Annotated in this window: 52 protein-coding genes (1 of these 52 only partly in view); 29 read left to right on the top strand and 23 right to left on the bottom strand. The window is 65.9% G+C overall.

Going from position 1 to position 55686, the window contains the following annotated elements:
• The 6 genes from CJ014_RS20490 to CJ014_RS20465 all read left to right on the top strand — a co-directional run.
• Positions 1–742, top strand: partial view of a DUF1963 domain-containing protein gene (locus CJ014_RS20490; protein ID WP_133121895.1) — the 3' portion only. The gene continues 752 nt to the left of window position 1, outside the view; 742 of the gene's 1494 nt are visible here — the last part of the coding sequence; its start codon lies off the left edge, out of view; it ends in the stop codon at positions 740–742.
• 61 nt (positions 743–803) lie between these two features.
• The gene (locus tag CJ014_RS27595) at positions 804–1691 is read left to right on the top strand and encodes an AbiTii domain-containing protein (protein ID WP_133121894.1); all 888 of its coding nucleotides are present in this window, start codon (positions 804–806) and stop codon (positions 1689–1691) included.
• A gap of 317 nt (positions 1692–2008) precedes the next feature.
• Positions 2009–3730, top strand: coding sequence for a ubiquinone-dependent pyruvate dehydrogenase (gene poxB, locus CJ014_RS20480; protein ID WP_100082357.1), 1722 nt, complete (start codon positions 2009–2011; stop codon positions 3728–3730).
• 202 nt (positions 3731–3932) lie between these two features.
• Complete coding sequence (locus CJ014_RS20475; protein WP_100082356.1) at positions 3933–5534, top strand: xylulokinase; 1602 nt, start codon at positions 3933–3935, stop codon at positions 5532–5534.
• A 318-nt stretch (positions 5535–5852) separates the two neighbouring features.
• Entirely contained in the window at positions 5853–6521 is a 669-nt protein-coding gene (locus CJ014_RS20470) for a spermidine synthase (RefSeq protein WP_100082355.1), read from the top strand.
• A 294-nt stretch (positions 6522–6815) separates the two neighbouring features.
• Entirely contained in the window at positions 6816–8231 is a 1416-nt protein-coding gene (locus CJ014_RS20465) for an EF-hand domain-containing protein (protein WP_133121893.1), read from the top strand.
• Between the two features lie 99 nt (positions 8232–8330).
• Here the strand turns inward: CJ014_RS20465 and CJ014_RS20460 are convergent, their stop codons facing one another.
• Positions 8331–9227 (bottom strand): LysR family transcriptional regulator, encoded by an 897-nt coding sequence (locus CJ014_RS20460; RefSeq protein ID WP_100082353.1) that lies wholly within the window; start codon positions 9225–9227, stop codon positions 8331–8333.
• A gap of 198 nt (positions 9228–9425) precedes the next feature.
• Between CJ014_RS20460 and CJ014_RS20455 the strand changes: the two genes are divergently transcribed.
• Together CJ014_RS20455 and CJ014_RS20450 are read left to right on the top strand one after the other, a co-directional pair.
• On the top strand, positions 9426–10055 hold the full coding sequence (locus CJ014_RS20455) for an NADPH-dependent F420 reductase (protein WP_100082352.1): 630 nt from the start codon (positions 9426–9428) through the stop codon (positions 10053–10055).
• Positions 10056–10086: 31 nt separating this feature from the next.
• Positions 10087–10653, top strand: coding sequence for an ester cyclase (locus CJ014_RS20450; protein ID WP_100082351.1), 567 nt, complete (start codon positions 10087–10089; stop codon positions 10651–10653).
• A 281-nt stretch (positions 10654–10934) separates the two neighbouring features.
• Here the strand turns inward: CJ014_RS20450 and CJ014_RS20445 are convergent, their stop codons facing one another.
• Together CJ014_RS20445 and CJ014_RS20440 are read right to left on the bottom strand one after the other, a co-directional pair.
• A complete protein-coding gene (locus CJ014_RS20445; RefSeq protein WP_425351938.1) occupies positions 10935–11111 on the bottom strand; it encodes a GNAT family N-acetyltransferase in 177 nt (58 codons plus the stop codon).
• 395 nt (positions 11112–11506) lie between these two features.
• Positions 11507–12391 carry a LysR family transcriptional regulator gene (locus tag CJ014_RS20440; RefSeq protein WP_100082350.1) on the bottom strand — a complete coding sequence of 295 codons (885 nt, stop codon included), beginning with the start codon at positions 12389–12391 and terminating at the stop codon, positions 11507–11509.
• 90 nt (positions 12392–12481) lie between these two features.
• On the opposite strand from CJ014_RS20440, the gene CJ014_RS20435 reads away from it, so the two are divergent.
• The gene (locus CJ014_RS20435; protein ID WP_100082349.1) at positions 12482–13450 is read left to right on the top strand and encodes a nitrilase family protein; all 969 of its coding nucleotides are present in this window, start codon (positions 12482–12484) and stop codon (positions 13448–13450) included.
• 23 nt (positions 13451–13473) lie between these two features.
• Here CJ014_RS20435 and CJ014_RS20430 read toward each other — a convergent pair whose 3' ends face one another.
• From CJ014_RS20430 to CJ014_RS20420, 3 genes are all read right to left on the bottom strand, one after another.
• Complete coding sequence (locus CJ014_RS20430) at positions 13474–14190, bottom strand: DNA helicase (protein ID WP_100082348.1); 717 nt, start codon at positions 14188–14190, stop codon at positions 13474–13476.
• A 203-nt stretch (positions 14191–14393) separates the two neighbouring features.
• On the bottom strand, positions 14394–15629 hold the full coding sequence (locus CJ014_RS20425) for a type II toxin-antitoxin system HipA family toxin (RefSeq protein WP_100082347.1): 1236 nt from the start codon (positions 15627–15629) through the stop codon (positions 14394–14396).
• Positions 15622–15936 carry a helix-turn-helix domain-containing protein gene (locus CJ014_RS20420; protein WP_100082346.1) on the bottom strand — a complete coding sequence of 105 codons (315 nt, stop codon included), beginning with the start codon at positions 15934–15936 and terminating at the stop codon, positions 15622–15624. The genes CJ014_RS20425 and CJ014_RS20420 overlap by 8 nt, the downstream gene beginning before the upstream one ends.
• A gap of 435 nt (positions 15937–16371) precedes the next feature.
• Here CJ014_RS20420 and CJ014_RS20415 point away from each other — a divergent pair, with 435 nt between their 5' ends.
• The 4 genes from CJ014_RS20415 to CJ014_RS20400 all read left to right on the top strand — a co-directional run bounded on the left by CJ014_RS20415 (position 16372) and on the right by CJ014_RS20400 (position 20321).
• Positions 16372–16806 (top strand): MarR family winged helix-turn-helix transcriptional regulator, encoded by a 435-nt coding sequence (locus CJ014_RS20415; RefSeq protein WP_207765821.1) that lies wholly within the window; start codon positions 16372–16374, stop codon positions 16804–16806.
• Positions 16807–16835: 29 nt separating this feature from the next.
• Entirely contained in the window at positions 16836–17165 is a 330-nt protein-coding gene (locus CJ014_RS20410; RefSeq protein ID WP_100082345.1) for a hypothetical protein, read from the top strand.
• Positions 17158–18564 (top strand): DHA2 family efflux MFS transporter permease subunit, encoded by a 1407-nt coding sequence (locus CJ014_RS20405; RefSeq protein ID WP_100082344.1) that lies wholly within the window; start codon positions 17158–17160, stop codon positions 18562–18564. The genes CJ014_RS20410 and CJ014_RS20405 overlap by 8 nt, the downstream gene beginning before the upstream one ends.
• Before the next feature lie 677 nt (positions 18565–19241).
• Positions 19242–20321 (top strand): DUF2336 domain-containing protein, encoded by a 1080-nt coding sequence (locus CJ014_RS20400; RefSeq protein WP_100082343.1) that lies wholly within the window; start codon positions 19242–19244, stop codon positions 20319–20321.
• Between the two features lie 298 nt (positions 20322–20619).
• Here the strand turns inward: CJ014_RS20400 and CJ014_RS20395 are convergent, their stop codons facing one another.
• Complete coding sequence (locus tag CJ014_RS20395; RefSeq protein WP_100082342.1) at positions 20620–21114, bottom strand: cupin domain-containing protein; 495 nt, start codon at positions 21112–21114, stop codon at positions 20620–20622.
• 280 nt (positions 21115–21394) lie between these two features.
• On the opposite strand from CJ014_RS20395, the gene CJ014_RS20390 reads away from it, so the two are divergent.
• From CJ014_RS20390 to CJ014_RS20380, 3 genes are all read left to right on the top strand, one after another.
• Entirely contained in the window at positions 21395–21829 is a 435-nt protein-coding gene (locus CJ014_RS20390) for a hypothetical protein (RefSeq protein WP_100082341.1), read from the top strand.
• Complete coding sequence (locus tag CJ014_RS20385; RefSeq protein ID WP_165790923.1) at positions 21814–23142, top strand: ImmA/IrrE family metallo-endopeptidase; 1329 nt, start codon at positions 21814–21816, stop codon at positions 23140–23142. The genes CJ014_RS20390 and CJ014_RS20385 overlap by 16 nt, the downstream gene beginning before the upstream one ends.
• A 241-nt stretch (positions 23143–23383) precedes the next feature.
• On the top strand, positions 23384–23779 hold the full coding sequence (locus CJ014_RS20380) for a DUF2147 domain-containing protein (protein ID WP_100082339.1): 396 nt from the start codon (positions 23384–23386) through the stop codon (positions 23777–23779).
• A 4-nt stretch (positions 23780–23783) separates the two neighbouring features.
• Here CJ014_RS20380 and CJ014_RS20375 read toward each other — a convergent pair whose 3' ends face one another.
• Positions 23784–24449 (bottom strand): NAD-dependent epimerase/dehydratase family protein, encoded by a 666-nt coding sequence (locus tag CJ014_RS20375; RefSeq protein WP_100082338.1) that lies wholly within the window; start codon positions 24447–24449, stop codon positions 23784–23786.
• 67 nt (positions 24450–24516) lie between these two features.
• Positions 24517–24945, bottom strand: a complete 429-nt coding sequence (locus tag CJ014_RS20370) for a PACE efflux transporter (protein ID WP_100082337.1) — start codon at positions 24943–24945, stop codon at positions 24517–24519.
• An 834-nt stretch (positions 24946–25779) separates the two neighbouring features.
• Between CJ014_RS20370 and CJ014_RS20365 the strand changes: the two genes are divergently transcribed.
• A complete protein-coding gene (locus tag CJ014_RS20365; RefSeq protein ID WP_100082336.1) occupies positions 25780–26427 on the top strand; it encodes a LysE family translocator in 648 nt (215 codons plus the stop codon).
• 19 nt (positions 26428–26446) lie between these two features.
• On the opposite strand, the gene CJ014_RS20360 is transcribed toward CJ014_RS20365, so the two are convergent.
• Positions 26447–27061 (bottom strand): 5'-methylthioadenosine/S-adenosylhomocysteine nucleosidase, encoded by a 615-nt coding sequence (locus CJ014_RS20360; protein WP_100082335.1) that lies wholly within the window; start codon positions 27059–27061, stop codon positions 26447–26449.
• A 412-nt stretch (positions 27062–27473) separates the two neighbouring features.
• On the opposite strand from CJ014_RS20360, the gene CJ014_RS20355 reads away from it, so the two are divergent.
• Positions 27474–28274 (top strand): TIGR02391 family protein, encoded by an 801-nt coding sequence (locus tag CJ014_RS20355; protein WP_100082334.1) that lies wholly within the window; start codon positions 27474–27476, stop codon positions 28272–28274.
• Positions 28275–29328: 1054 nt separating this feature from the next.
• Here CJ014_RS20355 and CJ014_RS20350 read toward each other — a convergent pair.
• A complete protein-coding gene (locus CJ014_RS20350; protein ID WP_100082333.1) occupies positions 29329–30225 on the bottom strand; it encodes a helix-turn-helix transcriptional regulator in 897 nt (298 codons plus the stop codon).
• Between the two features lie 97 nt (positions 30226–30322).
• Between CJ014_RS20350 and CJ014_RS20345 the strand changes: the two genes are divergently transcribed.
• Entirely contained in the window at positions 30323–31090 is a 768-nt protein-coding gene (locus CJ014_RS20345; protein WP_100082332.1) for an SDR family oxidoreductase, read from the top strand.
• A gap of 742 nt (positions 31091–31832) precedes the next feature.
• Here the strand turns inward: CJ014_RS20345 and CJ014_RS20340 are convergent.
• The 4 genes from CJ014_RS20340 to CJ014_RS20325 all read right to left on the bottom strand — a co-directional run bounded on the left by CJ014_RS20340 (position 31833) and on the right by CJ014_RS20325 (position 37027).
• The gene (locus tag CJ014_RS20340) at positions 31833–32267 is read right to left on the bottom strand and encodes a CBS domain-containing protein (protein ID WP_100082331.1); all 435 of its coding nucleotides are present in this window, start codon (positions 32265–32267) and stop codon (positions 31833–31835) included.
• A 344-nt stretch (positions 32268–32611) separates the two neighbouring features.
• Positions 32612–33190 carry a YsaB family lipoprotein gene (locus CJ014_RS20335; RefSeq protein ID WP_100082330.1) on the bottom strand — a complete coding sequence of 193 codons (579 nt, stop codon included), beginning with the start codon at positions 33188–33190 and terminating at the stop codon, positions 32612–32614.
• Between the two features lie 597 nt (positions 33191–33787).
• A complete protein-coding gene (locus CJ014_RS20330) occupies positions 33788–35458 on the bottom strand; it encodes a Na/Pi cotransporter family protein (protein WP_100082329.1) in 1671 nt (556 codons plus the stop codon).
• A 339-nt stretch (positions 35459–35797) separates the two neighbouring features.
• On the bottom strand, positions 35798–37027 hold the full coding sequence (locus tag CJ014_RS20325) for an NAD(P)/FAD-dependent oxidoreductase (protein ID WP_100082328.1): 1230 nt from the start codon (positions 37025–37027) through the stop codon (positions 35798–35800).
• Between the two features lie 573 nt (positions 37028–37600).
• Between CJ014_RS20325 and CJ014_RS20320 the strand changes: the two genes are divergently transcribed.
• Together CJ014_RS20320 and CJ014_RS20315 are read left to right on the top strand one after the other, a co-directional pair.
• Entirely contained in the window at positions 37601–38176 is a 576-nt protein-coding gene (locus CJ014_RS20320; RefSeq protein ID WP_100082327.1) for a putative glycolipid-binding domain-containing protein, read from the top strand.
• Entirely contained in the window at positions 38173–39078 is a 906-nt protein-coding gene (locus CJ014_RS20315) for an arginase family protein (RefSeq protein WP_100082326.1), read from the top strand. The genes CJ014_RS20320 and CJ014_RS20315 overlap by 4 nt, the downstream gene beginning before the upstream one ends.
• A gap of 20 nt (positions 39079–39098) precedes the next feature.
• Here the strand turns inward: CJ014_RS20315 and CJ014_RS20310 are convergent, their stop codons facing one another.
• The 3 genes from CJ014_RS20310 to CJ014_RS20300 all read right to left on the bottom strand — a co-directional run bounded on the left by CJ014_RS20310 (position 39099) and on the right by CJ014_RS20300 (position 43060).
• Positions 39099–40166, bottom strand: a complete 1068-nt coding sequence (locus CJ014_RS20310; protein ID WP_100082325.1) for a DUF2278 family protein — start codon at positions 40164–40166, stop codon at positions 39099–39101.
• Between the two features lie 13 nt (positions 40167–40179).
• Positions 40180–41910 (bottom strand): phospholipase D-like domain-containing protein, encoded by a 1731-nt coding sequence (locus tag CJ014_RS20305; protein WP_100082324.1) that lies wholly within the window; start codon positions 41908–41910, stop codon positions 40180–40182.
• Positions 41911–42148: 238 nt separating this feature from the next.
• The gene (locus tag CJ014_RS20300; RefSeq protein WP_100082323.1) at positions 42149–43060 is read right to left on the bottom strand and encodes an SDR family oxidoreductase; all 912 of its coding nucleotides are present in this window, start codon (positions 43058–43060) and stop codon (positions 42149–42151) included.
• Positions 43061–43134: 74 nt separating this feature from the next.
• Between CJ014_RS20300 and CJ014_RS20295 the strand changes: the two genes are divergently transcribed.
• Entirely contained in the window at positions 43135–43737 is a 603-nt protein-coding gene (locus tag CJ014_RS20295; RefSeq protein ID WP_100082322.1) for a TetR/AcrR family transcriptional regulator, read from the top strand.
• Between the two features lie 68 nt (positions 43738–43805).
• Here CJ014_RS20295 and CJ014_RS20290 read toward each other — a convergent pair whose 3' ends face one another.
• Entirely contained in the window at positions 43806–44708 is a 903-nt protein-coding gene (locus CJ014_RS20290) for an isocitrate lyase/PEP mutase family protein (protein ID WP_165790922.1), read from the bottom strand.
• A gap of 181 nt (positions 44709–44889) precedes the next feature.
• Here CJ014_RS20290 and CJ014_RS20285 point away from each other — a divergent pair, with 181 nt between their 5' ends.
• From CJ014_RS20285 to def, 3 genes are all read left to right on the top strand, one after another.
• Entirely contained in the window at positions 44890–45165 is a 276-nt protein-coding gene (locus tag CJ014_RS20285; RefSeq protein ID WP_100082320.1) for a BrnT family toxin, read from the top strand.
• Positions 45134–45412, top strand: a complete 279-nt coding sequence (locus CJ014_RS20280) for a helix-turn-helix domain-containing protein (RefSeq protein WP_100082319.1) — start codon at positions 45134–45136, stop codon at positions 45410–45412. The genes CJ014_RS20285 and CJ014_RS20280 overlap by 32 nt, the downstream gene beginning before the upstream one ends.
• A 370-nt stretch (positions 45413–45782) precedes the next feature.
• Entirely contained in the window at positions 45783–46388 is a 606-nt protein-coding gene (def, locus tag CJ014_RS20275) for a peptide deformylase (protein WP_100082318.1), read from the top strand.
• 209 nt (positions 46389–46597) lie between these two features.
• On the opposite strand, the gene CJ014_RS20270 is transcribed toward def, so the two are convergent.
• Entirely contained in the window at positions 46598–47023 is a 426-nt protein-coding gene (locus tag CJ014_RS20270) for a type II toxin-antitoxin system HicB family antitoxin (protein ID WP_100082317.1), read from the bottom strand.
• 23 nt (positions 47024–47046) lie between these two features.
• A complete protein-coding gene (locus CJ014_RS20265) occupies positions 47047–47235 on the bottom strand; it encodes a type II toxin-antitoxin system HicA family toxin (RefSeq protein ID WP_100082316.1) in 189 nt (62 codons plus the stop codon).
• Positions 47236–47449: 214 nt separating this feature from the next.
• Here CJ014_RS20265 and CJ014_RS20260 point away from each other — a divergent pair, with 214 nt between their 5' ends.
• Positions 47450–47716 (top strand): hypothetical protein, encoded by a 267-nt coding sequence (locus tag CJ014_RS20260; protein WP_100082315.1) that lies wholly within the window; start codon positions 47450–47452, stop codon positions 47714–47716.
• A 702-nt stretch (positions 47717–48418) separates the two neighbouring features.
• On the opposite strand, the gene CJ014_RS20250 is transcribed toward CJ014_RS20260, so the two are convergent.
• Both CJ014_RS20250 and CJ014_RS20245 read right to left on the bottom strand, forming a co-directional pair.
• Positions 48419–50188 (bottom strand): chloride channel protein, encoded by a 1770-nt coding sequence (locus CJ014_RS20250; protein WP_245427487.1) that lies wholly within the window; start codon positions 50186–50188, stop codon positions 48419–48421.
• A 197-nt stretch (positions 50189–50385) separates the two neighbouring features.
• Positions 50386–51141, bottom strand: coding sequence for an SDR family oxidoreductase (locus tag CJ014_RS20245; RefSeq protein ID WP_100082314.1), 756 nt, complete (start codon positions 51139–51141; stop codon positions 50386–50388).
• A gap of 606 nt (positions 51142–51747) precedes the next feature.
• Between CJ014_RS20245 and CJ014_RS20235 the strand changes: the two genes are divergently transcribed.
• The 3 genes from CJ014_RS20235 to CJ014_RS20225 all read left to right on the top strand — a co-directional run bounded on the left by CJ014_RS20235 (position 51748) and on the right by CJ014_RS20225 (position 54916).
• Entirely contained in the window at positions 51748–52293 is a 546-nt protein-coding gene (locus CJ014_RS20235; RefSeq protein WP_100082312.1) for an AAA family ATPase, read from the top strand.
• A gap of 458 nt (positions 52294–52751) precedes the next feature.
• Positions 52752–53963 carry a TCR/Tet family MFS transporter gene (locus CJ014_RS20230; RefSeq protein ID WP_342588570.1) on the top strand — a complete coding sequence of 404 codons (1212 nt, stop codon included), beginning with the start codon at positions 52752–52754 and terminating at the stop codon, positions 53961–53963.
• A 296-nt stretch (positions 53964–54259) separates the two neighbouring features.
• A complete protein-coding gene (locus CJ014_RS20225; RefSeq protein ID WP_100082310.1) occupies positions 54260–54916 on the top strand; it encodes a hypothetical protein in 657 nt (218 codons plus the stop codon).
• The last annotated feature ends 770 nt before the right edge of the window (positions 54917–55686 follow it).

Raw genomic sequence — 55686 nt, 5'->3', positions numbered from 1 at the left:
TTTCGTCGAAGGCATTATTCGGGACTACAAGCGCGAAAACTTCGTGCAACGGCACAATGCCGAAGAATGGAGGACATACACCATCCCGAAGCACGATCTTGATGCGCCGCTGGGGGATAGCGACCAGAACTGGTTCGAGCATACCTTTCACGTAGACTCGCCAGAGGAAAAACGGCCCCACACCGACCAGCATTTGACGTGGCGCGAAGTCCGGCATTTTATCGAGAGCATGCTACGCGACCTCGATCGGCAGGGCTCCCCGAAGTGGAATTTTGCGGAGGAGACTATGAAGCGCATTCTCGCGCAGGATCTCGACGCACCGCTGATAGATGCCGATTGGCAGGCGATTGAGGCAACCTGTCGAGCCAAAATCACCGAGGCAGGAGCGCCTCGCATTTTTATTAAGCCGCATTTGAAAATGGCGGTTCGGGAGGATCTGATCGACGCCTACGTGCGAGCCAGCGGCACCGGTCCTGCTGTTCCAAAGGCGTTGCTTCCCGACGTGGAAGCGCGGCTAAGGTCGATCTACGAAAATCGCCCGCACCGCATGGGCGGCCAGCCCGGTCGGATTCAGCCTGATAGTGGCCCGGTGCCGCATGGAGCGCTGTTGTTCCAGATGGGTTCCGACGACGCTATGGGCTGGTCATGGGGCGATGCAGGCGCGCTTTATGTGTCTGTTTCGCCTGATGATTTGCGGCAGGACCGTTTCGACCGAGTGCGCGGGTGGCTCGAAGGGTATTGAGGAGGCTTCGATGATCTCGTTTCGAATTGTGGCGCCAATTGTCGGTCAAGGAGTATGAGCGATGGTCGGGCTAGTTGAAGAAATACAGCGCGAAGCTCTTGATGCTCAAACGCCGGTTTCAACCCTGTTGCGAAAAGTGAAGCTGGCCGCTGTCAAGCTTCAATTGCCTGTGGTCGAGGAATGGGTGGATAACGAACTAAATGGCTATTCCACTAACCCCGTTCCCCCATATCGACAAATCAAAGGTGTGCCTAAAGCATTCAATCCCTTCAATGGCTGGATCCCAATTATGGGGACGCCAAAGTTAATAGAATCAATATCAAAAGCTAGTAATGGGCAGCCCATCGCTGCGATTGAGGATCTTCTTAAAGAAGATAGTGGTGGATTTTTTCAGCAGCGCTTGTCGGCACAATTGATTGACGCCCTGAACAAAAATAGCGGAGTTGAATTTGCGGAAATGGTCAATTTTATCGACCGTGGGGTTCTTGTTGGTATTGTCAATAAGGTGCGGAATATGGTCCTTGATTGGGCAATCGAGCTTGAGAGATCCGGAGTGAAAGGCGAGGGGATGTCTTTTAAAGCGGAAGAGAAGATTGCAGCACAAAACAATCCTGCCATTACGATTGGTTCTGTCGGAAGTTTTGTGGGTGTCCTGGGAAGCCACAATCATGTCCGCGATATTGTTGGTGGTAGTATAAGCATTATACGGGTCAAAGACTTGGCTCAGCAGCTTCGCTCGGGTCATGACACTTTGGTTGCCGCTGGCGCTGACGGGAAGGTGCTTTCTTCCGCCGTTGAAAGTTTGCTTATTGAGGCTGAGAAACCTGAGCCGGATAACGGAAGGCTTCGAGGGCTCCTCGTTGACGTCCGTTCAGCCTTAGCTGGGGCCGCCGGGAATCTTATGGCAAGTGGCGCTTTGGCCTTAATCGGAAATATTTTGGGTAGCTGATCGAGATCTCTGGAAACCCTTCTTCCAGATTGCATCATCTGAGATGTCCAAAACCTCCCGCACGTTCTGTACAATCTTCCGCCCCTAACCCCTGCTACCTTCCCAGCTCCCACGACAGCGGGTAAAATGCGTCAGCATGGCTGTCCTTCCGTCAGTGCATTGGTTTGTCGATTGAATTCGGTTCTTAGCCCTACCACGTTTCTCTCTTGCCGCATTTCGCGTGTTTTGTGGCTTTAGGCCGGGGTGAATGTGCGGCGGATCGGTGGTTTCATCGGGTCTCCGCCGCCGCTGGCAGGTTTCGCAGGAAAGATTCTCTCATGACCGAATCCATCGCCCATTACATCGCCCGGTTCCTCGGCGAGGCCGGGGTGAAACGCATCTGGGGCGTGACGGGCGACAGCCTCAACGGGCTCAGCGACAGCCTGCACCGGCTGGGCGAGATCCGCTGGATGGGAACGCGGCATGAGGAGGCGGCGGCGTTCGCGGCCGGCGCCGAGGCGCATATCACCGGCGAGCTGGCGGTGTGCGCCGGGTCGTGCGGGCCGGGCAACCTGCACCTGATCAACGGGTTGTTCGACTGCCAGCGCAGCCATGTGCCGGTGCTGGCGATCGCCGCCCATATTCCGTCGTCGGAGATCGGCTCCGGCTATTTCCAGGAGACGCATCCGCAGGAGCTGTTCCGGGAGTGCTCGGTCTATTGCGAGCTGGTGACCAACCCCGACCAGATGCCGCGCGTCCTTGAAATCGCCGTGCGCACGGCCATCGCCAAGCGCGGCGTCGCCGTCATCGTGCTGCCGGGCGACGTGGCGCTGAAGCCGATGCCCGATGATGTCGACATCCGTTGGCGCGAGCCGGAGCTCGGCCGGCTTGTTCCGTCCGATGGGCAGGTGGATGCCCTCGCCGACATGCTGAGCGGCAGCTCGAAGGTGACGCTGCTCTGCGGCGCCGGCTGCGCCGAGGCGCATGACGAGGTGGTGGCGCTGGCCGAGCGACTGAAGGCGCCGATCGTCCATGCCCTGCGCGGCAAGGAATTCGTGGAATACGACAACCCCTACGACGTCGGCATGACCGGCCTGATCGGCTTTTCCTCCGGCTATCACGCCATGGGCGCCGCCGACACGCTGCTGATCCTCGGCTCATCCTTCCCTTATCGCGCCTTCTACCCCACCGGCGCCAGGATCGCCCAGGTGGACAGCCGGCCGGAAAGCCTCGGCGCCCACACGCAGATCGATCTGGGGATCGTCGGCGACGTCAAGGCGACGGTGAGCGCGCTGCTGAAAAAGCTGCCGGAGAAGAGCGACGACGGCTTCCTCAAGACGGCGCTGGAGCATTATGCCAAGGCGCGCAAGGGGCTCGATGACCTTGCCACGCCGGACGGCGAGAAGGGGCAGATCCATCCGCAGTATCTCGCCCGCCTCGTCAGCGAGAAGGCGGCCGACGATGCGATCTTCACCTGCGACGTCGGCACGCCCACCGTCTGGGCGGCGCGCTATGTGACGATGAACGGCAAGCGGCGGCTGGTCGGCTCGTTCAACCACGGCTCGATGGCCAACGCCCTGTCGCAGGGTATCGGGGCGCAGGGCATCGACCGGAACCGCCAGGTGGTGGCGCTGTGCGGCGACGGCGGCTTTGCCATGCTGATGGGCGACATCCTCTCGGTCCGCCAGCTCGACCTGCCGCTCAAGATCATCATCTTCCACAATCGCTCGCTCGGCTTCGTCGCCATGGAAATGAAGGCCGGCGGCTACATCTCCGACGACACCGACCTCAACAGCCCCGATTTCGTCAAGGTGGCCGAGGCGATCGGCATCAAGGGCATCCGCGTCGACGACGCCAAGGCGCTGCCGGCGGCGCTGGACGAGGCCTTCGCCACGCCCGGGCCGGTGCTGGTCGACGTGATGACCGCCAAGCAGGAACTGGCCATGCCGCCGCAGATCACCCTCGAACAGGCCAAGGGCTTCTCGCTCTACATGATGCGGGCGATCCTGAGCGGCCGCGGCGACGAGCTGATCGAGCTGGCCAAGACGAACTGGCGGTAGGTGGCCGGAAATTGGCCGATGATCTCGCGGGAGGTGGCGTTGTCCGCCCCCGCGAACTCCCGTGCTGCCAAACCGGCAGCATCCTCCATATCCTCCCCTCTACCTGTCACTACTCATCGACAGGCGTCCTGCGCTATGGTGAGGTCAACAATCATACCCGGCGGCCCGCTGCGCGGACGCCGGACAAGGGAGTTGAAAGCCGATGAGTGAGCAGGGCAGCAGCATTGCCGGGGAGATCGCCGGGGGGCGCACGTCGCTGGGGATCGAACTCGGGTCCACCAACATCAAGGCCTGCCTGATCGGGGCGGACCATCAGGTGCTGGCCACCGGCACGCACGGCTGGGAGAACCAGTTCGTCGATCGCCTGTGGACCTATTCGGAAGAGGCGATCTGGGCCGGGTTGCAGGCGGCCTTCGCGGCGCTCCGGGCCGATGTCGAGAAGCGGCACGGCGTGGCGCTGACCAAGGTCGGCGCGCTGGGCTTCTCGGCGATGATGCACGGCTATCTGGCGTTCGACGCGGCCGGCAAGCTCCTGGTGCCGTTCCGCACCTGGCGCAACACCAACACCGAGCGCGCCGCCGCCGAGCTGACCGGGACGCTGGGCTTCAACTTCCCGCTCCGCTGGTCGGCCAGCCATCTCTACCAGGCGGTGATCGACGGCGAGCCGCACGTCGCCGACGTCGCCTTCATCACCACGCTCTCGGGCTTCGTGCACTGGCGCCTGACCGGCAAGAAGGTGATCGGCGTCGGCGATGCCTCGGGCATGTTCCCGATCGACGCCGCCACCCACGACTACGACGCGCCGATGCTGAAGCGCTTCGGCGAGATGGTGGCCGCCCACAAGCCGGGGCTCGACGCGCCCTCGCTGTTCCCTAGGGTGTTGGTGGCCGGCGAGGACGCCGGATCGCTGACCGCCGAGGGCGCCAAGCTGCTCGACCCCACCGGCAAGCTTCAGGCCGGCGCGCCGGTTTGCCCGCCGGAGGGCGACGCCGGCACCGGCATGGTGGCGACCAACGCCGTGGCGCCGCGCACCGGCAACATCAGCGCCGGCACGTCGATCTTCGCCATGGTGGTGCTGGAAAAGCCGCTGACCACGGTGCATGAGGAGCTCGACATCGTCACCACGCCGGGCGGCGACCTCGTGGCCATGGTGCACTGCAACAACGGCGCCAGCGAGCTCGGCACCTGGGCCGGCGTGTTCACCGAATTCGCCAAGGCGATCGGCGGCAAGTCGGACGCCAACGCGGTGTTCGGCGCGCTGTTCTCGGCGGCGCTGGAGGGCGAGGCGGACGGCGGCGGGCTTCTCGCCTACAACTATCTGGCCGGCGAGCCGATCACCGGCCTCACCGAGGGCCGGCCGCTGGTGGTGCGCACCCCCGGCAGCCGCCTGACGCTCGCCAACTTCATGCGCACCCAGCTCTACGCCGCCTTCGGCACGCTCAGCCTCGGCATGAACGTGCTGCACGGTGAGGGCGTGAAGCTCGATTCGATGTTCGCCCACGGCGGCATGTTCAAGACGGCCGGCGTCGCCCAGCGCCTCCTGGCGGCGGCCATCGGCGCGCCGGTGACGGTGGGCGACACGGCCAGCGAGGGCGGCGCCTGGGGCATCGCCGTGCTGGCCGAATACCTGAGGAGCGGCAAGGGCCAGGGGCTGGGCGATTATCTCAACGAGCGGGTGTTCGCGGCGGCCAAGCTCGACGTGGCCAAGCCCGATCCGGCCGATGTCGCCGGCTATGGCGCCTGGCTGAAGCAGTATGAGGCGGGATTGGCGATCCAGAAAGCGGCGGTGGACGCCATCAGCTGATCCGGTCGCTTCGATAGAAATCGAGCATCCCCGGTGACCGCGTGTCGCCGGGGATGTTTTCTTTTGGGGGAGCCCGATATCGGCGTTGCACTTCATTCTGCCCGAGGTCCCCGCCTTCGCGGGGATGACAGAATTATATAAACAAAACAATCGCATAGATTGTCATCCCCGCGAAGGCGGGGACCTCGAGAAGGTAGAGCAAGGGGTTGGTATCGCGCATTGCTTCCTGTCCAGCGGCCATCTCAGACCTTCTCTCCCTGTGCTGCGGGGGCGCGCTCGTGTAGGGTGGCCGCCGATTTCCACTGTCGGGTATTCTGAATGCTTCCCTGGGTCCGGCTGGGCGCCGTTGAAACCGAAGATGGCGTCGAGCTCAGGCTGATGCGGCGCGGAACCGAGTTTTCCATCATGCTCGGCGCCAACGAGCTGATGAACAGCCGCCTTTCCGGCTCGGAGGAGGCGCTGGCGACGCTCGCCACAGCGGCGCTTGCGGGGCGGCCGCAGGTGAAGATGCTGATCGGCGGCCTCGGCATGGGCTTCACGCTGAGGGCGGCGCTGAAGGCGCTCGACGACGGCGCGCGCGTCACCGTCGCCGAGCTGATGCCGGCGGTGGTGGAATGGGCGCGCGGGCCGATGGCCGAGGTGTTCGGCGGCTGCCTCGATGATCCGCGCGTCACGGTGCGCCAGGAGGATGTCGGCATGGTGATCCGCGCCGCCGCCAGAAGCTGGGACGCCATCCTGCTCGACGTCGACAACGGCCCGGAAGGGCTGACGCGCCAGGGCAACGACGCCCTCTACTCCGCCGCCGGCCTCGGCGCGACGTGGCAGGCGCTCCGCCCCGGCGGCGTCTTCACGGTCTGGTCGTCAACGCCCGACCCGGCCTTCACGCGGCGACTGAAAAAGGCCGGCTTCACGGTGACGGAGGTGCCGACGCGGGCGAACGGGAAGAAGCGGGGCGCGCGGCATATGATCTGGGTGGCGCGGAAGTAGGGGGAGGGAGCGGCGCCTCGTACGAGCGGGGCAGCTCCCAGGGATATTGGGCTGTTGAGATCTGAAGTCCGACATGGGCCGATTGCCGCCGGTCCCGTTCAAGCGCAGCGAATGAGAAAGCCGCCGTTTGCGCGCCTATGGACGAGGCCCGCAGGCGGCCGCCGACATTCATGAGCGCCAGCGGCGGCTCCAAGGCGGAGGTGGTGACGGCGGAGGGGGATCGCGTTATCCTGCAACCTCTGGGCGGGCGACTGCTCGGCTTCTATAAATCCTAGAGGAGTTGGCCTGATCGCCATGCGTCTCCTACTCGCCTTGATCCTTGCGGTCTCAGCGTCCGCGCCTCTCGCCGCAGCGGACAACAGCGTCTTCGCCTATGCCATGCGTCCGCCGGCAAGGTTCGAAGCCTATGTCGGACGTGTATTGTCACCAATGCGCTATTTCATCCGCAATCTGCCCACGGAGAGCAAAGCCTTCGTTATATCGGAAATTGCCCAATATCATCGCTCGTCGGAGCGCCGGTGGGTCAGGGCCGTCAACGCGGCCATGCGCGCGGATACCGATGGCAATGACCGATTGGACAGATCCGAACTCAGCCGGGCCGGCGTGCAAGCCCAAAAGATCGACGAACTGTTCCGCCTGTTCGGCAAGAGTGACGACGCGGCCGTGAGCCGGCACGAGCTCAACACCGTCTCCGAACCGCTCGTTGTGGCCGCGCGCACTCTCCTTGAGGTCGACGATGGCGACGAGGTGCGCCTCCCGGACCTTCTGGATCGCGCCATCCGCGTCTTCAGGGAGGTCGACACCGACGACGACCTTGAGATTTCCGCTTCGGAATATCAATCGGCCTTCGGCGACGTCGAAACGAACGCCAACGAGCCGTCGCTGACGCGCGACACCGTGACCAGACTGCTTGTCAACCTTTTGCGGGACACCTCCGACATGACGCTGCCGCCCGGCAGTCTGGATTGTTCGCTGCCTCGTCCCTCGTCAGAGGCGGACATCGTTCTCCTCGGCGTGTATGAAGGCGCCGCCATCTCGGACGTCTACATTGGCTCGCCCGAGAAGCAGACAACCACGGCCGAGATCAACATCAAGGCCGGCCGCGAGCCGCTCTACATCATCCTCACCGCCATCGAGCCGATGATCTGGCGCCTCACCGGCGCGACCGGTCGAGTTGAAAGGGTCGTCCTGAGCGGTCCCAAACGGGCGCGCAGCGGAGCTGTCGGCATATCGGTGGACAAGCTGTCACTGGCGGATGGCGATGATCGGGACGTCTGCGTGCCGCTGTTCCACGACATTGCCCCGCAGCAGGCAAAGTCGATCGGGGACAGGATCGCCGCGACGATAGGCCGGGCGCCGGACCGGATGGCGGCGACTTACTCGGTCGCCAGACTATTGGTAACCTCGATGGACTTCGAAGATGCGCCCGTGAGCCAGCCATTGGCGCCGCCGGGCTTCGATCCGGAAGAATGGCGCGCCGCCATGCAGCTCGCGCCCGCTGGTCTCGTAAGCATTGATCCCAGCAAGGTGGCGGCTTTCGCGCCGGCAGCCAGATACAAGGTGCTGCCGCACAGGTTCGGCTTCGCCAAACCGATCCCCTCTCTCCCGAAGGGCGTGCGGTCCGGCAAGTTCGGTCTGGACCTCGGCGTCGCGATACCGGAAGGGTCGCCAGCGCGCTCCAGCGTGGTGCCCGAAGAAGCAGGCCGGTAATTTCCCCCACCGCCAGCGCCGACTGCCGGCTTCCGAGAGTCGATAATGAATGAGCAAACGACCGAAATGAAGGCGCAAAGCTGCCGTTCCAGTTCCCACTCACCCGCAGTCCCTCCCCAACACCTCCACCAGATAATCGATGAACACCCTTACCTTCGCCGATAGCTGCCGCCTGCTGAGGTAGACCGCGTAGAGGCCGAAGGTGCCGAGCGTCCAGTCGGGGAGGATTTGGACGAGGCGGCCGGTGGCGAGGTCGTCCGAGACGATGAAGTCGGGCTGGACGATGATGCCGGCGTCTTCCACGGCCATGCGGCGGAGGAGGTCGCCGTTGGTGGCGTGGACGTTGGGGCGGATGCGGACGGCGGCGGTGTCGCCGGCGGCGTTGCGGAAGGTCCAGGTGTCGCCGCTCGAAAGGTAGGAATAGCTCAGCGTTTCGTGGGCCGAGAGATCGCTCGGGTGGGCGGGGTGGCCGCGCGCCTTGAGGTAGCCGGGCGAGGCGCAGGTGAGGATGGGGATCGGCGCGATGCGCCGGGCGATCAGGTTGGGGCTCGGCGCCCGGGCGATGCGGATCGCCACGTCGACGCCGTCGTGGGCGAGGTCGGCGACGCGGTCGCTGAGGTCGATGTCGAGCCGGAGGCCGGGAAAGCGGCGGCGGAATTCCGGCAGCAGCGCGCCGAGCACGGTGATGCCGAAGGACAGCGGCGCGCTGACGCGCAACAGGCCGACCGGATTGGCCGCCTGGCGGCCGACCACCGCCTCGGCCTCGCGGAGGTCGGCGAGGATCTGCTCGGCGCGCTCCAGGAACTGACCGCCGGCCTCGGTGAGCGACAGGCGGCGCGTGGTGCGGTGCAGCAGGCGGACGCCGAGGTGGGCTTCCAGCGCGGCGATCTGCCGCGACACCGCCGCCGTGGAGGTGCCCTGCTTGTCGGCCACCGCCACGAAGCTGCCGGCGGCGGCGAGGGCCACGAAGGCCTCCATGCTCCTGACGATGTCCATGGCCGCTCCAGAGCTTTTCGAGGGCGCAATTCCGGACGCAAAATCGCGAGGCACTTTTGCCGGAATTGCCCCATTATTGCGAAATCCGCAACAATATCTTTCAGGATGGCTGGTTTTTCAAGATGAACCCGTGGGGTACGTATCAATCCAAGCCGTTCGCGGCGATGAGTTCAGACACACACCCCAAAGGAGATCATCATGAAAGTATCCGTCATCGGCACCGGCAGCATGGGCCGGGGTTTCGCCGCCCGTCTGGTCAAGGCCGGCCACAGCGTCGGCCTCATGGGGCGCGACGCCGCCAAGGCGGCCGAGGTGGCGAAGGCGGTCGGCGCGGCGGCCGTCGGCGCCAGGGACGCGGGCAAGGCCGACGCGATCGTCCTGGCCGTGCCCTACGACAACGCCGTTGCCGCGCTGAAGGCGCTGGGCGATCTCGACGGCGTGCCGGTGATCGACATCACCAACCCGCTGACGGCCGACTACATGGGCCTGACCATCGGCCACACCACCTCGGCCGCCGAGGAGATCGCCGGGGCGGTGCCGGGCGCCTTGCTGGTGAAGGGCTTCAACACGGTGTTCGCCGAGGTGCTGGCCAGCGGCCGGAAGGCCGAGGGCGGCCGAGACGTGCCGGCCTTCCTCGCCTCCGACAGCGCCGACGCCAAGGCGGTGGCGGCCGATCTGGCGCGCTCGATGGGCTTCGCGGTGGTCGATGCCGGCGGGCTCGGGAACGCCCGCTATCTGGAGGCGCTGGCCGGCCTCAACATCTACCTCGGCTATGGCGCCGGCTTGGGTACGGCGATCACGCCGGTCTGGCTGCCGCTCGCCGCTTGATTTTTCTCTTTCCCGTTCAGGACGTTTCATCATGACCAAGCTGTTTGCCGCCGCCGTTTCCGCCCTGTCGATCGTTGCCGGCGCCTCGGCCGCCGCCGCCGCCGATGCGGGCAAGCCGGTGCCGGCGCTCCTCGAGGAGCTGTCCAGGTATCAGCAGGACGAGGCCACCGTCGCCAGGAACCTCGACACCTTCGACACGCTGGATTTCGACGTCTACACCCACCAGAAGTGGGATCGCCTCGGCGAGAGCCACGCCAGGGACATCCTGGTGCACTACCCGGACGGCACGACGACGAAGGGGCTGCACGACCACATCGAGGCGCTGAAGCCGATGTTCGTGTTCGCGCCGGATACGCGCATCGAGCAGCATCCGGTGAAGTTCGGCAAGGGCGAGTGGACCGGGGTGATCGGCCTCCTGGAGGGCACGTTCACCAAGCCGATGCCGATCGGCGGCGGCAAGACCATTCCGCCGACGGGCAAGCCCTTCAAGCTCTCCATGGCGACGATCGGCCATTGGACCGGGGACGGCGTGATGGACGAGGAATACCTGTTCTGGGACAACCAGGACTTCATGAAGCAGATCGGCCTCGGGCAGTAATTTAGTAATTTGCGTCTTTGGAAAAGCAGGGCGGGGCGAGGGATCGCCCCGCTTTTGCGTTTGGGGGGAGCGCGATATGAACGTCGCGCCCCTTTCGGCCCGAGGTCCCCGCCTTCGCGGGGATGACAGTTTGATGGAAAGGGGTTCCAACATATCATATTGTTTTATATATATAATTTACCTGTCATCCCCGCGCAGGCGGGGACCTCGGGCAGGATGGGCGAGCGGCCGATATAGATGGGGAAGCGCGCCGCCGGCTGCGATCGGCGGGGCGATGGCCGTCATGCGGGCGGCGCGTCGGGCGTGGCGCGGTCGTCCAGCTTCAGTTGCAGGAAGGCGAGGTCGAGCCATTTGCCGAACTTCATGCCGACCTCGGGCAGCAGGCCGACCTCGGCAAAGCCGAGCTTGCCGTGCAGCCGGATGGAGGCGGCCCTGACCGTGGCGGGGCTGATGGTCATGCGCCGGCGATCCGGCAAGCGGGGTGCTGCCTGATATGGTGTGGGCAGAGGTGGGGGCGCCCTATATCGGCCCCTTGCCCCTTCCTGCCCGAGGTCCTACGCCTTCGCGTAGGATGACAGAATTATATATAGGAATCAGCCGGATAGATTGTTGATCTCCGCGAGGGCGGAAGTCTTCGGGCCGGAAAGGGCATGCTGCCGATATAGGGATGGATCACGGTTCACCACAGCGGCGGTCTGCCGCAGGATGCGCGTTTCCACCTTGGGCTACAACCTATGTATTTGTTTTTTATACATAAATCTGTCATCCTGCGCGTGAGGCGCAGGGCCTCGGGCCGGAAAGGGCGGCGCGCGCATATAGGGCTTTGCGTCCGAAAGCGAGGGGGACGAATGATCTAAAGCGCCTGCATTCCTCCTGTCCCCCTCACATGATCGATGAACCGCAGCAGCAGCGGGTTGGTGTCGGTTGTGCGCCAGCAAAGCCCGATCGGCCAGCTGGCGCCCTTGCCGGAAAGCCGCGTGTGCTGCGTGCGGCCGCCCAGCGCCTCGACGCCGTGCCAGGGCAGCAGCGCCGCGCCGAGCCCCGCCGCGACCACGGCGTGCACGGTGAGGATGTCGTCGGCCTGCTGGACGACGCGCGGCCGGAAGCCGGCTGCCTCGCACCATGTCCCGATCTGGGCGTCGAGCCCGGGACCGCGGCGGGGCGACAGCGCCACGAAGCCGAGATCGTTGAGATCGCCGAGGCGGTCGGGCGCCGGCAGCGCGACGCCGTGCGGCGTGATCAGCGCCAGGTGCTCGGTGAGGATGGGCGCGAAGGACAATTCGCCGTCGGCTTCCGGCGCCCGGCAGAAGCCGACGTCGAGCCGGCCGGCCGACAGGCGCTCGTGCTGCCGGCGCGAGGCCATGTCGTCGAGCGTGATGCGGCAATCGGGCACCCGCTGGCGGAAGCCGGCGATCAGCGCCGGCGCGGCGATCAGCGTCGAGATGCCGAAGCCGATGTCGAGCCGGCCGGTCAGGCCGGCGCTGGCGCGCCTCAGCCGGGCGTCGGCCTCCTCGCTCGATTTGATGAGCGGCCGCGCCTCGGCCAGCAGCAGTTCGCCGAGCGCCGTCGGCCGGGCGCCATGCCGGCCGCGCTCGACGAGCACACCGCCGACGGCGGCTTCCAGCGCCTGGATCTGCTTGGTCAGCGTCGACTGGGTGACGCAGAGCCTTGCCGCCGCCTTGCCGTAGTGGCCGGCTTCGACGAGCTCGACGAAAGAGCGGAGAAGCTTCAGGTCCATTCCATGACCGAATAATTGCAGGATAATTTGTCATTTTACAGATGGAAGGCAAGGGGAGCAAGCTCGTGTCCAGCAACAGGAGGGACGGCCATGACGCTCAAGGTTTCCACCGTGCAGTTCCAGCATCGCGCTGGCGACAAGGCCTATAATCTCCAGCGCATCGCCGAGTTCACGCGGCAGGCGCTGCGGGAAGGCAGCCAGCTCGTCGTCTTTCCGGAAATGTGCATCACCGGCTACTGGCACGTGCCGAAGCTCGACGCGGCGGGCCTTCAGGCGCTGGCCGAGCCGCTTTCGGGGCCATCCATCACCGCCGTCGCGGCGCTCGCCCGGCAGCTCGGCATCGCCATCGGCGCCGGTTTCCTGGAGCGCGGCGCCGACGGCGCGCTCTACAACGCCTATGCGGTGTGCCTGCCGGATGGGGCGGTGCACCGCCATCGCAAGCTGCACGCCTTCGAGCACGGGCTGATCGCCAGCGGCGACCGCTACACGGTGTTCGACACGCCCTGGGGCATCCGGGCCGGCATCCTGATCTGCTGGGACAACAACCTCGTCGAAAACGCCCGGGCGACGGCGCTCTTGGGCGCCGAGCTGCTGATCGCGCCGCACCAGACGGGCGGCTGCAACTCGGTCAGCCCGCACGGCATGAAGCCCATTCCGGTCGAAAAATGGACGCGCCGGCACGACGACCCCACCGCCATTGAAGCGGAAATCCTCGGCTCCAACGGCCGGGAATGGCTGATGCGCTGGCTGCCGGCCCGCGCCCACGACAACGGAATGTTCCTCGTCTTCAGCAACGGCATCGGCCAGGACGAGGACGAAGTGCGCACCGGCAACGCCATGATCCTCGACCCCTACGGCCGGATCGTCGCCGAAACCTCGGCGGCCGCCGACGCCCTGGTCAGCGCCGACCTCGACCTTTCGCTGCTCGACAGATGCACCGGCCAGCGCTGGCTGCGCGGCCGCCGGCCCGAGCTCTACGGCCTCCTGACCGAGCGGCGGGAGGGGAATCTCGGGCCGCTGGAGGCGCGGTTTTCGGACGCGTCGACGCGGGGAGGGTGAGGGGCGGCGGTGGCCGTTGGCGGTTACGTCCTCCTGTCCTGGAACCGCGCTTCGCCGTCATGCAGGAACAGGGCCTTGGTGAACAGGCCGAGGTCGACGGGGTTGGGCAGACGGATGTCGCCGATGTCGGGCAGGCGCTTGGTGGACGGATCGAAGGATCGGTCGATCTGCGAGATGAAGCCGAGGATGAGGCCGGTCTGTTTCGCGCAGGCGCCGAGGGCCCGGATCTGCTCGGACAGCGCCGGCTTGCTGCGCTGCTGGTCGAGGATCTGCAGGTAGTCGATCACCGCCAGCGATCCCGGCGCGGCACCCGTGAGATATCGCATGATGTAGTCGGCGCCGAGGGCCTCGGAGGTGACGATTTCCACCTTGCCGGCCAGACCGAGCGGCGGCATTTCCAGAGCCGTCAGGTGGGCTTTCGTCTGCTCCTCGGTGAACTCCAGCGTGAAGAACACGGCCCGGCGGCCGGCGCGCGCCGCCTCGAGCAGCAGTTGGAGCCCGAACGCCGTCTTGCCATGGCCGGGACGGCCGGCCATCAACAGCAGGTCGCCCTCCTCGAGCCGGGACAGCACCGTTTCGGACGGCGACCCGGCGGCGACGCGGGAGGACAGGAGGCTCCAGCGGGCTAAGCCCTCCTGGCGGGCGATCCGGTCGAGCGCTTCGTGGAGCGGCAGATCGCCGGCGCGGGCCATCAGTCTGGCGCGGCGTTTCAGTTGAAATATGGGGGCAGACAGCTTCATCGCGACCTCCGTAGCGGGCCGAAACGCAACCCCTCCTCATGCGATGCCCGAACAGACGGCTCGACGATGCTGGATCACCCTGCATGTCCGATGCTTCCCCAAAAGGAGGGAGGAGGCGCGGGCCACGCCTGTGGGCGGAGGCTAGCGGGCGGCGCGATTCGCGGCAAGCGGCGGGCCGGCGGGATAGCGGCGCCGGGCAGGGCTCATTTGCCGGCCGCCCTGGCAAAGGGCAGGGTCGGCAGCAGGGCGTCGATCGCCTCGCGCACGTTGTCGAACAGGGGGAGGTGGTTTTTCTCCCTGTTCCAGATCGCCCCGAAGTCGGCGGCCGTTTCGCGGGCGGTGTCGATCAGCCTTTTCTGCGGCAGCGCGGCCCTGGCGGCGAGATGGGCGAGCTCGTCCTCGTCGTAGCCCGAGAAGTCCTTCGTCCGGCTGTAGTTGAGCGCGAACCGGTCGCCCGGGACATAGGCGATGGTGGACACGAAATCATAGGCCGGCGCCAGGGACGCGGTGCGGCCGTCGCGATAGATCAGCGACCAGTTCTTGAGGTGCATGTCGCCGTTGCCGATCAGGGTGTTGAACGTCAGGCGGCGGATGAACTCCCTTGTATCCTCGTCCGTTCCTTCCGCCGCGACGACCCTGGCGACGGAGCGCATGCTGGCTTTCTTGTATTTATCATCACCGTGGACGCCGAACACTTGCGCGAAATCCTCGATGTGAACCCGCCCGCCACCCGGCGAACGATCGAAGCGCTCGATGACGAAGGCCTTGCCGCCCAGGCGCCGCGTGCCGTCCGGCAAGCCGGAAATGCCGTCGATGTCGACGAGATCGATCTTCGGCACGTCCATGCCGAGCAGGCCGGCGAGGCGCATCATCGAGTATTCGTTCTCGGGAATGCCCGCGTGTTCGGGCGAGGGCAGCTTGACGATCCAGTCGCCGCCGACGCCGGAGGCCGGGACGGTCAGGCCGCCGCGGGCGCCTTGAACGGCGGAGAATTTGAGCTGCACGCCGGCCAGCGAGAAGCGCAGCATGTCGTCCCCGGCGGCGGCCTTGTCGTCGCCGCGCCGGCCGATGGCGTCGGGCGGCCATGCCTCGCCGTCGGCGGGGCCGACGGTGACGGCGCCGGGCAGGTCTCGCCCGAGGGCCCACAGCAGGAAGAATTCGCGCTCCGGATGGACGCCCGCCTGTTCGGCGAGATAGCGGCGCAAATGCCCTTCCGGCAGCAGGTTGGAAAAGAACGGCAGGATTTTCGTCTGGACGGGTGGGAAGTCGGTGCGCAGGGCGCCGAAGGCATCCTTGAAGAACAATCCCAGGGTCGGACGTCCGGGATCGCCGATATAGTCCTCGTTGAAGGCAAAGAGGCTGCGGTCGCCGGCAAACCGGGTCAGCGTGCCGATGGTTTTGCCATGCAGGTCGACGTTCAGGACGGAGACGTCAGCCATCGCCGTCCTCCTCGTCATCGAGGTTGTAGGCCGGCCCGCTGCCTTTTCCGGCCGCCTGCGCGGTCAGGCCGCGCACGATCGAATGCACGGCCGGCGCCGCCTTGCGCGGGATGAGGAGAAGCTCCAGGTCGAGGGCGTGAGCAAGGGCGGCGAGACTGGACAGCCGCAAATCGACGGCATTGGCCTCGATCTTCGAGATGTGCGACTGGGGCACGCCGGATCGCGCCGCCAGCTCCCTTTGGCTCAGGCCCTTGTCTTGCCGTGCCTCTTTCAGCCGGCTGGCGATATGCTCGGTTTCGTAGGGCAAGGCGTGATCTGCTTTTCTATATCCGTTGTTGGTGGTGATATAGATAAATATATCGCGTTGAACGCATTAGCTCAAGATCGATCTATAAAAACATATCATAGGGGCAACGCGATATGTTTTTATATATCATAGGCTTGTCGATAGCCGACCGAACCGCCGACGCTCCATCAAGCTCGGTGCCCTATATGAACCCCTCGCCCCTTTCGGCCCGAGGTCCTGCGCCTTCGCGCGGGATGACAGTTTTATATTGCAGTTTTATGTATATAAAACAGACGGATAGCCTATCCATCGGTTGTCATCCTACGTGTGAGGCGCAGGACCTCGGGCAGGATGGGACGGGAGGCGCATATAGGGCTTCAGGCGGGGAGCGCTGCACATAAATCAACAGCCGGACTTGCAAGTTTTCCTGTCGAGATGTATGTCTCGGCCATGAGCATGTCTTCAGATATGCCGCTCGAGGCGGCCGTTACCGAGCTGACGCTGGCGGTCGGCCAGTTGTTGCGGCGTCTGCGCAGCGAGACCAATGCCGATGGTCTTTCCTGGTCGCAGACCGCGGCGCTGGCGCGGCTGACGCGCGGCGGACCGATGACCACGGCCGATCTGGCGCGGGCCGAGGCGGTGAAGCCGCAATCGATGGGCGCCACGCTGGCCGAGCTGGAGCGCGAGGGGCTGGTGGTGCGCCAGCCGCATCCGACCGACGGCCGGCAGGTGCTGTTCGCGCCGACCGAGGCCGGTCTCGCGGCGCGGCGCCAGCGCAGCGCCGCCAAGCAGAAGTGGCTGATGGCCGCCATGGCCGGGCTCGACGCCGACGAGCGGCGGCTGCTGGTGGCCGCCATCCCCCTGATCAAGCGGCTGAGCGAGGCCGAGTGAGCCGTTGGCCGCAATGCGGAGGGCCCGACATGGTCTGGCTTCACGATCTCTCCTATCTTGTCGGCGGTGCCGCGCTCGCCAACGGCGTGCCGCATTTCGTCTCAGGCGTGATGGGCCGGCCGTTCCAGAGCCCGTTCGCCAGGCCGCCGGGCGAGGGGCTGTCGTCGTCGACGGTCAACGTGGCCTGGGGCTTTCTCAATTTCGTCGTCGGCTATCTGCTGATCGCCCGGGTCGGCAGCTTCGACATCCGCGCCAGCGATCAGGCGGGCGCCGCCGGCCTCGGCCTGCTCGCCATGGGGCTTTTGACGGCGCGGCTGTTCGGCCGCTTCCACGGCGGCAACGCCCCGACCGATGGCTGAGCCGATGGCCGCGCCGGACAGGCTGAGCCCCGAGGTGTGGAAGATTTCCGGCGTGGCGCTGTTCGGCTCGCTGCTGTCGCAGCTCGACGCCACCATCGTCAACGTGTCGCTGACCAGCCTCGCCGCCGATCTCCGGAGCACGCTTACGGTCATCCAGTGGGTGACCAGCGGCTACCTGCTGGCGCTCACCCTGGTGCTGCCGCTGAGCGGCTGGCTGGTCGACCGGATCGGCGCCAAGGCGCTCTATCTCTGGTGCTTTTCCGCCTTTACCCTGTCGTCGGCGCTGTGCGGCTTCGCCTGGTCGGCGGAGTCGCTGATCGCCTTTCGCCTGTTGCAGGGGCTGAGCGGCGGCCTGCTGGCGCCGATGGCCCAGATGATGATCGCCCGGGCGGCCGGCCGGCAGATGGCGCGCGTCGTCGGGATCATGGCGCTGCCGGTGCTGCTGGCGCCGGTGCTCGGGCCGATCATCGCCGGCGCCATCCTGCAATACGCCTCCTGGCGCTGGCTGTTCCTGGTCAACCTGCCGGTCGGCGGGCTGGCGCTGGTGCTGGCGGCGCTGCTGCTGCCGGCCGACCGCGACGAGGCGGCGCGGCGCAAGCTCGACTGGGTCGGGCTGATGCTGCTGTCGCCCGGCCTGGCGCTGTTCCTCTACGGCTCCGACAAGATCGGCGAGACCGTGGGGCGGGTGTGCCTGGCGCTCGGCGTTGCCATGATGGCGGCGTTCCTATGGACGGCGCGCCGGAAGGGCGGCGAGGCGCTGGTCGACCTGCGGCTCTTCCGGGGCAAGGTGTTTTCCACCGCCGCCGTGACGCAGTTCCTGTCGAACGGCGGCATGTTCGCCGGGCAGATGCTGATCCCGGCCTTCCTGATCGCCGCCTGCGGCCGCACGCCCGGCGAAATGGGCTGGATGCTGGCGCCGCAGGGCATCGGCATGATGGTGGTCTACCCGCTGATGGGCCGGCTGACGAAAAGCTTCGGCATCCGCCTGACATCGGCGGGCGGCGCGCTCCTGGCGTTCCTGGCGACGCTGGCCTTTCCCTATCTCGCGAGGGAGGGGTTCTCCCTTGGCGTGCTCGTGCCGGCGCTGTTCCTGCGCGGCATGGGCATGAGCGCGGTGGGCCTGCCGTCGATGACCGCCGCCTACGCCTCGGTGGAGCGCCGGCGGCTGCCGATGGCGACGACGTCGATCAACATCGTGCAGCGGCTCGGCGGCCCGACCATGACGACGCTCGCCGCCACCTTCCTGGCCTGGCGATTGGCGGCGGGCGCCGGCGGCGTGGCGGTTCCGGTGGCCTATGCGGCGGCGTTTTTCCTGCTGGCGGCGCTGCATTTGGGCACGTTCGTCGTCGCGGCGAGGTTGCCGCGGCGGCTGAACGACGTGGCGGCGCCGGGGGAATGATTGCAGCCCTATATGGGCCGCTTGTTCCATTCTGCCCGAGGTCCCCGCCTGCGCGGGGATGACAGAATTATATATAGGAAACAGAGCCATAGCCGCTCGCGCGGGCATCCGTCAAGTTGTCATCCCCGCGCAGGCGGGGACCTCGGGCAGGAAAAGGCGAGCGGCGGATATAGGGCGGTCCGAAAGAGAAGTGCGATCGATATGGGCCGATCATCCCATCCTGCCCGAGGTCCTGCGCCTGCGCGCAGGATGACAGAATTATATATAGGAAACAGAGTGGTAGTGGCTCGTACGGGCATCTATCAAGTTGTCATCCCCGCGAAGGCGGGGACCTCGGGCAGGAAAAGGCGAGCGGCGGATATAGATCGACAGAGTTTGCACCGCGCTGGATCCCCATGCCGCCGGCCGCTTCGATCCCCAGCCGGTTAATGCGTCGGTTTCGAACGTTTCTTGCAAGACATTCGTAACGCTAAACTCATGCATTTGTGGCTTTCGGCCCTGCGTTAAGGGTTGTCTTTGAAGTTTCTCGTATTGGTAATTACGTAGATTGCGTATGGTTCGCCGGAAAAGCTTCCATCTTTGAAGTTGGGACGGCGGTGCCAGGAGGACGTCGGAGCAGTCACCTGTCGGCCAGATCGGATGTGGCCGGCGCGTGCTCCCGAAAGAGCGGTGAGACCATGATGTTCGACAGATTGATTGCTCTCAGCCAGGAAAAATCCAGCGACAGCCGCCGCGACCTGCTGGTGTTGATCTCCGAGCTGTTCACCGACGGCGCGGAAAACCACACCGACGCGGAAACCAAGCTGTTCGGCGATATCCTCTGCCGGCTGGTCGATCAGGTGTCGGTCGACGTGCGGGCGCGGGTTTCCGCCGAGATGGCGCCGCTCGGCTATACGCCGCGCGCGCTGGCGCTGCGGCTTGCCTCGGACGAGGCGCTCGTCGTCTCCGGCGTGATGCTGGAGCAATCCGAAGCGCTGACCGACGGCGATCTGCGCGACTTGGCCGGCTCGCTGAGCCAGGGGCATCTTCTGGCGATCACCCGGCGCAAGGGCCTCGGCGAAACGGTGACCGAGGTGCTGGCCGACCGCGGCGACGGCGAGGTTCTGGAAGGGGTGACCAACAACGCCACGGCGCGCTTTTCCGACGTCGGCCTCGAGCGGCTGGCGACGCGCGGCCTCGATTATCCCAAGGTGCTGATCGCCCTGTCGCGGCGGGCCGACATGCCGCCCGACCGGCTGGTGCGGGCCGTCGCCTCGTTCGACGCCGAGGCGCGCGCCAAGCTGGAAAACCTCGCCGCCCTGTCGCCGGACTTCGCGGCACTCTTGGTGACCGAGGCGGCCGACGTGGCGCGCCAGCGCAAGCAGGAGCTCGAGCAGGAGATCTCCTGCCTGCTGCGGCGGATCCGGCAGCGGCTCGTCACGCTCGACGAGGCCATCGCCGGCTTTGCCCAGGAGGGCCGGATGGAGGCGGTGGCCGAACTCCTCACCCAGGTGAGCGGGCTCGAGGAGGCGCACATCGCCAATGTCCTCAACCACGACAACGACTTCGGCCTCGCCGTGGTCTGCCGCAGCCTGAACATCGGCGACGAGGCTTACCTGAAGCTGTCGCGGCTGCGGGCGGAGCATCTCGGACAGGCGCCCTCGGCCGCCGAGGCCTGGGCCGGCAACTACGCCGAAATCGACCGCGCCTCGGCCGACCGCGCCCTCTACTTCCATCGCATGCGCATGGCCGCCCTGAAGAGCGAGAAGAGGGCGTAACGGCAAGTACGCCGATAGGCGGGGGCGCCGCTGGCGGCGATGGGCCTCAAGCGCCGGGGCTTACCCTTGCCCTGCGCATCCGGCCGGCCGGCGCCGCGCTCCATGCTTGGGCGATCCGGTATGCGCCGTATTCTCCAAAGATCGATATCGGCCGCCAGCTCCTTTCGGCCCGAGGTCCCCGCCTTCGCGGGGATGACAATCTATATATTTGTTCCCATTATATAATTCTGTCATCCCCGCGAAGGCGGGGACCTCAGGCAGGATTGAACGGGCGGTGGATATGGGGCTCCGAAGTGCCTCAGTCGCCCTTGGCATCCGGCTTGCCGTCATGCGGGCCGAGCGGGCGTTCGGGCGCGCCGTCCCACCAGTCGGGGTGCAGCGGCCGCCTTTCGGGATGCCTGGGATAGACCACGCGGTTCTCCGGCTTGGTGCGCTCGCCGACCACCAGGAGGCGCACCTCGGCGCCGGTGTTGTTGAGGAAGGTGTGGGCAAGGCCGGTGCCGGCCGGAAAGCCCACCGCGTCGCCCGGCCTCAGCCGGTAGAGATGGCCATCGAGCCAGACATCGGGCTCGCCCTCGATCACGTAGACGAACTCCTCGTCGGCGCTCTCGGCATGCGGAAACGAACTGCGCCGGCCGGGCGCCAGCCGCACATGGTGGATGCCGAGCCTTGAAAGGCCGAAGAGCTCGCTGAACGGCGCGTCGAGACCCATCATCTCCTCGTCCCCGTCATAGTGCCACTCGGGCTGCTCGATGTCGCTCCAGTGGGCAATGGCAGAGGGGCGGTTGGGCATGGAGAGTGGCTCCGGGGTGGAGAGGTCGGAAAGGAATAGTGCGGAAGGGGCGCGCAACAGGCAATGGCGTAACCGGTTTAGGTGGCGTGCGGCTGCTCACCGCCATGGCCCGCGATTGCCGACCGGCCATTCCATGATCGCTGTCGGCAGGCTGGGACCGAGGCACGCTCTATGTTTCCGCGTTTCGCCATGCTACGGATCGGTAGCAAGCGGTTCTGACCGAATTGAGGAAGAATGGTCAGGAGCTTGGCAGATACTGGGGCCTTGAGGAGCATAGCCAATGGCTGGCAGAAAGCGCGAGGGCAATCGCCCGGACAGGCGCGTCTGGGAGGCAGCTGCGACCAGCCTTCAGCAGCGCCGGGCGCTGTTGGAAAAGGTCCGCTATGTAGGCTCCGCGAACCATAAGCTCCACCCCGGCGACTACGGCTTCACTCCAAGCCACAATCCAAGGCCGACGAAATCAGCGTGCGATGCGCTTCGCTCCATCCTGATCACGGAAGCGTCGCAGCTTTTCCGCGATGGGATTCTGCGTGGTATGGTAAGTCGCTTTGAGCCTGGCGGCTTGCCCAAGTATGTCTGGGCCGTCGACGGTGACGGTGAAGTCTACGAGGCAAAAGCCAAGCCCGACCAGGAGTCCGACTATCACGGATATCGCATCGGTGAAGACGAGATGGCTGTTCGGCAGTATGTTTTGGCGGAATGGAAAAAGCGATGACCGCGGGGCTAGAATTCAGTCTCACGCCTGAGGTCCTTGACGAGGGGACGCCGGAAGAGCGGGCGGCCTTCGGCATGCTTTCGATCAAGGCAAATGGCCAGTCGCTCACCGAGGGGTTCGACTATTATCTCGATGGTTTCAGAACCGGACCGCTCGTTTCCACTTATTATTTCGCCGAATGGCTGGCCTGGAATTGGTGGCGCCTGAGATGGGAGCCGCGTCCCGGCGCGTCTGACTGGAATATGGTCCATCAGATGAATACGATCGGTGAAGGCTACGTCTGGCCGAACATCGAAATTTGGTCGGATGGACAGCGAACTTTTCTGTTATCACGCGCCTCGTCCAAGCCGGATGCCAGGCCATTTCGTTATGTCGGAGCCACACCGGTCATTGTTCCCTCGACCCTGTTCGAGCGGGCGGTCGACGAATTCATGCCACGTGTGACCGGCAGGCTGCGTGAAGGCAAGATTGCCGAAACCAATCTCGACCGTCTCTGGAAAGACATTCTCGAAGAGCGCAAGGATCCCGACCTCGCGATCAGGAGGCGGCTTGAGGCGTTGATGGGGCGGGACCCGGACGCCATTGACGACAACGCCATTGACGACTTGCTGGCGGGACGCGAGCGGCTGGGCAAGGATGCCGTTGATGAGGTGGCGGCTGCCATGGCTCGCCTCGGCAGCAAGATGCGAAAGGCCGAGGACTTCGAAGCGGCGGCGGCATCCATCGGTTTCAATGCTGCGCCACGGAGCGCCCTGACATTGCAGTCGAGAGAGCAGTTGCCTAGACCGACCGAAGTTCCGGCGTGGAAGCTTGGCGTGGTTGCCGCTGCCCTTGTCCGGGAACAGGAGTGCCTCAAAGACGGAAAGCTCTCCGATCACAAGCTCGTGGATATGGCGGGAGCGAAGGCAAGCCTTCTTTCCACCGAACCGCAAGGAATGTCTGAACTCTCCTTTGCGCTGGATGATCCGAACGGGATAAATTCGAGTATTGTGCTGTCTCAACGCTATAAGGTTGGCCGCCGCTTCGCGCTGGCTCGAATTGTCGGTGATCAGCTTATCAACTGCTCCGGCGCTCTACATCCGGTGACTCCTGTCTATACCTACCGCCAAAAGGCGCAGCGATCCTTTGCCGCAGAGCTGCTTGCACCGTTTGATGCGGTCGAGGACTTCATGCGCGGTGATTATTCCGAAGATAGACAGCAGGATGCAGCCGAATATTTCGATGTTTCTACCTGGGTAATCAATTCCCTGTTGAAGAACCACGGTAAAATCGAGCGAGATGAATCCGATATCGACCGCTCTATCGCGGCCTGAAGCTGCAATTGAGTCAGGCCCGTCGCCTGCTCGTGTTGGCGAACGAGCCGGGCGGGACCGGTCGCCGTCGGAGCGCATATGGCCCTCCCCCCGGTTCGCTTGCCTTCTGGAGCCTCCACCTTCCCCGACAAAAACCGCCCCTATCCGCCCTCATTTGAAACCTTCACCCCTCTCGCGCGTCTTCCCATGAGTTGGCCGGGCCGTCCCGTCCGCCGCAGCCCCGCGCGAGAGGAGAACGACCATGACCTTGTCCCGTGGCGCGCTCGTCGCCGCCGTGCTCGCGTCGCTTTTGGCGGCCGCCGATCTTGCCGCCGCCGCCGGTCCGTCGCCGTTCGGGTTGTGGGCGCGCGGCGATGGCAAGACCAGGGTGCGCGTCGAGCGATGCGGGGCGCAGATCTGCGCCGTCAACACCTGGGTGCGCGCCGGGACCCGCGGCGAACGGGCTGGCGACAGGCTGGTGATGAACGTCAAGGCGGTCGATGCCGGCCGCTGGTCGGGCACCGCCTTCGACATCCGGCGCAACCGCACCTATCGGCTGACCGTCACCGTCCGCGACCGGTCGATGACGACGCACGGCTGCGTGCTGGCCGGCGTCGTCTGCCGGAACATGGGCTGGACCCGCCTCACCGGCGAGTGACCGGCTACTGCCGGGTGGCGCCCAACGCCTTCAGTTCCTCGTTCTCGTGCACGTGGCGGCCGCCGCCCTCGCGGCCGATCAGCGCGACGATGGCGTCGGCCACGGTTTCGGCAGCGATGGCCGAATAGCGCGCCAGCGGCCCGCTCATCACCGGGGTGAGGACGGCAAACACGCGCTGGCCGATGGCTTCGAGCGGCCGCGGCTCGGCGCGGTGGCCGGTGAGGAAGCCGGGGCGGATCAGGTCCACCCGTTCGAAGCCAAGGTCGACGACGGACTGCTCGATGGCGCCCTTGGTCTTCAGGTAGAAGCCGGGGCCGCCGGCGCCGACCGAGCTGACCAGGATGAACTGGCGGGCGCCGAGCGCCCGCGCGCCCTGCGCCACGGCGAGCACATAGTCGTGGTCGACGCGGAACATCGCCGCCTCGGAGCCGGCGGCGCGGATGGTGGTGCCGAGGCAGGAGACGCCGACGTCGAGGCCGTCGGGGGCGAGCGGGCTCAGCAGGGCGCCGGGCGTGGCGCAGAGCTGCTCGAAATCCACCTGGTGTCCGGCCGCGGGCGAGCCGCGCCGCGTCAGGCCGACGAGGTCGACGTCGCGCCGCGTGTCGAGCCGGCTGCGCACGAGGCCGCCGATCAGCCCGCTGCCGCCGGCGAGAAGAACGTGCTGGGTCATCCGAAGATCTCCCTGATATTGTCTTCAGGTGCTGGACAATATACCGCACAGGTTGCGCAAACCTGACTTATGATTGTATCTGCCACTCCGGCAGCGGAAACAATCGGTCGTAGCCCCAGTTGAAGACGAAGGCATAGGCCATGTAGAAAAGCGCGAAGGATATATCCATCATCAGCGCCTGCCACAGCGATATGCCGAGATAGGCGGCGATGAGCGGCATCAGCACGGCGAGCAGGCCGACCTCGAACAGGACGGCGTGGAAGACGCGCATCGCCGTGTCCCGGGCGGTGTGGCCGCGGGCATATTTCAGCATCAGGTCGAACAGGTAGTTGTAGGCGAGGTTCCACAGCGTGGCGACCACGGCGATGATGGCGCTGAGCACGCCGATGTCCAGCATCGGCTGGCCGAAGGCCAGGGCGCCGAGCGGCGTGACCAGCGCCAGCCCGATGATCTCGAACAGGATGACGTGGCGGATACGGTCGGGAAGGGAACGCATGAAAATAAACCCTCCGGAGAGCCGGGTCGTCCCGAGATGGCCCGATGAAGGGGAAGGCCGTCTTCGCTATGGATGAGGAAAGATACAGAGGGCGAGGGGGAGGCGCAACGAGGGCGGGATGTGCCTGGAGATTTATACCGGCCGCTCGTTTCATCCTGCCCGAGGTCCTGCGCCTGCGCGCAGGATGACAGATTTATGGGAAAGGGAGGCAGGATGGAGTGCGATGCGCTATCCATCTGTTTTCTATATATAAAACTGTCCTCCTATGCGAAGGCATAGGACCTCGGGCCGAAAGGGGTGATGAGGGATCTATAGGGCGCCCCTGGTTCGTGGAGCGCTATATCGGCCGATCGCTTCATCCTGCCCGAGGTCCTACGCCTGCGCGTAGGATGACACCCTATGGGGAGGGGAGGCAGGATGGAGGGCAATGCGCTATCCGGCTGTTTCCCCTATCCGGCTATTTCCCCTATCCATTTGTTTCTTATATATAAATTTGTCATCCTACGCGCAGGCGTAGGACCTCAGGCCGAAAAGGGCTATGAGGGTTCTATAGGGCGCCCTTCGTTCTTGGAGCGCGATATCAGCCGCTCGTTTCATCCTGCCCGAGGTCCTGCGCCTGCGCGTAGGATGACAGAATTATATATAGGAAACATATACATAGCTATCTATCAGATTTCATCCTCCGCCTAAGCAGAGGGTGCCAGCCTTATATCACTGATTTTATTCCATAAATTTCGGAATGGATCATTTCCCTGCCGTTGCGGGCCGGCATTGCCTTGACAGGCGTGCGTGGCGGGTTCAGCTAGCGGCGGATTGTCCGGGGGAATGCCGCCGATGCCGACCTTGCCGACGCTTTTGACCTTCCTCGCCGCGCTGTTCCTCTTGGAGATCACGCCGGGGCCGGACATGATGCTGGTGCTGGCGCGCGGTGTCGGCCAGGGGCGGCGCGTGGCGCTGCTGACGGTCGCCGGCATGATCTTCGTGGCCGGCGCCATCCAGGTGGGGCTTCTGGTGCTCGGCCTCGCGTCGCTGATGCAGGCCTATCCGGCCAGTCTCGCCGTGCTGCAATGGGCGGGCGCGCTCTACCTCATCTACCTCGGAAGCCGGATGCTGTGGTCGAGCCGCCGGCCGGCGGAGAGGCGGCAGGGCGTGCGCCGCCGCGTGTCGGACTGGGCGGCCGTGCGCGAGGGCTGCCTCAACAACCTGACCAATCCCAAGTCGCTGCTGTTCATGTTCGCTTTCCTGCCGCAGTTCATCGATCCCGCCGCCGGCCCGGTGTGGAGCCAGCTGCTGATCCTCGGGGCGATCCAGAAGCTGTCCGGCGTGCTGTCGCTGGGGTCGGTGGCCGTGGCGTCCGGCACGGTCGGGCACTGGCTGACCCGCTGGCCGGCGCTGCTCGTCTGGCAGGAGCGCTTCACCGGCTGCGTGATGGTCGCCCTCGGCCTGCGCCTGATGGTGACGGGCACCGCCTCGCGGCATTGAGACCGGCGGCTCGCTTCACTCAGGGATTCAGCCCCCGGACATCCCCCGCCAGGATCCTGTCGACAATGGCGGCCAGCTTTTCGTCGATGACGTGGAGGTATTCGGTCCAGTCGCCGATGTGGCTGAGCTCGGCCTTGCCGTCGGAGATGCCGCGCAGGCCGAGCATCGGCACGGCGAATTTCCGGCAGGCGCGCCAGACGGCGAAGGTTTCCATGTCCACCATGTCGGCATCGATCAGGTCGTAGGCGGCGCCGGAGACGACGTTGCCGCCCGTCGACAGGCTGGCCTCCGGCACGCCGGGGATGCGCAGCGGCAGCGGCACGACGGCCGGCAGGTCGGTGAGCGGCGTGGTGCCCCTGGCAAAGCCGAGGGGGGAGGCGTCGATGTCGCGATAGGCGATCGACGTCACCTGATAGATCTCGCAATGCCTGAGCTTGCGCGAGCCGGCCGAGCCGAGGCTGACCACCAGCCTGGGCAATTCGCCCCGCTGGGCGCGGGCGGCCAGCTCGGCGGTGAGGTTGACGGCGGCCTCGACCGGGCCGACGCCGATCATCACCGGCGTGATGCGCGCCTTGAGGCCGGGGCCGTATTCGGCATCGGCGGCCATGGCGAACAGCGTGGACGATCGGCTCATCGGCGTTCTCCGGATCCTGTTTGAACGGCAGGCAGTCATAGCCGAAGTCGGGCCGGCTCGTCGCGCCTTTTGAGTGGCGACCGGACAACGGCATGGACGCGGGCGTTTCGGGCGCCGCCATTGCAGGTTACGTCTCGCTCCCTTGCAGAAAAAGCCAACCCGCATGCGAAAACGGCATTCGTATTTGGTTTGATATACTATTGGCACCCTTCAGTTCGTCGAAAAAGAGAACATATTAAAATTCGTAAAATTATTGTCCGAACAGAATGTATTCCGTCGCGGACTGTTTTAGAGCTTTTCCAGTGAAGGCCAGATCATCGGAAAAGCTCTATCTCTCTGATAAAACGCAATTCCGGACGCAAAGCCGCGATCCGCTTTTGCCGGAATTGTTCCAACCGAAGCGGGAAAACCCATGACGACTTTTACCCAACTCCAATTGGAGGCCATCGCCGGCGCGCTCGGCGATACGCCGGGCGGCCTGACCGACGACGAGATTTCGTCGCTGCTCGAAGGGGCGAGCCTCGCGGCGCCCGACGCCGGCCTGGCGATGCGGCAGCGCCTCATCAACGCCTTCGCCGACGTCCAGACGACGCGCAACGACCGGACGCACATCCTGGCGTTCATCTGCACGGTGATGAAGCCCGAGCGCTTCGCCCAGGAGCCGGAGCGCTTCGAGCTGATGCGGCTCAGCGTCAACCGGGCGCTGGCGCTGGCCGGGCTGATGGTCAGCGAGGAGGGCAAGCTGGAGGCGATGAGGGCGGCGACCAAGCTCAGCGAAGCCAGCAAGCGGGCGCGGGAACTGCGCGCCGACCTGACCTATCGCGGCGGCCATCCCGAGGTGATGCGGTTCTGCCAGCAGGAGCTGCTGGCCGACAATTACTTTCCCGTGGTGCTGGAGGCGGCGAAAGGCATCGCCGACAAGATCCGCCACCGCGCCGGCCTGACGGACGGGGAGCCCGACCTCGTCGAGCGCGCCTTCGGCGGCAACCCGCCGCTGCTGGCGGTCAACGGCCTCGCCAACGAGAGCCAGGCGAGCGAGCAGAAGGGCTTCGCCAGCCTCATCCGCGGCGTGCTCGGCATGTTCCGCGACCCGGCCGCCAACGAGGCGGCGGCGCACTGGCACATGACCAAGCAGGACGCCGAAGACCTCCTGGGCCTCATCTCGCTGATCCACCGGCGGATCGACACGGCGACCGTGCCGCATCGGATGTAGGGGGTGGGGCGGGAGGACGGCTTTTATGGGTGCGCGTTCTGCGGGCCAGCTATATCGGCCGCTCGCTCCATCCTGCCCGAGGTCCTACGCCTGCGCGTAGGATGACAGATTTATATATAGGGAACAGATGGATAGCTCCAAATGGCTCGCGAGGGCGGGCCATCTCGGGCCGGAAGGGCGCGAGGTAAACATGGGGGCACCCATGAGATCGGGAGCGCTATATCGGCGTTGCGCCCCATCCTGCCCGAGGTCCTCGCCTGCGCGAGGATGACAGATTTATATATAGGGAACAGATGCATAGCGCCGAATGGCTCGCGAGGGCGGGCTATCTCGGGACGGAAGGGCGCGAGGTAAACAGGGGGCACCCATGAGATCGGGAGCGCTATGTCGGCATTGCGCTCGAGCCTGCCCGAGGTCCTACGCCTGCGCGTAGGATGACAACCTATGGGAAGGGGGCAGGGTGGAGGGCGATGCACTATCCATCTGTTTCCTATATATAAATCTGTCATCCTATGCGAAGGCATAGGACCTCGGGCCGAAAGGGGCGAGGGGGAACTATAAGGCATCCCTGGAGCGGGAAGCGCTATGTGGGCGGGGCATTTCATCCTGCCCGAGGTTGTCGCCAAAACGAAAGCTGCTCTGATCAGGCTCGCGGCAGGTGGTTGATTGCCTTGAAGCTGAATCGGCTCCAGGTGTTGTCGACACGGATATCAGCAGGGCACCGTTCGATGGTTGGGATGTTTTCGCCAAGCCAAGTGAGCCGAGATCCAGCTGATATTGCGCTCGTCAAAGAGATCACGCTGCAACAGATTTCAGACTGGTTGGTCTATCATTCTGAAGGACTGCCAGACCATCTCATGCAATACGTTCGAGACTTGGCAAAGCTCAAAAAGGGGCTTTCTCCACTTTACGACGAGATGCGCGACGGCGATCGTTTGTGGCTATGCCGGAGCCGTGAGATCGGGCCGCTTCAGGCCATGAAGGTATCGCCCTCGTCCGCGATGGGCGGCCGATCGTCTATATCCGCGTGGTCCAGTACTGATGGGCGCCGGTTTTACGCCTCCCCCCTCGCATACCTCCCCGGCGGCATCCCGACATGCCGGGAGAAGGCGATGGTGAAGGTGCTGGGGGAGCGGTAGCCGGTGCGTTCGGCGATGGCGGCGATGCTGCCGTCCTTTCGCCGCAGCATGTCCTTGGCGAGCGCCATGCGCCAGGCGAGCAGGTAGTCCATCGGCGTGAGGCCGACGACGCGGCGGAAGCGGTCGAAGAACACCGAGCGGGAGAGGCCGGCTTCGCGGGCCAGCTCGGGCACCGTCCAGGCGCGCGTCGGGTTCTCGTGCAGGCGGCGGAGCGCCGTGGCGAGACGCTCGTCGGCAAGGCCGTGGATCAGGCCGGGCGAGGCGCTCGTCCGGCCCGTGGCGCGGAAGGCCTCGATCAGCAGCACTTCCAGGAGATGCGCCAGCACGACGTCGCGGGCCGGGCGGGCGGCGCGGGCCTCCTCGTCGACCAGCTCGACCAGGGTGGCAAGCCGCGGTTCGCCGCGCACCTGGACGAGGCGCGGCAGCAGCGACAGCAGGAGCGCGGTGTCGGCCGAGCCGAAGGCGCAGTAGCCGACCACCAGGCGCACCTCGGCCGGGCCGTCCCGCCGGCCGAGGCGGAACCGGCGCGGGCCGATCTCCACCGGCGGCGTCACGACGTTTTCGGGTGGCGGATCGAGGCTGGAGGTGGCGAAATCGTCGAGCGAGGGGAGGAGCACGAAGTCGCCCTTTTCGACGATCATCGGCGGGTGGTCGTCGACCGTCAGGCGGCAGGCGCCCTTGAGCACGGCGGCGTAGAAGGGCCGGCCGGCCTCGACCCGCCGCACGCGCCAGGCGCCCGCCGCCTCGATCAGCTTGGAGAAGGAGGCGCTGGGCTGCAGCAGCGTGACGACCTCGGCGAGCGGATCGGTCATTTCCGGACTTCCGTAAAAGGATTCTGGACTATGCATCGTAGCACGTCCCGGAGAGGCGATCTATGATCGGCTCATCGGCAAAACGAGAGGATATGTCATGAAGACGGTCTTGATCACCGGCTGCTCGTCCGGCTTTGGCCTGGAGACGGCCCGCACTTTTCTGGAGCGCGACTGGTCGGTCGTTGCCACCATGCGCCGGCCGCGCGAGGGAGTGTTGCCGGCCTCCGAGCGGCTCAGGATCTTGCCGCTCGACGTGACGGACGAGGAGAGCATCGCCGCCTGCGTCGCGGCGGCCGGGCCGGTCGACGTGCTGGTCAACAATGCCGGCGTCGGCTTCCTCAACGCGCTGGAAGGCACGCCGCCGGAGACGGTGCGCAGGCTGTTCGAGACCAACACCTTCGGCACCATCGCCATGGTGCGGGCGGTGCTGCCGCAATTCCGAGCGCGCAAGGCGGGCGTCATCGTCAACGTGTCGTCGACGGTGACGGCGCGGCCGCTGCACCTCCTTTCGGTCTACACGGCCAGCAAGGCGGCGGTGAACGCCTTCTCGGAGAGCGTGGCGCTGGAGCTTAAGCCATTCGGCGTCCGGGTGCGCATCGTGCTGCCGGGCCGGGCGCCGGACACCGCCTTCGCGGAGAACGCCGGGGCGCTGATGAAGCAGGGGATTCCCGAGGCTTACGGCGAGATCGCCGAGGGCGTGTTCGCCGCCTGGGCCGGGCAGTCGGCCGACGAGGTGACGCACGCGGCCGACGTCGCCGAGGCGGTGTGGCGGGCGGCCACCGATCCGGCCTGCCCGATGCGCCTGCCGGCCGGCGTGGATGCGGTGGCGGCTATGGCGGCGGCGAGGGGATCGGGGTTGGCGTGAGGTGGTGGGGCGATATCGGCTGGTGTTCGTGCCTGGAGATCGATATCGGCCGGTCGCCCCTTCCTGCCCGAGGTCCTACGCCTTCGCGTAGGATGACAGAATTATATAGAGGTATCAGCGGGATAGTGTTGGCGTTCTAGGCGAAAGCGTCGGATCATGGGACGCAGGAGGGGCGGGATGGGGTGCTCGTGTTTTCGGAGCGCTATATCGGCCGCTCGCTCCATCCTGCCTGAGGTCCTCGCCTTCGCGAGGATGACAGCTTTATATAGAGGATGACAGGTTTATATATGGGGAACAAGGGGATAGGTTGGCACACTGGTAGTCGGCCCACTGGCGCCCCCGGGGCAAATTCCCGGGTACGCTGGCGTAATATTTTTGGTCTCGCATGGGCGAGATTAGGTCATTTCAATTGCTTGACGAACGTTGCCGCCGCTTTCCAGGAGGCGTTTCTCACGCTGGCCCGGGAACTTGCCCCGGGTACGTGACGACCTATCCGTATGTTTCCTAAATATAAATTGTCATCCTACGCGTAGGCGTAGGACCTCGGGCCGGAAGGGGTGCAGGGGCAAATATAGGGCACCCTCACCCTCCACCCCCCCCCCCGCAAGCGTGGGCCGGCCTTGCGGCGGCGGAGGGAGATATGCCATCGGCCTCCGTCCCAATGGCCGGCCCTGTCCGTGCCGACTTGCCGGCCTCGACAATGGACGGCCGGGGGCATCGGCGGACGGCTATGGCGGTCCGGTTATCCGGTCTGGCTGTGCGCTCCGCCCGGGCGGGAGATGCCCATCAGCGCTTCGCCCGCCACGCCGTCGCCGGTGGTCACCGCGACGTCGCCGAGCGAGAGAATGCCGACCAGTTGCTTGTCGCGGTCGACGACCGGCAGGCGCCGCACCTGGACGTCGCCCATGTTGCGGGTCACCTCCTCGATCTCCTGGTCCACGAAGCAATATTTGACGTCGTCGGTCATGACGTCGCGCACCCGCGTTTCGGGGCCCTTGCCGCGGGCCACGGCGCGGATCGCGATATCCCGGTCGGTGATCATGCCGACGAGGCGGCTGTCGTCGCTCACCGGCAGCGCGCCGGCGTCGAGCCCGGCCATCAGCTGGGCGGCCTGTTCGATGGTTTGTTCGACATTGGCGACGCGCACATCGCGCGTCATCGCTTCGCTCACTTGCATGGCGGCCTCCTTTGTTTCGCAATCGGGCCGCGCGCCCTTCCAGGCCGTTCGTCGCGACGCCGACCGGAGGGTAACAATCGTATTTGGCAAATGTTCCCGGTGGGACGGGATGCGGGAGGGCAATGTCGGCGGCGGGTTCGTTTTTGGAGCGCTATATCGGCCGGGTGCTTCATCCTGCCCGAGGTCCTACGCCTTCGCGTAGGATGACAGATTTATATAGAAGAAACATATGGATAGGGTGTCATCCTGCGCGAGAGGCGCGAGGACCTCGGGCCGGAAGGGGCGCGGGGCGGATATCGGGCTCCGCCCCGCCGTGCGTGTCATATGCCGGGCGGGCTGCCGCCTCACCTCACCGAGACGAACCGGCCGTTGCCGTCGAACGAGCAGCGGAAGAAGGCGGTGCGGCCGCGATCGCGGAACTTGCCTTCCACCGAGTAGCCGGCGCCCCGGCGGACGATGTTGTCGGTGGTGATGTCCGACGGCCGCAGGCGGAAGCGCTGCGCCGCCTGGTCGCGGCAGACGGCGGCCAACTGGCCCGGGGGCGTGTTGCCGGGGCGGCGCGGCGCGTCGGCGCGGATGTCCTTCACCTGGCAGATGCCGTTGCCGGGGCCCCTCGCGGCGGAGGACACGGTGAGCCGGCCGCCGGGGCCGACGGCGACGGAAACGGTGACGTTGCCGGCCCGGGCCTCGTAGGAGCGGTCGTTGAAGCTCTTCAGCCTGGCCGGCTGGCCGTTGATGAACACCCGTCCGCCGTTGTCGGCCCGGACATCGACGCGTCCCGGACAGGCGGCGCTGAAGGACGGCACCTTGGCCTCGGCCGGCGCGGCCAGCCAGAAGGCGGCCAGCGCCAGCGAGGCGGCGGCGTAGATGGCCCTCCGGCCGGCCTTGTTGGGGGAAATCCGGGTTTCGCTGTCGTTCGTCATGGCAGAGCCTCGTTGGTCCATGGTGGGGCGCCTGTTGTTTCCCGGCATTCGGGCAATACCGAGGCATGGGGGATAGTGGCGCGCGATATCGGCCGGGTGCCCTTTCCGGCCCGAGGTCCTGCGCCTTCGCGCAGGATGACAATCTATGAATAGGTTATGTATTTGTTTCCTATATATAATTCTGTCATCCTCGCGCAGGCGAGGACCTCAGGCAGAACAAAGCTCAATGCCAATATAGCGCTCCAGCAACGCAAGGAGCCTGAGAGGCTGATCCTCAAGTTCGCTCCGCTCCGGTTCTCGTGCCTCTCGCTATCTGCCTGATGCCAGCGAGTTTCGGGTCGGGCGCTGACACCCCCCTCATCACCTTCTCGTCCCGAGGTCCTCGCCTGCGCGAGGATGACAATCCATGGAAGACGATGCGCTCGGCGACGACGGCGTGACAGGAACGTTCGCGTACCCGGGCAAATTCCCAGGCCAGCTTGAGAAACAGCGTGCCGGGGAATTTCCCGGGGGTACATAGCTCCGGCATCGCACCCCTCTCTCCAACTCCCCCTTGTGGGAGGAGAGGAGTGAACCGAGCGCGGCGGGCTTGGTGTCTCATTCGCCGTGATGGGCGTCGTCGGCGAGGCGGCTTGGCAGCAGTTCGCCGGTGCGCTGGAGGACCGGGTAGGCGGCGGCGGCGACGATGTAGCTGTTGACGAGCTTCAGGTCGCGCAACAGGTCGAGATGCAGGGCGCTGGCCTGCGCCACGTCGGGCCGGCCGCTGCGCAGGCGGTCGAAGTGGACGGCGGTGGCGCGGGTTTCCGCCTCGCGCAGGGCGACCTTTTCCTCGGCCAGCAGGCGGGCGGCGCGGACGTCCTCGGTCATGAACAGCGAGGCGGCGGTGCGCACGTTGGCCGACAGGCGGTCGATCAGGGCGATCAGCTCGGCGCGGTCCCTGTCCTCGAACACCAGGCCGCGCTCCAGCCGCTTGGCGGCGTGCGGCAACAGGTTGAGGTCGACGACGTCGCCGGCCTGCTCGAGGTTCATGGTGAATTGCAGGATCTCGTTGAGGCGCCGCTCGTCGTCACCGGAGAGGTCGTCCGGGTCGAGCCGCGTCAGGTAGGCCTTGATGGCGGTGTTGAGGCTGTCGAGGATGTCGTCGCGCCCCCGCGTCTCGGCCATCAGGCGGCGGTCGCCGCTCCGCAAGGCCTCGCGGGCGCCGTCGAGCATGCCGGCCAGCACGTCGGCGAGGCGCAGGGCCTCGCGCGCCGCGGCGCCGAGCGCCACGATCGGCACCTCGCGGGCCGCCGGGTCGAGGTAGCGCGGCCGCGTGGGGTCGGCGGGGTCGGCCCGGTCGGGCAACAGGCGTTCGAGCAGGCGGGCGTAGGGCGACAGCAGCGGCAGGAAGACCGCGGCGACCACCAGGTTGAACAGGGTGTGGAAGTTGGCGACGGCGCGGGTGGCGTCCGGCTCGACGGCGGCCATCAGGCCCTCGGCCGGCTCCAGGAGGGCCAGCGCGGCGGCGACGCCGGCGAGGCGGGTGACGAGGTTGCCGATCGACAGCCGGCGATGCGCCGGATCGCCGCCGCCCGGCCCCTCGACGACCGGCGTCACCGCCGAGCCGAGGTTGGCGCCGAGCACCAGGGCGAAGGCGGCGGCCGGCGGCACCGCGCCGTTGGCGGCGAGCGACATGGTGAGCAGCACCACGGCGACGGAGGAATGGGTCGCCCAGGCGGCGACGGCACCGATCAGCACGTTGGCGAAGGGCACGGTCGACACGCTGCCGAGCAGCAGCCGGAAGCCGGGGGCGTCCTCGAAGCTTTCGAGGAGGTGCAGGAGCTGGTGCAGCGCCAAGAGCATCAGGCCGAGGCCGATGAACACTCGCCCGAGATCGTGGACGCGCGTCGACGAGTTGCGGCGGAACATTATGACGCCCAGAAGGATGAGGCCGGGCGCCACGGCGCTGACGTCGAACGACAGCACCTGGACGATCAAGGTGGTGCCGACGTTGGCGCCGAGCATGACGGCCAGCGCCGGGATCAGCGCGACCAGGCCGTCGGCGACGAAGCCGGACATCATCAGCCCGGTGGCCGTGCTGCTTTGCAACACGGCGGTGACGCCGAGGCCGGCGAGGAAGGCGCGGCCGCGATCCTGCAGCGCCTTGCCGAGCACGGCGCGCAGGCCGGCGCCGAAGGCGCGCTGCACCCCCGTCTGCACCATGTGCGTGCCCCAGAGCAGCAGGGCGATATAGCCGGCAAGGTCGACGAGCGAGATCGCAAAAGCCATTCCGCGGTGCCTCCTTCGCCTCTCCCTCCCGATGATGATCGACGATTACAATACGAGATGATTTGCCGGCAAAGCAATGAACTATGATAGATGATTGATATCGTTCATATATTCAAGAGATTCGGCGGTTCTAGATGCTGGCGATAGCTTTCGGCCGCTCAGTATCGAGAGCCTGATATCGGCCGCTCACCTCTTTCTGCCCGAGGTCCCCGCCTGCGCGGGGATGACAGAATTATATATAGGAAACAGGTGCATAACCTATCCATCAGGTGTCATCCCCGCGCAGGCGGGGACCTCGGGCAGGAAGGGGTGGGAGGGGGATATAGGGCGCCTTCCCCCTCAGCGGTAGCGGAACAGGTTGGCGTCCGGATCCGCTCGGCCGGCGATGGCCGCCGCGACGATTTCGGCGGCGATCATCGAATAGGTGATGCCGTTGCCGCCGAAGCCCATGATGGCGAAAATCCGCTCGTGGCCCGGCACGCGGTCGATGATCGGCAGGCCGTCGCGGGTGACGCCGAACGGCGCGCCCCAGGCGTAGGCCGGCCGGCCGAGCTCGATGCCGGTCAGCGCCGCGAACTTGCCGGCGATCGCCCTGGCCTTCCTGGCGATCTTGTCCGGATCGCTGTTGCTCTCCGACGATTCCTCGTCCTCGCCGCCGACGATGACCCGCCCCGCCGCGTCGGTGCGGAAATAGAGGTAGGGATCGGAGGCTTCCCAGACGATCGTCTCCTTCAGCCAGCCGGGCAGGCGCTTGAGCGGCCGCGACGCCAGCGCCCAGGTGGAGACGACGCGATGGGCGGCGGTGTCCATCTGAGGCAGATGCTCGTAGCCGGTCGAGAACACCACGTGTTCGGCGGCCAGCACGGCGCCGCTGCGCGTGGCGAGCGCCACCCCGCCCGGCAGTTCGGCCATGTCGGAGATCTCCACCGGCGAGACGAGCCGCGCCTTGCGGGCGAGCGCCGCTTTCAGGAGGCCGGCGGCCAGTTGCGCCGGATTGGCCGAGGCGGAGGTGGAGGAGAGGATGGCGGCCGGCCGGTCGAGGCCGAAGCGGTCCCTGAGCGCCTGATGGGCGAGGTAGTCGGCATCGAGGCCGATCGCCGTGCGCGCCTCCGCCTCGCGCTTCAGAGCCCGGGCGCCCATTTCGTCGCCGGCCAGATAGAGCGCCGGCTTGCGCTCAATGTCGCAGTCGATCTTCAGGCGGCGGGCGAGGTCGATCAGGGCGCCGACGGAGCGGGCGGAGCGTCGCCAGGCCGCGTTGGCGCGCGCCTCGCCGATCTGGCGGCCGAGCCGGGTCAGCGGCACGTCGATCTCGTGCAGGATCATGGCGGTGGAGGCGGGGGTGGAGCCGCGCACCGGCGGGCGGCGATCGACGATCAGCACCGACTTGCCGGCCCGGGTCAGCGCCTCGGCGACCAGCGCGCCGCTGATGCCGGCGCCGACGACGATCACGTCGAAGCGCTCGCGGGGCAGCGTCCGCTCGGCCGCGACGGTGGAATGCGGCGTCCGGGTCCAGAGGGGTGTTCCCGTCCTGAGGTCGTCGGTGCGCGTGGCGGCGTGGCGATCCGGCATGCGGGGTCCTCCCAGGGGCGGGCGTCGTTGCAGATAAAACAAATATATAGCGCTGTTCTCCTCACGCCGAAAAGGGCGATGAGAGTATATGGGGGCCTTCCGTTTCCGGAGGCCGATATCGGCTGGGTGCTTTATTCTGCCCGAGGTCCCCGCCTTCGCGGGGATGACAGGATTATATATAGGAAACAAGTATATGGCGTTAGCGTCCTACGTGGAACGCAGGATATCGGGACGAGAAGGGCGAGGGGTGGATATAGGGCGCCTTCCCTCCTCGGAGACCTATATCGGCTGGGTGCTCTATTCTGCCCGAGGTCCTGCGCCTGCGCGCAGGATGACAATCTATAAATAGGGTATGACATCCTCCAGCTATAAATAGGGTATGACACCCTCCATATAAGTTATGTATCTGTTTCCTATATATAATTCTGTCATCCTGCGCGCAGGCGCAGGACCTCGGGCCGGAAAGGGCGAGGGGCGGATATAGGGCGCCGGCGAGGCGGTCCGCTTGGAGCCTTTACGGCCCTCGCGCCTTTCCGTAGGGTTTCTTCCTGTTGGTCGCCAAGGGAGGTATCGATGAAAAACGTCGTGCGCTGGTGCGACTGGGAGGGCAAGGGGCTCGAGCATTGCGTCTGCCTCGAGGACAACGACGGGCTGACGCTGGAGGGCGTGGTGGTGACGACGCAGGACGGGCTGCACGGCGGCCATTACCGGGTGCGCACCGATGCCGCCTTCCGGACGCGCGAGGTGCGCGTCGACCATGTCGGCGGACCGTCGCTCTATGTCGCGGCCGATGGCGAGGGCCACTGGCGCGACCTGATCGGCGACCGCGCCCTGCCGGAGCTCAACGGCTGCCTCGACGTCGACATCCGGATGACGCCGGCCACCAACACCCTGCCGATCAGGCGGCTGAAGCTGAAGGCGGAGGAGATCTCGGATATCGCCGTCGCCTATGTGCCGCTGCCCGGCCAGATGGCCGGCGACTTCCTGCCGCGGCGCGTCGAGCAGCGCTACACGCATCTGACGCCGGACAGCCGCTACCGCTACGAGGGCCTTGCCACCGGCTTCACCGCCGAGCTGGAGGTGGACGCGGCCGGCCTGGTGCTGGATTATCCCGGCGTGTTCCGGCGGGTGAGGACCAGCGGCAAATGAGCCAGGCGATTTCCTTTCTCGGCCTGCCGGACCATCTCGCCGAGGGGCGCCCGCGCGCGGTAATCTTCGGGGCCGGCCACGGCAGCGCCTATCCCGGCCGCGACAGCCTCTCGGCCGCGGCTGCTGCGGCCATCCGCGCGGCGAGCCAAGTGGACGCGCCGCTGATCGGGCACTGGGATTTCGACCTCGGCGGGCCGCTGTTCGGCGACGGGCCGGTTTGCTGCGTCGATATCGGCGATGTCGAGACCGCCGCCGGCGACGGCGCCGGCAACCGGGCGCGCATCGCGGCCAGGACGGCCGAGGTGCTGGGGGCCGGGGCAGCACCGATCCTGCTGGGTGGCGACGATTCGGTGGTGATCCCCTTCCTCGCCGGCTTTGCCGGGCACGGGCCGGTGTGGGTGTTGCAGATCGACGCCCATATCGACTGGCGCGACGAGCTGCATGGCGAGCGCCACGGCTATTCGAGCCCGATGCGCCGGGCGAGCGAGATGGCGCATGTGGCGGGTATCGTGCAGGTCGGCATGCGCGGCGTCGGCAGCGCGCGGGCCGAGGAGATCGCGGCGGCGCGGCGCTACGGCAGCCATCTGGTGACGGCGCGCGAGGTGCACGCGCAGGGGGTGGAGGCGGCGCTCCGGCACATTCCCGAGGGCGCGCGGCTGGTGATCACGCTCGACTGCGACGGCCTCGACCCCGGCGTGATGCCCGGCGTGGCGGCGCCGACGCCCGGCGGGCTCAGCTACACAGAGGCCATCGACCTGATCGCCGGCGCCGGCCGGCGGGCGACGATCGCCGGCTTCGATTTGGTGGAGCTGTACCCGGAAGCCGACGCCGGCGGCCTCACGGCGCTGACCGCGGCGCGGCTCGTCATCAACGCCATCGGCGCGATCGTCAGGCGGGCGTGAGGCGGCCCAGCGGCTGCCGGTCAACGCTGGAACGGGATGGTTCGTCCGGGCTGGCGGGCCTCGTCGGCGGTGTAGGAGACGCCATGGACCTTGACGCCGTCCTGATTGACGAGCGTGATGAGCCCGCCCTTGTTCGACAGCCGGACGGCATCGGCAGCGCCGCCGTCGAGCGCGATCTTGCGTGTCTCGCCGGCCGCTATGCCGCCCTCGAGCAACTGCCGATGCTTGAGCCTGTCGACAATGGCCCAGCCCGTGAGATCGACGTCGTTGTCGGAGGTGTTGAGCAAGGTGACCGTCTCCCGTTCGGGCGAATGGACGTCGTTGACCAGCGCGCCGATGATCCTGACGAGGCCGTCGGGGACGGTCAGCGCCGGAATGACGTCGCGCTCGATCGGCGCGTGCGGCCGGCCGGGCGCGGCGGGATCGGCGGCGATGATCGGCGCCCCCGCATCGTCGCTCGAGTGCCACGCCTGGCTCTTGAACTTGAGGAAAACGCCGACCCAGAGGCTCGGTCCGCCGTCCGCCGGGAACTCGAACAGCAAGGCGCCGTCCTGGAAGGTCCCGTTGTCCTGATCGTGTTTGCCGGGGGGATTGCCCTGGTTGAAATGGATGTCGTGGATGCCCTGGCCGGGCTTGAAGCCGAAATAGGGATCGGCCTTGGGCTCGGGGCCCCAGACGTCGCCATAGGCGTAGAGCATGGCGTGCTCGTCGGCCATGGCCCGCTGGACGTAGCTGTCGATCTTTTCGTTCAGGTCGTTGTCGGGGCCGGAGGCGCTCATCGGCAGCGGGACGAATTCCCAGGGCTGGGCGACGTTGGAGCGGATGAAGTCGAGCGCCAGCCCGCCGGGCGAGGATTCCAGCCCGTGGCAGCCTTCATCGAGCGCGGCGAGGCCGGCGGTGACGGGGTGCTCGAACTTCGAGCGGACCAGGAACTCGACCTCGGAGCCGTCGTCGGAACGGACGTTGACGGCGACACGATAGGTTTCGTCGCCGGTCGAGACTTGCACCTGATAGTGCGGCGAGGAAGTCGTGCCGAGGCGGTTGTGGATCGGACGGCCCTTGAGCACCGAATAGCGATGAAGGGGCATGGCTTTTCTCCGCTCAATGAGGCCAGTCGGGGAAGAACAGGCGCTGGCGGTTGGTCTTGAGCCGGCCGGGCGTGACGTAGCCCTTCAGCCAGCTGTCGTCCTCGCGCAGGAACTTGGCGTCCACCAGCGGGCCGCCTTCCCCGGCGATCCGATTGATCTGCTGGCGGGCCTGGAAGTGGCGGAAGATCCGGTCGAATTCGGTCAGATAGATGTCGGCGACCCGGGTGTCGCCACGGATCAGCAGCATGTTCTCGTCGTTGCCGGTGAGCGATGACGAGGAGAAGTTGGCCGAGCCGGTGCACAGTAGGGGGGTCGGGCCGAGCGGGTCGATCATCAGGAACTTGGTGTGGATGAAGAAGACGAAGCCGTCATCGCGGTAGAGGTCTTCCTTCAGGAACCAGCGGTCGAGATCGTTGAGGGGGAACGGCTTTTTGCTTTTGGCATGTTTGGCAAGGATAGAGCCGTAGGCCGCCGAGACATTGGGGTCGGCGGCCATCGCCTCCTCGAGATTGGCGTCGGGCTCATCCTCGAGCAATACGAACCGCACGAAGGGCTTGGGCTTGCCGAACTCGTCGGCCAGCGTCTGGTTGACGCCGAAGGCGGCGGTGAACATCACCGTGTCGGATGCGCCGGCGATCCTGGCCGCATACCACTTGAGCATGTCGGCATTCTTGCGCGGCGAGAAGAAGGTGGTGATGCCCGGGCCGGCGGTCAGCGTGTCGAGCGCGGCCAGTGGGGTCTTCCTCTGGGTCCAGGTCGAGAGCTTGGGCGTGGTCGGATCGGCCGCCAGCTGCTCCCAATAGTCGAGATAGTTCTGGGCGACGCCACCATCGCGGACGATGTGGACGACGTTGGTCTGGCCGAGAAAACCCGACGGGGTGAAGTTGGCCGAACCGGCCAGCACTTCCTTCGCCTCGCCGCCGCTGATCCAGACAATGAACTTGTTGTGCGGGATCTTGCGGCGCCGGGTGCGCCTGATCAGCATCAGGTTGGCCTCGGTGTCGAGTCCCAGCGCCTTGATCTTGGCCGCCGCCGATTTGGTCGCCGAGGTGAGCACCTGCTTCTTGGTTTTCTTGTCCTGCTCGGTGCCCGCCTCGTAGACGATCCGCACGTCGACGCCACGGGCGGCCGCCGCCTTGAGCGCCTTGAGGATGACGTCGTAGGTGAATTCGTAGGCGGCGACGCGCAGCGCATCGCCGCTGCTCGCGCGGGCGATATAGTCGAGCGCCGCGTCGAGCGCGCCGCGCGCCAGCCAGACCACCTCTCCGTCCGAGGGGTCGTTCTCGTCCTCGGGCGGCTGGTTGTGGAAATGGTCCGCGAAAGCCTGCGAGGCGATGGCGCCGCGATTGAAATAGACGCCATGGGTTCCCGTCGCCGGGTCCTCGGTGGTGGCGGCCACATCGACGCCGGCGCCAAGCTCGGGCGCGGCCGGCGACCCGTACATCGGCTGGACCCTGTAGGCCGCGGTGGTGCCCGGACGCGCCGTGAGATCGGACCAGATCAGACTCTGGATCGGGTGAACATTGCTCGGAAAGCTGTCCTCGGGCGCCGGGTCGGGCACCACCGAGCCGAAGACCTTGCGGCCCTCCAGCCAGGTACAATGGCCCGTGGCATCGACCCGGCCGATGGCAAAACCGAGGAGGCCCGCCCGGCCGGCCGGCGCGATATCGATGGCGAGAAAGACGGCACGCGTGCCGGTGATGACGCGGACGCTCAGAGATCCCTGGCTGTTATGGTTGCGCACGACATCGCCTCCGCTCCGCCTGAGCACCACCGGACGAGTGTCGCGGCTCCGCCCCCAATCCCCTATATCACTTATGGGTGTGACGTGCACGTGACGGTTGTTTTGGTGCCTGCGTTAAATAGCGTATGCCCTTACCGGCGTGCGGCCCATTGCATGTCATGGCTCGCCTCGATCGCCGCGCGGGCGATGTCCAGCCCGATCCTGTCGGGGCGCCTCATCAAGCGTTGGGAAGACGCGATCAGAAGCCCATGCCGGTGTAGTGCTCGGATAGATGCCACAGGCGGGCAGCAGCGGCGGCATCCTGCGCTCGCGGCGGGATTTTGGCCTCGGCGGGAAAGCCGCGCGTTTCGCCGAGCCTGTCGGGACCATAGTAGGCTCCGCCCTTGGCGCCCGGCGAGGTGGCGGCGAAAAGGGTGGGCAGCGCGCCCTGCGCGGCCGGCTGGAACAGGAACCAGAGCAGGGATCGCGTCAGGCCGGTGGCGCTCCAGCGGCCGGGCGCATTGTGCAGGAGATCGGTGCGGGATACGCCGGGGTGGGCGGCGATGCCGGCGATGCCCCAGCCGGAGGCCTCGCTGCGGCGTTGCAGTTCGAGAGCGAACATCAGGCAGGCGAGTTTCGACTGGCTGTAGACCGCCATGGGCCGGTAGCTCTTTTCGGCGTTCAGATCGTCGAAGGCGATGGCGCCGTTGCGGGCGGCGATGCTCGACAGCATGACCACCCGCGCCTCTCCGCTCTCTCGCAGAAGCGGCAGGAGATGACCGGTGAGGGCGAAATGCCCGAGGTAGTTGGTGCCGAGCTGCAACTCGAAGCCGTCGGCCGTTGTCCGCCGCTGCGGCGGCACCATCACGCCGGCATTGTTGACTAGCAGATCGAGGCTGCTCCGCTGGCTTCGGAGCCGCGCCGCGAAATCGGCGACCGAGGCGAGGCTGGCAAGATCGAGCTGTTCGAACCGGACATCGGCACCGGGAGCCTTGTTGCGGACTGTCGCGACGGCGGCCGCGCCCTTGCCGGGGTTGCGGCCGGCGACGATCACCTCGCAACCCGCCTTTGCCAGGGCGATGGCCGTCTCAAGCCCCAGCCCGCCGGTGCCGGTGACAACGGCCGAGCGGCCGGATTGGGAAGGGATGTCCGATGCTGTCCACTTTGCCATGACGCCACCTTTGCAAAATTCCGCACTCGGTGTAGAATATTATCGCACCGAGTGTAATTTTCAAGGGTCGCGGGATGACGACGAGGGGCAGGCCGGACGACGCCGGTGAAGGCGTACGGCAGCGCAAGCGCCGCGAAACCTTGCAGCGCATCCGGGATCGCGGAATCTGCCTGTTCATCGAGAAGGGCTACGCGGCGACGACGCTCGACGACATCGCGGCGGCGGCGGGGATCTCCCGGCGGACGTTCTTCTACTATTTCAAATCCAAGGACGAGATTCTGCTGTCGTTGCAAAACGATGTGGGCGACATGCTGGTGGATGCCCTCGGTCGGGTGCCGCAGGACAGGCGGCCTCTCGACGCCATCCGCGACGCGGCCGTGGATGTCTGCGCCCTCATTCCCGCCGACGACATGATCGCCATCGACCGCCTGATGCGCGAGAGCGATGCCGTGCAGGCGCGCAAGCAGGCCAGCTACGTCGAGCAGGAGAAGGCGCTGTTCGCCGCTTTGCGCGAACGGTGGCCGGACCCCAGCCGCGAAACCGGCCTGAGGCTGGTTGCCATGTTGGCGATCGGGGCGATGCGCCTCGCAACCGATGCCTTCAACCGGCAAGGCGGCAAGCGTCCCATGCCAGAGCTGCTCAACGAGGCGTTCGATGCGCTGGAGGCTGAAATCTGACCGGATCGTCCGAAGTCCGCCGCATGAACCGGTCAATTCACGTCATGCCGCCATCGCATATCGGCGTTTCACTCCTCCGGCTGGAAGCGAGCCTCGATCTCGGCCCAGGCGGGCAGGTCGACTAGGTTCTCGAACGCCTCCATATCCAGGCTGGTGGCGCCGTCGAGGGGGCGGCCGCCGCGTAGGTTGGCGAGCGTGCGCTCGATCGCCCTGGCGGCGCTGAACAGCACGGTGGTCGGATAAAGGATCATCGTGTAGCCGAGCGCCCGGAAATCGTCCGGGGCGAGCCAGGGCGTCACGCCGCCGTTCTCGAGCACGCTGGTGGCCAGCGGCACGCCCCGGAAGGCCTGAGCGACCCGCTCGATCTCCTGTTCGTTGCGCGGCCCCTCGACGTAGATGCCGTCGGCACCGGCCTTCAGATAGGCCTCGCCGCGCCGCAGCGCGCTGTCGAGCCCCTCGGGCTGGATGGCGTCGGTGCGGGCGATGAGGAAGGTGTCGCCGTCCTGCCGGGCAGCCACCGCCGCGCGCACCTTGGCCACCATCTGCTCGACGGGCACCACCTTCTTGCCGGCCATATGGCCGCAGCGCTTGGGTGCCGCCTGGTCCTCGAAGAAAATCGCCGCGGCGCCGAGCGCTTCATAGCCGCGGATCGTCCGCGTCATGTTCTTGACGTCGCCATATCCGTCGTCGGCATCGACCAGCACGGGCAGGGCGCAGCCGTCGATCACGTCCTGCACCGCGCGGTTCTTCTCGCCGAAATGCTCGAGATCGACGTCCGGGCGGCCGTAGCGCGCGCCGACCAGCGCGAAGCCGCCGACCTGATAGGCGGGAAAGCCGGCCCGCTCGATCAGCCTGGCCGTCAGCGCATCGTGCGCGGCGGGGAGCTGCAGGAATGTCTCGCGTTCGAGCAATGCCTTCCATTTGATCCCGGCGCGGCGGACCGCGGGAATGTCGAGTTCGAGCTCGCTCATGTCGTCCTGCTCCTTTTCTGGCCAGCCCGGAAGGAAACGCGCGGGACGCCGCCTGGTTCGGCGGTTGTTGGGGGGCGGAAAACCCCACGCCGGACGGGATCGCTTCATCGGCCGGCGGTTTCGTTTCGCTGCGGATGGTTGGCGTTGCCAATTATACGGAAATCCCGTATAGTCGCGTCTCATGACGCCGACCAGGTTCGACCCCGCCAAGGATGCGGCCAACCGCCAGAAGCACCAGTTGTCGCTGGCCTTTGGCGACCGGATTTTCGAGGACGACGACCACCTGATCATTCCCTCCATCCGCGAGATCGACGGCGAGGAGCGGTTCAAGGTGGTCGGGATGGTCGGGGAGAAGCTGTTCACCGGCGTCTTCGTCTGGCGGGGCGACTTGCCTCGCTTCATCTCGGTGAGAAGGAGCAACAAGGGTGAAGAAAGAGCCTATCACGCTGCCTGCTGATCCTGCCGATGCCGAGGACTTCGACGTGACGATCGAAGCGCTGGACCGGGGACAGCGCGCCCGCCTGATCCGCAAGACGCGGACCGGGCTCGGCCTCACGCAAGCCGAGTTTGCCAGCCGCTTCCGGGTGCCCGTCGGCACGCTGCGCGACTGGGAACAGGCGCGGGCGACCGCGCCGGATTTCGCCGTCGCCTATGTGCGGGTGATCGGCCTGCATCCGGATATGGTGGCCAAGGCCGTGGCGTAGCGATCGGGGCTTATTGCGTCCGGTCGCTCCATCCCATAATCTCGTACATGCGAGACCAGAAATATTACGCCTGAATGGCTCGGGAATTTGGCTCGGGTAGCAGTGCGCCGACTTATCCTTTTGTTCCCATATATAAAGCTGTCATCCTCGCGCAGGCGAGGACCTCGGGCAGGATGGAGCAATCGGCCGATATAGCGCTCCAGCAACGCAAGGCGCCTGATACACCCCTCGTCACCTTCTCGTCCCGAGGTCCTCGCCTTCGCGAGGATGACAATCTATGGGAGGCGATGCGCTTGGCGATGACGGTGTGATCGGAACGTTCGCGTATCTGGGGCACCGTTCGGTCCGATGCTCTTGAAGGAGTCCAGTGATGACTGAGGCCGGGGAAGACCATGCTGATGGCGCGGGGCGCGCTTCGATCGTGACGGGCAGCCGGGTGACGTTGCAGATCGAGGATTCGGTCCTGCGCATGGTGGCGAAGCCGGTTCCCGAGGAGATGTTCGGATCGGACGTGCTTCGCCGTCTCGTCGAGGAAATGTGGATGTGCATGATCGAGGCGGGCGGCGTCGGCATAGCGGCGCCGCAGGTCGGCATATCGTGGCGCCTGTTCATCGCCTCGGCGAGGGACCACCTGCCGTCGACGGTTTTCGTCAATCCGGAGGTCGAGTTTTTCGGCGCCGCCGACGTTGCCGGCGAGGAAGGCTGCCTCAGCATTCCCGGCTGGCGGTCCGGCAAGGTGCCGCGGCACGAAAAGGTGAGGGTGCGCTACCGCGACATGGACGGCGCCGCCCGGACGGCGAGCTACGAGGGGATCGCGGCGCGGATCGTGCAGCACGAATTCGATCATCTCAACGGGCGGCTGTTCATCGACCTCGACGACAGCCCCGATGCCGACGATCCGCCGCGCCGACGAGCGCGCATGGCCATCGCCGAGATGGAGGCCAGGATCAGGGGCGGAGCGCCATCGGAGGCCTAGCGTTTGAAGGATTCGCGTCGGCAAGGTGTGGGCTTCGGTGCGGGAGACCTATATCGGCCGGTCGCTCCATTCTGCCCGAGGTCCTGCGCCTGCGCGCAGGATGACAGAATTATATATAGGAAACATATAGATAGCTATTATATGGAGGAAGCATATACATAGCTGCCGTCCTCCGCGAAGGCGGAGCATCGGCGGGGCTAAGGGAAATATCAGGCGGCGCGCTTGATGGCCTGCTCGAAGGGTTCGCCGGCGGCCTTGAACGCCGCTTCGAGCTGGTCGATGCGCGAATTGTGGTCGATGCGGAACAGCCGGTCGACCTGCTCGCGGTGCCAGCCGAGCCGGCGCGCCAGCTCGGCGCGCGTGACGCCCCGGCTGCGGCAGACCCAGAAAAGAAGCACCTTCATGCCGGCGGCGAGCGGCAGGCGTACGCCCTCTGCGACCTCCGCCGGATCGGCGGCCGGAATGTCCTCCCAGCGCGACAGGCGTGCGGCGACGGCTTCCTCGATGGCTTCCGCCGCGTGGCGGAGCGCGTCGCTACGGTCGGTGCCGAAGGTGGTGACTTCGGGCAGCAGCGGGCAGGTGGCCAGCAGGGTGTCGTTGTCGTCGGGCGTCAGCTCCACGGGGTAGAAGAGCATGGGTTGCTTCCTTCCGGCCGGCCTTACTTGAGGCCGAGGTCCTTCTTGATCTTGCTCACGAGACCGGAACCCAGCTCCTTGTTCGCCCCGTGCATGGGCAATTGCGAGGTTCTGTCGCCGAGCCGAACCGTGACATGGCTGCTGCCGCCGCGATGCGTCTCGAAGGTGCAGCCCTGCCGGGCCAGCCAGCGCTTGAGTTCCTGAGCGTTCATGACGAATATAGACTGCTCCACAGATCTGTGGAAGTCAACAGATATGTTGAGCAGCCTTGTAGCCGGCTTGGTCTCCGAATGCAATCTGAGGTGATGTCCTTGTAGGGTGGTGCGATGCGGCACCTCTGTAACTTCAGAAAAATACAGAAACAAAACAGATGCTTAGCGTTCATGCGCCGTTCATGTTGCGCCCCATAGCTGCTTGGGGAGCAGCATGAAGGAGACCCAGGGCATGAAGCTTTCAATCGCCACGCTCGTCATCGGCGCGATGCTCGTTTGCACGGCCAACGCCGCCCCGCCCGCCTCGCAGCCCGCCCCCAAGCAGCGGGTGGTGACCTGCGATCAGGCCAGGCCCGGCACCAAGCTCTGGAAAGAGTGCAGCAGGAAGAAGGTCGTCAAGCAGCCGAAGGCGGCCAAGAAGGCGCCGGTGAAAAAGGCGGTGCCGGCGCAGGGTAATGGCGCAGTCAGCCCTCGTCCATGAGATCCCGGCGGGCTGGCGGGATTGAATAATGCGCCACCCCTGGCTATGTCGTATACCCCGGTACCGTCTCTGCCCTAGGCATGCGGCCGGGGTAATTCATTTGTTGGGTATGTCCTCCCCCAGGCGCCTTATGGTCAAAGCCTCTGGGCATGGGTAAGTAGGGCACTCCAGTTCCCTCGGCCCATCCCTCGCCCGTCAGATACCGGTGTTGCGACTGGCTTCGTCGAACCGGCAACTTGCGCTTTTTGCAAATTGCTCTCTTCGTCGAGCTCTCCGTCCTCGATCATCTTTGCAATGTGTCGGGAGATGGACACGTCATGATCCAAAGGTTGACCGATCTGTGCCAACCAACCCATCCCCTCCGCCTATCCTTCGCTTAGCGCGACGTGATCCCTCCGATCGAACTTGTGCAATTTTTGTAATGGTTGCCTCGGCCTCCAGTTCGCCCTCCGCATACACGTTGGACAGGTGCTTGGCGCCCTCTCGATCCGAGCAGGAGTTCGGGCTGTGGTGGGGAGCCCTATATCGGCCGCGCGTTCCATTCCGCCTGAGGTCCCCGCCTTCGCGGGGATGACAGTTTTATATATGGGAAACAATGGTGTAGCTACTCGCGGTCGCTGCCATCATGCTGTCCTCCTCCGCGAAGGCGGAGGACCTCGGGCCGAAAAGGGCGCGAGGAGAATATAGGGCGCCGACCGCCCCTCACCCTTCCCCCATCAGCTCCCGCCGCGACTTGTCGAGTTCCTCGGCGTAGCGGCGCATCAGGTATTGCTCGGTGAGGAGGCCGATGACGCGGCGGGTCTTCAGGCCATCGACCACGGCGAGTTCCTCGGCCTTGGCGGCGTCGAACAGTCGGGCGGCTTCCGAGACGTTCATCGAGGGGAGGAGCATGGCGTCGCGGTGGCGCAGGAGCGGGGCGATGTCGGCGCGGCCGTCGGCGGCGCCGGCGGCGTAGGCGTCGGCCACCACCATGACGCCGGCATAGCCGCCGTCCGCGTCGACGGCGATGGCGCGCTGCGTCGAGCCGAGCGGGAAGATCGCCCGGAAGGCGTCGAGGCTGAGCGTCGCCGACACGGTGCGGACATCCGAGCGCATCATCCTGGAGACGGTGAGGGAGCGCATGCGGCCGACGTCGTGGGCGCTGCGGATGGTCTCGCCCCTGAGGTGCAGGCGCCAGGTGGAGAAGGAGTAGCCGAAGGTTTCGCGCACCACCACGGCCGAGACGACGGAGGCGGCGAGCACGGCGCCGGTGATGGAGACGTCGCCGGTGGTCTCGAGCGCCAGGAAGGCCATGGTCATCGGGCCGCCGACGATGCCGACGGCCAGCGCCGCCATGCCGACCACCGAGGAGAGGAGCGGCGACAGGGCGGGCAGGATGCCCCAGGCGACGATGATCAGCGCATAGGCCTTGCCGATCAGCGCGCCGAGGTAAAGCGAGGCGAAGAACAGGCCGCCGCGAAAGCCGGAGCCGAGCGACAGCGCCGAGGCCAGCGCCTTCAGCCCGAACAGCAGGAGCAGCATCTGCCAGGTGGCGGTCGAGGCGAGGTCGACGTGCAGCGCGCCGTGGCCGGAGGACAGGACGTGCGGCGTCATCAGCGCCAGGCCGCCGACCAGCGCGCCGCCGACGACCGGCCGAGCCCAGGCGGGGATGTTCGCCCAGCGGAAGGCGCGCTCGACGCCGGTGACCAGTTGCATGATGGCGACGGCGAGCAGGCCGCCGATCAGCCCCAGGAGCATGAACGGCGCCAGGTCGGAGGCGGTGAGGACGGGCACCGGGCCGACCTCGATGGTGGTCTGCACGGCGCCGAGCCAGCCGGCGGTCAGGCTGGCGGCCAGCGAGGCGGCCAGCACCGGCGCGACGAGGGCCACCGAATAGCTGCCGATGATCAGCTCGAAGCCATAGAAGGCGCCGGTGATCGGCGCGTCGAAGGCGGCGGAGATGGCGCCGGCGGCGGCGCAGCCGACCAGGGTGCGGATGTCGCGGCGGCGCAGGCGGATGGCCTCGGCGAGGCGCGAGGCGAAGCCGGCGCTCGCCTGGGTGTAGCCGGCCTCCAGGCCGACCGAGGCGCCGAAGCCGGAGGAAATCATCGTCTGCACCGCCACCAGCAGGCTTTCGGGCACCGACATGCGGCCGCCGTGCAGGGCGTTGGCCTCGATGGGGTCGACCGGCGGGCGGGTGAAGCGGCGGCGCGTCAGGTAGGCGAGGACGGCGAGGACGACGCCGCCGAGCACGGGGACGAGCGCCAGCGCCGAATGGCCGAGGCTCGCCTGCTCGCTGAGCCGCTCGCCGGACGGCAGCAGGAACAGCAGACGGTGGGCGAGGTTGGTGACCCAGCTCATGAAGGTGACGACGACGCCGGCAAGGCAGCCGACCAGCGTGGCGATGGCGAGCAGGCCGAGCTCGCGATAGCGGCGCAGCCGGACGAGGGCGCGGAAGCCGGCGACGGTGAGGCTGGAGACGATGGTGCGCAAGGGCGGACCGGCGGTTGGTGGGCGGCGATAAGCGGTTGACGCCCTTTATCCTTGCTTTCGGATCGGATTGAAAGCCGTGGCGGCGATGGCGATGGCGACTTCGCCCGGTCGTCGGTGCGGCGTCGGATCGGGGGGCGAGGGAGAGCCTGCGGTGAAACCCGGTTCGCCGGAGGCTCTCCATTTTTGCGCGTGATGGGCTAGGCCGGATTCAGGGCGGCGAAAAGGCTGTCGTAGGTGCCGTCGCGTTCGGCCCAGCGGCGCGGCCGGTCGCGTTCGAGCAGCAATTCGCCGCGCGGATGATTGCCCTCGTCGAGCATCGCCATCACCTCCGAAATGTAGGCGGTGAGAGGCATGGCGCGCGGATCGGCCGCCTGGGCGGCGCCGGTCAGCCCGGTCCGGACATAGGGCGGCGACAGTTCGAGAACCTCCACCGGCAGGGCGCGAAGCTGGTGGCGCAGCGACACCAGCCACGAATGCAGGAAGGCCTTGCTGGCGCAATAGGTGGCGAAATCGGCGCGCGGCACGAAGGCGAGCGCCGAGCTGGTGGCCATGATGGCGGCGCGGGGCTGCCGCCGTACGATCGGCAGGAAAGCGGCGGTGACGCGCAGCACCCCGAGGATGTTGGTCTCGACGATCGCCTCGGCGGCGGCGATATCCCAATCGCCGGACGCCATGTCCTCGGACCGGGAAATGCCGGCGTTGGCGATCAGCACGTTGAGGTCGGGGAAGCGGGCGCGGACATCCTGCGTCAGGCGGGCCAGGGAATCCGGATCGTTGAGATCGAGGTGCATGCCGACGATGCCGGGGCGCTCGCCGGCAATGCCTTCGAGCAGATCCCGCCGCCGCCCGGTGACGATGACGCGGTTGCCGCGATCGTGAAACGCCTCGGCCAGCGCGCGGCCGATGCCGCTGGTGCCGCCGGTGACGAGGATGGTGTTGCCGGTCGTTTTCATAGGTGTAACCTTTCCAAAGGTGGTTCCAGGAAAGGCTGCGGCGTGATCGTCGGGAGCGCGCAAAAGGCGGCTCCAGGTGACGAGGAAAATGCAGACCGCGCGCCTTCAGAATCGAGATTTTCCGGCCGGAACCTTCTCGACAAAGGACGCGTTGGATGACGGTAACGCCTACGACAGCGCGGTTTGCATCGCTGCAACCGAACAGCTAGTCGAACCGGGGGATATGGTCAACCGCCTCGTCGGGGGGGGGGCTTCAGCGCCGCGCTGATGCGCGAGTGCCAGCCCTCGCCGCCGGCACGGAATTCGGCGCCCTCGGATATCTGCCGGTCATCGATATCGGCCGATCGCCCATCCTGCCCGAGGTCCTGCGCCTGCGCGCAGGATGACAGGTAAATTATATATATGAAACAGATGGATAGCCTATCCATAGGATCTCGGGCCGAAAGGGGCGGGAGGGATGTATGGGGCGCGCTTGCCCTAGGGTGTCGCCCATTGCCGAAATCGGCGTCTGCGGTTACCTTGGATCCGTGTCGGCCATCCGCCCCCCGTGAATTGACGGCGGCGGCCGGCGCACTCTCCCCTTCAAAGCAAATTCGAGGATGGCACATGTGTGACCATTTGTTCGTCGTGACCGGCGGTCCGGGCACGGGCAAGAGCACGTTGATCGAGGAACTGGCGCGGCGTGGCCTGCACAGCATGCCGGAGGCCGGGCGGGCGATCATCCGCGACCAGGTGAGGATCGGCGGGGCGGCCGTGCCGTGGGGCGACCGCGCCCTCTATGCCGAGCTGATGCTCGGCTGGGAGCTGCGGTCGTATCACGAGGCCGCGGCTCTCGAACGGCCGGTGATGATGGATCGCGGCATTCCCGACGTCGTCGGCTACCTGACGCTGATCGGCCTGCCGGTTGCCGCCCATATCGAGGCGGCGGCGCGGCTTCATCCCTACAACCGGCTGGTGTTCCTGGCGCCCTATTGGCCGGCGATCTTCACCCAGGATGACGAGCGCAAGCAGGACCGGCGGGAAGCCGAGGCGACGGGCCGGGTGCTGGGCGAGACCTATGCCCGGCTCGGCTACCGGGTCGTCGAGCTGCCGTTCCGCGGGGTGGAGGAGCGGGCCGATTTCGTGCTGGCGCGGGTCGAGGGGGAGAGATAGGGGGCGGCCGGGCTTTCGGAGCGCGATATCGGCCGGGTGCCTTATCCTGCCCGAGGTCCTGCGCCTTCGCGCAGGATGACAACCTATGGATAGGCTATCCATCTGTTTCATATATATAATTTAACTGTCATCCTGCGCGAAGGCGCAGGACCTCGGGCCGAAAGAGGCGCTGGGGAAATATCGGGCACCGAGAGCACAGCGCCAACCACACGAGCGCGCTGCATCACATCCCGCTTGCCGAATGTGCCGCGTTGGCGTATCTGGCGGCTATCGCGAAAAGCGATCGCTTCCCTTGATCCGCCGGTCGGCGGAGTAAACAGGTGGACGAATTGTCGTCCAGGCGGTCAAGCGCAAGCGATCCGCGCCGCGCGGATCGACCAGCGATTTTCCAGACTAACCATCCGTCGGCCGTGCGCTTTCGCGTCCGGCTCACGCCCCTTGTGCCTGGCAGCCGGCCGATCGCCGTCAACCGCGATCGGCGGCGCCAATGGAACTTCGCCATGACCAGACCGCTGATCGTCATCTTCTCGGCCATCGTGCTCGACGCCGTCGGCATCGGCCTCATCTTTCCCATCCTGCCGGCGCTCCTGGAAGACGTCACCCACGCCGGCAACGTGGCGCCCTATATCGGCATCATGACCGCGCTCTACGCGGCGGTGCAGTTCGTGTTCGCGCCGGTGCTCGGCTCGCTCTCCGACCGGATCGGCCGGCGGCCGGTGCTGCTGATCTCGCTGCTGGGCGCCGCCATCAACTACCTGTTCCTCGCCTTCGCCGGCAGCTTGTGGATGTTGCTGATCGGCCGGGCGATCGCCGGGCTGACCTCCGCCAACCTGTCGGTGGCCACCGCCTACATCACCGACATCTCCGGCGAGGACCAGCGCGCCCGCCGCTTCGGCCTCCTGAACGCCATGTTCGGCATCGGCTTCATCGTCGGGCCGGTGCTGGGAGGTACGCTGGGCGATTATTGGCTGCGCCTGCCGTTCATCGCCGCGGCGGTGCTGAACGGCTGCAACCTGTTGATCGCGCTCATCATGCTGCCGGAGCCGCGCACACCTTCTCGTCAACCGATAAATCTGGCGGCGCTCAACCCGTTGAAGCCGCTCGGCTGGCTGTTCGAGGTGAGGAGCCTCTGGCCGATCATCGCGGTCTTCTTCCTGCTGAGCGCCACCGGCGAGGCCTACGGCACCTGCTGGGCGCTGTGGGGCGGCGACGTGTTCCATTGGAACGGCCTCTGGATCGGCCTGTCGCTCGGCGCCTTCGGCGTCTGCCAGACGCTGGCGCAGGCCTTCCTGCCGGGACCGGCGGTGAAGCTCCTGGGCGAGCGCGCCGCCATCCTGACCGGCGTCGCCGGCACGTGCCTGGCGCTGACTTTCATGGCTTTTGCGACGGAGGGTTGGATCGTGTTCGCCATCATGCCGGTGTTCGCGCTGGGCGGCCTCGGCGTGCCGGCCTTGCAGGCCATGGCGACGCGGCAGGTCGACGACAGCCGGCAGGGCCAGTTCCAGGGCGTGCTCGCCTCGGCGCTGAGCCTGGCATCGATCGTCGCGCCGCTGGGGTTCTCGGGCTTTTACTTCGCGGTGCGGGAGAGCTGGCCGGGGGCGGTGTGGCTGTCCGTGGTGGCGGTGTATGCGGTGGCGGCGGGGATGGTGTGGAGGCTGGGGCGGGGGTGACGCGGCCGTGCCGATAAATCCGGATGCGACTGTTAATTGTCTTGACTACCAGTATAAGATGCAAGACGGCCCTTCAAGCTGCGGCGCATTCGGAGGAGCGAGCCCTCGTGATGACGATGGCAGCACGACCACCAAAAATGAGAAAAGCCCGTCAGAGACGGGCTTTTCCCTTGGATCGTATGACGATGAGGGTGGTGTTACCCCGCGACCTCACGCGCCTTTCGATCATCTTTTTAAGGCATTTGCGCCTTCTCTGTCAACGTACGCATCGGCAGGCTTGAAGAGGGAATAGCACGTTGCCGTTCACGCCCGACGAGATTCAAAGCCTGCCCAAGGTACTGTCCGCTCCGCGCTTCGCCACCTATCTCGCCGAGAAGGCGAGCGATAAAGAGGCCGCGCTGGAACTCTACCGCTGGAACATGGAAGTGTCGGCGGCGTTTTTCGTTCCTTTGCAAATATGCGAAGTGAGCGTGCGCAATTCAATAGTGGCGGCCATCGAGAATACCTACGGTCCGAATTGGCCATGGGAGAAGGGTTTCGAGATCAGTCTTCGCAATCCTTTCCCTGGCTATAGCCCTCGTCGTGACCTGACCGAACTTGCCAGAAAGCTGCCGACCGCCGGCAAGATCGTTGCCGAGCTGAAGTTCGTCTTCTGGGAGCGCATGTTCACCCGAAGCCACGACGCGGTGATCTGGAACTCCCAGTTCGGGCACGTATTCCCAAATGCCGACCCGGCGAAGACCGTCCAGCAACTGCGCAAGGAGGGTTTCGACGAGCTTCAGAAGATCCGCGACCTCAGAAATCGCATCGCGCATCACGAGCCGATTTTCCGGCGAAACGTGCGAGAGGAATACGCCCGCATTCGTGGAATTGTAGCTTGGACCGACGAGGTCGCGGCTCGGTGGCTCGACAAGGTCGAGACGGTGAGAGGGATGATTGCGCTGAAGCCGTAAGGTTCTTGGGCTGATTGGGATGCGCGGTGTGGAATTGATGGCGGTTGTCATTGAGAGTCGAGCGGTTATAGCCCGCATCCGGGCATAGAACCTTGGTCTCGAACATAGACCTCTCTTTCGGCATCATTCCTATTTCCAATCACCCGCTTTCACCCCTCGTTCCGTCCATCTCCTCACACAGCGAGAGAGAGGCAAAAGCGAGGGAAAGAGACCTATCGTTTATTTCATATCTAATTGAGATTAATCGTATTTCCGTATGATGTCATCGGATTGAACGTTCCGTACCGGAAATATGCGGGTGGGTGTCGAATTGGGGAATTTGAGATATTTTATTGCGCGGCGGAGAAATGAATCTCCGAAAAAATGGCTGGATGGGGTATATTCACGCGTAAAGCGGACGGTTTGCGTGTGGGGTGTTGTGGTGCGCGATTTTGCGCCGTGCCCCTTCCTGCCCGAGGTCGTCGCCTTGGCGTGGATGACGGCCCGATGGGAGCGGGAGGCCCGCCCCAAAGGCGGCCGTGGGCGTTAATGCCCTGGCGTCGTGCCCCCTGCCTGAGGGCCGGAGAAGCCGGGGAGTCCGGCGGCTTTCTCGTCTGCTTTCACCATTAACTTTTCGCCGGCAGGATCGGTTTTGCCCCACGATGCGCCGCGTCGGCTCCAATCACGGAGAGCCGGCATGGCAGACCAGATGACAGCGGAATTGCGCCGGAACGGGCGCGCGGACGAGTTCGAGCGGGACGGCGGGGTTGCGTCCGGCGGCGGGCGGGTGG

The organism is Pleomorphomonas carboxyditropha (genome assembly GCF_002770725.1).
Classification (GTDB): Bacteria; Pseudomonadota; Alphaproteobacteria; order Rhizobiales; family Pleomorphomonadaceae; genus Pleomorphomonas; species Pleomorphomonas carboxyditropha.
This window is presented reverse-complemented; position numbering and strand designations above follow the sequence as displayed.

Bases quoted from the DNA above. Each gene is read 5' to 3' on its own strand.
- CJ014_RS27595 (WP_133121894.1), top strand. From the start codon at position 804: ATGGTCGGGCTAGTTGAAGAAATACAGCGCGAAGCTCTTGATGCTCAA.
- poxB (WP_100082357.1), top strand. From the start codon at position 2,009: ATGACCGAATCCATCGCCCATTACATCGCCCGGTTCCTCGGCGAGGCC.
- CJ014_RS20475 (WP_100082356.1), top strand. From the start codon at position 3,933: ATGAGTGAGCAGGGCAGCAGCATTGCCGGGGAGATCGCCGGGGGGCGC.
- CJ014_RS20470 (WP_100082355.1), top strand. From the start codon at position 5,853: ATGCTTCCCTGGGTCCGGCTGGGCGCCGTTGAAACCGAAGATGGCGTC.
- CJ014_RS20465 (WP_133121893.1), top strand. From the start codon at position 6,816: ATGCGTCTCCTACTCGCCTTGATCCTTGCGGTCTCAGCGTCCGCGCCT.
- CJ014_RS20460 (WP_100082353.1), bottom strand. From the start codon at position 9,227: ATGGACATCGTCAGGAGCATGGAGGCCTTCGTGGCCCTCGCCGCCGCC.
- CJ014_RS20455 (WP_100082352.1), top strand. From the start codon at position 9,426: ATGAAAGTATCCGTCATCGGCACCGGCAGCATGGGCCGGGGTTTCGCC.
- CJ014_RS20450 (WP_100082351.1), top strand. From the start codon at position 10,087: ATGACCAAGCTGTTTGCCGCCGCCGTTTCCGCCCTGTCGATCGTTGCC.
- CJ014_RS20445 (WP_425351938.1), bottom strand. From the start codon at position 11,111: ATGACCATCAGCCCCGCCACGGTCAGGGCCGCCTCCATCCGGCTGCAC.
- CJ014_RS20440 (WP_100082350.1), bottom strand. From the start codon at position 12,391: ATGGACCTGAAGCTTCTCCGCTCTTTCGTCGAGCTCGTCGAAGCCGGC.
- CJ014_RS20435 (WP_100082349.1), top strand. From the start codon at position 12,482: ATGACGCTCAAGGTTTCCACCGTGCAGTTCCAGCATCGCGCTGGCGAC.
- CJ014_RS20430 (WP_100082348.1), bottom strand. From the start codon at position 14,190: ATGAAGCTGTCTGCCCCCATATTTCAACTGAAACGCCGCGCCAGACTG.
- CJ014_RS20425 (WP_100082347.1), bottom strand. From the start codon at position 15,629: ATGGCTGACGTCTCCGTCCTGAACGTCGACCTGCATGGCAAAACCATC.
- CJ014_RS20415 (WP_207765821.1), top strand. From the start codon at position 16,372: ATGTCTTCAGATATGCCGCTCGAGGCGGCCGTTACCGAGCTGACGCTG.
- CJ014_RS20410 (WP_100082345.1), top strand. From the start codon at position 16,836: ATGGTCTGGCTTCACGATCTCTCCTATCTTGTCGGCGGTGCCGCGCTC.
- CJ014_RS20405 (WP_100082344.1), top strand. From the start codon at position 17,158: ATGGCTGAGCCGATGGCCGCGCCGGACAGGCTGAGCCCCGAGGTGTGG.
- CJ014_RS20400 (WP_100082343.1), top strand. From the start codon at position 19,242: ATGATGTTCGACAGATTGATTGCTCTCAGCCAGGAAAAATCCAGCGAC.
- CJ014_RS20395 (WP_100082342.1), bottom strand. From the start codon at position 21,114: ATGCCCAACCGCCCCTCTGCCATTGCCCACTGGAGCGACATCGAGCAG.
- CJ014_RS20390 (WP_100082341.1), top strand. From the start codon at position 21,395: ATGGCTGGCAGAAAGCGCGAGGGCAATCGCCCGGACAGGCGCGTCTGG.
- CJ014_RS20385 (WP_165790923.1), top strand. From the start codon at position 21,814: ATGGAAAAAGCGATGACCGCGGGGCTAGAATTCAGTCTCACGCCTGAG.
- CJ014_RS20380 (WP_100082339.1), top strand. From the start codon at position 23,384: ATGACCTTGTCCCGTGGCGCGCTCGTCGCCGCCGTGCTCGCGTCGCTT.
- CJ014_RS20375 (WP_100082338.1), bottom strand. From the start codon at position 24,449: ATGACCCAGCACGTTCTTCTCGCCGGCGGCAGCGGGCTGATCGGCGGC.
- CJ014_RS20370 (WP_100082337.1), bottom strand. From the start codon at position 24,945: ATGCGTTCCCTTCCCGACCGTATCCGCCACGTCATCCTGTTCGAGATC.
- CJ014_RS20365 (WP_100082336.1), top strand. From the start codon at position 25,780: ATGCCGACCTTGCCGACGCTTTTGACCTTCCTCGCCGCGCTGTTCCTC.
- CJ014_RS20360 (WP_100082335.1), bottom strand. From the start codon at position 27,061: ATGAGCCGATCGTCCACGCTGTTCGCCATGGCCGCCGATGCCGAATAC.
- CJ014_RS20355 (WP_100082334.1), top strand. From the start codon at position 27,474: ATGACGACTTTTACCCAACTCCAATTGGAGGCCATCGCCGGCGCGCTC.
- CJ014_RS20350 (WP_100082333.1), bottom strand. From the start codon at position 30,225: ATGACCGATCCGCTCGCCGAGGTCGTCACGCTGCTGCAGCCCAGCGCC.
- CJ014_RS20345 (WP_100082332.1), top strand. From the start codon at position 30,323: ATGAAGACGGTCTTGATCACCGGCTGCTCGTCCGGCTTTGGCCTGGAG.
- CJ014_RS20340 (WP_100082331.1), bottom strand. From the start codon at position 32,267: ATGCAAGTGAGCGAAGCGATGACGCGCGATGTGCGCGTCGCCAATGTC.
- CJ014_RS20335 (WP_100082330.1), bottom strand. From the start codon at position 33,190: ATGACGAACGACAGCGAAACCCGGATTTCCCCCAACAAGGCCGGCCGG.
- CJ014_RS20330 (WP_100082329.1), bottom strand. From the start codon at position 35,458: ATGGCTTTTGCGATCTCGCTCGTCGACCTTGCCGGCTATATCGCCCTG.
- CJ014_RS20325 (WP_100082328.1), bottom strand. From the start codon at position 37,027: ATGCCGGATCGCCACGCCGCCACGCGCACCGACGACCTCAGGACGGGA.
- CJ014_RS20320 (WP_100082327.1), top strand. From the start codon at position 37,601: ATGAAAAACGTCGTGCGCTGGTGCGACTGGGAGGGCAAGGGGCTCGAG.
- CJ014_RS20315 (WP_100082326.1), top strand. From the start codon at position 38,173: ATGAGCCAGGCGATTTCCTTTCTCGGCCTGCCGGACCATCTCGCCGAG.
- CJ014_RS20310 (WP_100082325.1), bottom strand. From the start codon at position 40,166: ATGCCCCTTCATCGCTATTCGGTGCTCAAGGGCCGTCCGATCCACAAC.
- CJ014_RS20300 (WP_100082323.1), bottom strand. From the start codon at position 43,060: ATGGCAAAGTGGACAGCATCGGACATCCCTTCCCAATCCGGCCGCTCG.
- CJ014_RS20295 (WP_100082322.1), top strand. From the start codon at position 43,135: ATGACGACGAGGGGCAGGCCGGACGACGCCGGTGAAGGCGTACGGCAG.
- CJ014_RS20290 (WP_165790922.1), bottom strand. From the start codon at position 44,708: ATGAGCGAGCTCGAACTCGACATTCCCGCGGTCCGCCGCGCCGGGATC.
- CJ014_RS20285 (WP_100082320.1), top strand. From the start codon at position 44,890: ATGACGCCGACCAGGTTCGACCCCGCCAAGGATGCGGCCAACCGCCAG.
- def (WP_100082318.1), top strand. From the start codon at position 45,783: ATGACTGAGGCCGGGGAAGACCATGCTGATGGCGCGGGGCGCGCTTCG.
- CJ014_RS20270 (WP_100082317.1), bottom strand. From the start codon at position 47,023: ATGCTCTTCTACCCCGTGGAGCTGACGCCCGACGACAACGACACCCTG.
- CJ014_RS20265 (WP_100082316.1), bottom strand. From the start codon at position 47,235: ATGAACGCTCAGGAACTCAAGCGCTGGCTGGCCCGGCAGGGCTGCACC.
- CJ014_RS20260 (WP_100082315.1), top strand. From the start codon at position 47,450: ATGAAGGAGACCCAGGGCATGAAGCTTTCAATCGCCACGCTCGTCATC.
- CJ014_RS20245 (WP_100082314.1), bottom strand. From the start codon at position 51,141: ATGAAAACGACCGGCAACACCATCCTCGTCACCGGCGGCACCAGCGGC.
- CJ014_RS20235 (WP_100082312.1), top strand. From the start codon at position 51,748: ATGTGTGACCATTTGTTCGTCGTGACCGGCGGTCCGGGCACGGGCAAG.